The 56,215-nt window shown below is 40.1% G+C and carries 62 protein-coding genes, 1 tRNA gene and 1 other RNA gene (2 of these 64 cut by a window edge); 38 read left to right on the forward strand and 26 right to left on the reverse strand.

The genetic code is table 11. The features are described 5' to 3' along the window. The 15 genes from V3Z67_RS00670 to V3Z67_RS00740 all read left to right on the forward strand — a co-directional run. On the forward strand, positions 1 to 642 hold the 3' portion of the coding sequence (locus tag V3Z67_RS00670; RefSeq protein ID WP_330441506.1) for a helix-turn-helix domain-containing protein. The gene continues 213 nt to the left of window position 1, outside the view; the window shows 642 of its 855 coding nt (coding positions 214–855); its start codon lies off the left edge, out of view; the stop codon is at positions 640 to 642. A gap of 2 nt (positions 643 to 644) precedes the next feature. Continuing rightward, the gene (locus V3Z67_RS00675) at positions 645 to 1,334 is read left to right on the forward strand and encodes a hypothetical protein (RefSeq protein ID WP_330441507.1); all 690 of its coding nucleotides are present in this window, start codon (positions 645 to 647) and stop codon (positions 1,332 to 1,334) included. Between the two features lie 134 nt (positions 1,335 to 1,468). Beyond that, on the forward strand, positions 1,469 to 1,948 hold the full coding sequence (locus V3Z67_RS00680; protein WP_330441508.1) for a hypothetical protein: 480 nt from the start codon (positions 1,469 to 1,471) through the stop codon (positions 1,946 to 1,948). Between the two features lie 117 nt (positions 1,949 to 2,065). Then, positions 2,066 to 2,380, forward strand: a complete 315-nt coding sequence (locus V3Z67_RS00685) for a DUF4134 domain-containing protein (RefSeq protein ID WP_330441509.1) — start codon at positions 2,066 to 2,068, stop codon at positions 2,378 to 2,380. Between the two features lie 2 nt (positions 2,381 to 2,382). Further along, positions 2,383 to 2,697 carry a DUF4133 domain-containing protein gene (locus V3Z67_RS00690; RefSeq protein WP_330441510.1) on the forward strand — a complete coding sequence of 105 codons (315 nt, stop codon included), beginning with the start codon at positions 2,383 to 2,385 and terminating at the stop codon, positions 2,695 to 2,697. A gap of 6 nt (positions 2,698 to 2,703) precedes the next feature. After that, on the forward strand, positions 2,704 to 5,172 hold the full coding sequence (locus V3Z67_RS00695; protein WP_330441511.1) for a TraG family conjugative transposon ATPase: 2,469 nt from the start codon (positions 2,704 to 2,706) through the stop codon (positions 5,170 to 5,172). A 6-nt stretch (positions 5,173 to 5,178) separates the two neighbouring features. Continuing rightward, a complete protein-coding gene (locus V3Z67_RS00700; protein ID WP_330441512.1) occupies positions 5,179 to 5,859 on the forward strand; it encodes a conjugal transfer protein TraI in 681 nt (226 codons plus the stop codon). A gap of 12 nt (positions 5,860 to 5,871) precedes the next feature. After that, entirely contained in the window at positions 5,872 to 6,483 is a 612-nt protein-coding gene (locus V3Z67_RS00705) for a hypothetical protein (RefSeq protein WP_330441513.1), read from the forward strand. A 2-nt stretch (positions 6,484 to 6,485) separates the two neighbouring features. Next, positions 6,486 to 7,121 carry a TerB family tellurite resistance protein gene (locus V3Z67_RS00710; RefSeq protein WP_330441514.1) on the forward strand — a complete coding sequence of 212 codons (636 nt, stop codon included), beginning with the start codon at positions 6,486 to 6,488 and terminating at the stop codon, positions 7,119 to 7,121. Between the two features lie 10 nt (positions 7,122 to 7,131). Then, complete coding sequence (gene traJ / locus V3Z67_RS00715; protein ID WP_330441515.1) at positions 7,132 to 8,334, forward strand: conjugative transposon protein TraJ; 1,203 nt, start codon at positions 7,132 to 7,134, stop codon at positions 8,332 to 8,334. Further along, on the forward strand, positions 8,331 to 8,954 hold the full coding sequence (gene traK, locus V3Z67_RS00720; RefSeq protein ID WP_330441516.1) for a conjugative transposon protein TraK: 624 nt from the start codon (positions 8,331 to 8,333) through the stop codon (positions 8,952 to 8,954). Before traJ ends, traK begins: the two co-directional genes overlap by 4 nt. A gap of 2 nt (positions 8,955 to 8,956) precedes the next feature. Beyond that, positions 8,957 to 9,430: a hypothetical protein gene (locus V3Z67_RS00725; RefSeq protein ID WP_330441517.1), complete on the forward strand. Its 474-nt coding sequence runs from the start codon at positions 8,957 to 8,959 to the stop codon at positions 9,428 to 9,430. Further along, a complete protein-coding gene (gene traM, locus V3Z67_RS00730) occupies positions 9,417 to 10,670 on the forward strand; it encodes a conjugative transposon protein TraM (RefSeq protein WP_330441518.1) in 1,254 nt (417 codons plus the stop codon). Before V3Z67_RS00725 ends, traM begins: the two co-directional genes overlap by 14 nt. A gap of 16 nt (positions 10,671 to 10,686) precedes the next feature. Beyond that, entirely contained in the window at positions 10,687 to 11,514 is an 828-nt protein-coding gene (gene traN, locus V3Z67_RS00735; protein WP_330441519.1) for a conjugative transposon protein TraN, read from the forward strand. Between the two features lie 15 nt (positions 11,515 to 11,529). Continuing rightward, positions 11,530 to 12,327, forward strand: a complete 798-nt coding sequence (locus V3Z67_RS00740) for a hypothetical protein (protein ID WP_330441520.1) — start codon at positions 11,530 to 11,532, stop codon at positions 12,325 to 12,327. 18 nt (positions 12,328 to 12,345) lie between these two features. Here the strand turns inward: V3Z67_RS00740 and V3Z67_RS00745 are convergent, their stop codons facing one another. Beyond that, positions 12,346 to 12,537, reverse strand: coding sequence for a hypothetical protein (locus V3Z67_RS00745; protein WP_330441521.1), 192 nt, complete (start codon positions 12,535 to 12,537; stop codon positions 12,346 to 12,348). Positions 12,538 to 12,619: 82 nt separating this feature from the next. Between V3Z67_RS00745 and V3Z67_RS00750 the strand changes: the two genes are divergently transcribed. Further along, the gene (locus V3Z67_RS00750) at positions 12,620 to 12,934 is read left to right on the forward strand and encodes a helix-turn-helix domain-containing protein (protein WP_330441522.1); all 315 of its coding nucleotides are present in this window, start codon (positions 12,620 to 12,622) and stop codon (positions 12,932 to 12,934) included. A gap of 4 nt (positions 12,935 to 12,938) precedes the next feature. Here V3Z67_RS00750 and V3Z67_RS00755 read toward each other — a convergent pair whose 3' ends face one another. The 3 genes from V3Z67_RS00755 to mnmE form a co-directional block, all read right to left on the reverse strand. Continuing rightward, the gene (locus V3Z67_RS00755; RefSeq protein WP_330441523.1) at positions 12,939 to 14,096 is read right to left on the reverse strand and encodes a tyrosine-type recombinase/integrase; all 1,158 of its coding nucleotides are present in this window, start codon (positions 14,094 to 14,096) and stop codon (positions 12,939 to 12,941) included. Then, on the reverse strand, positions 14,093 to 14,656 hold the full coding sequence (locus V3Z67_RS00760) for a helix-turn-helix domain-containing protein (protein WP_330441524.1): 564 nt from the start codon (positions 14,654 to 14,656) through the stop codon (positions 14,093 to 14,095). Before V3Z67_RS00760 ends, V3Z67_RS00755 begins: the two co-directional genes overlap by 4 nt. A gap of 232 nt (positions 14,657 to 14,888) precedes the next feature. After that, a complete protein-coding gene (mnmE, locus tag V3Z67_RS00765) occupies positions 14,889 to 16,286 on the reverse strand; it encodes a tRNA uridine-5-carboxymethylaminomethyl(34) synthesis GTPase MnmE (RefSeq protein ID WP_330441525.1) in 1,398 nt (465 codons plus the stop codon). Positions 16,287 to 16,489: 203 nt separating this feature from the next. Here mnmE and V3Z67_RS00770 point away from each other — a divergent pair, with 203 nt between their 5' ends. From V3Z67_RS00770 to V3Z67_RS00785, 4 genes are all read left to right on the forward strand, one after another. Beyond that, positions 16,490 to 18,133 (forward strand): hypothetical protein, encoded by a 1,644-nt coding sequence (locus tag V3Z67_RS00770; RefSeq protein WP_330441526.1) that lies wholly within the window; start codon positions 16,490 to 16,492, stop codon positions 18,131 to 18,133. 148 nt (positions 18,134 to 18,281) lie between these two features. Then, a complete protein-coding gene (locus V3Z67_RS00775; RefSeq protein ID WP_330441527.1) occupies positions 18,282 to 19,121 on the forward strand; it encodes a universal stress protein in 840 nt (279 codons plus the stop codon). Between the two features lie 75 nt (positions 19,122 to 19,196). Beyond that, the gene (locus V3Z67_RS00780; RefSeq protein ID WP_330441528.1) at positions 19,197 to 20,969 is read left to right on the forward strand and encodes a MutS-related protein; all 1,773 of its coding nucleotides are present in this window, start codon (positions 19,197 to 19,199) and stop codon (positions 20,967 to 20,969) included. Between the two features lie 109 nt (positions 20,970 to 21,078). After that, positions 21,079 to 21,927 (forward strand): alpha/beta fold hydrolase, encoded by an 849-nt coding sequence (locus V3Z67_RS00785; protein ID WP_330441530.1) that lies wholly within the window; start codon positions 21,079 to 21,081, stop codon positions 21,925 to 21,927. Between the two features lie 160 nt (positions 21,928 to 22,087). Here the strand turns inward: V3Z67_RS00785 and dnaN are convergent, their stop codons facing one another. From dnaN to V3Z67_RS00810, 5 genes are all read right to left on the reverse strand, one after another. Next, complete coding sequence (dnaN, locus tag V3Z67_RS00790; protein ID WP_035130739.1) at positions 22,088 to 23,206, reverse strand: DNA polymerase III subunit beta; 1,119 nt, start codon at positions 23,204 to 23,206, stop codon at positions 22,088 to 22,090. An 83-nt stretch (positions 23,207 to 23,289) separates the two neighbouring features. Beyond that, positions 23,290 to 24,975 (reverse strand): gliding motility-associated ABC transporter substrate-binding protein GldG, encoded by a 1,686-nt coding sequence (gene gldG / locus V3Z67_RS00795; protein ID WP_442902252.1) that lies wholly within the window; start codon positions 24,973 to 24,975, stop codon positions 23,290 to 23,292. Beyond that, positions 24,975 to 25,700 carry a gliding motility-associated ABC transporter permease subunit GldF gene (gldF, locus tag V3Z67_RS00800; RefSeq protein ID WP_330441532.1) on the reverse strand — a complete coding sequence of 242 codons (726 nt, stop codon included), beginning with the start codon at positions 25,698 to 25,700 and terminating at the stop codon, positions 24,975 to 24,977. The genes gldG and gldF overlap by 1 nt, the downstream gene beginning before the upstream one ends. A gap of 46 nt (positions 25,701 to 25,746) precedes the next feature. Further along, a complete protein-coding gene (locus tag V3Z67_RS00805; RefSeq protein WP_330441533.1) occupies positions 25,747 to 26,043 on the reverse strand; it encodes a putative quinol monooxygenase in 297 nt (98 codons plus the stop codon). A 58-nt stretch (positions 26,044 to 26,101) separates the two neighbouring features. Next, the gene (locus tag V3Z67_RS00810) at positions 26,102 to 26,929 is read right to left on the reverse strand and encodes an SAM hydrolase/SAM-dependent halogenase family protein (RefSeq protein WP_157483566.1); all 828 of its coding nucleotides are present in this window, start codon (positions 26,927 to 26,929) and stop codon (positions 26,102 to 26,104) included. A gap of 104 nt (positions 26,930 to 27,033) precedes the next feature. Between V3Z67_RS00810 and V3Z67_RS00815 the strand changes: the two genes are divergently transcribed. The 4 genes from V3Z67_RS00815 (at position 27,034) to V3Z67_RS00830 (ending at position 30,044) form a co-directional block, all read left to right on the forward strand. After that, on the forward strand, positions 27,034 to 27,981 hold the full coding sequence (locus V3Z67_RS00815) for a PhoH family protein (protein ID WP_330441534.1): 948 nt from the start codon (positions 27,034 to 27,036) through the stop codon (positions 27,979 to 27,981). 65 nt (positions 27,982 to 28,046) lie between these two features. Then, positions 28,047 to 28,481 (forward strand): hypothetical protein, encoded by a 435-nt coding sequence (locus V3Z67_RS00820; RefSeq protein WP_330441535.1) that lies wholly within the window; start codon positions 28,047 to 28,049, stop codon positions 28,479 to 28,481. Between the two features lie 51 nt (positions 28,482 to 28,532). After that, positions 28,533 to 29,480 carry a phosphoribosylaminoimidazolesuccinocarboxamide synthase gene (locus V3Z67_RS00825; protein WP_330441536.1) on the forward strand — a complete coding sequence of 316 codons (948 nt, stop codon included), beginning with the start codon at positions 28,533 to 28,535 and terminating at the stop codon, positions 29,478 to 29,480. A gap of 180 nt (positions 29,481 to 29,660) precedes the next feature. Next, entirely contained in the window at positions 29,661 to 30,044 is a 384-nt protein-coding gene (locus tag V3Z67_RS00830) for an ankyrin repeat domain-containing protein (RefSeq protein ID WP_330441537.1), read from the forward strand. Between the two features lie 52 nt (positions 30,045 to 30,096). On the opposite strand, the gene V3Z67_RS00835 is transcribed toward V3Z67_RS00830, so the two are convergent. After that, on the reverse strand, positions 30,097 to 31,185 hold the full coding sequence (locus tag V3Z67_RS00835; RefSeq protein WP_330441538.1) for a M42 family metallopeptidase: 1,089 nt from the start codon (positions 31,183 to 31,185) through the stop codon (positions 30,097 to 30,099). Between the two features lie 79 nt (positions 31,186 to 31,264). On the opposite strand from V3Z67_RS00835, the gene V3Z67_RS00840 reads away from it, so the two are divergent. Next, complete coding sequence (locus V3Z67_RS00840; RefSeq protein WP_330441539.1) at positions 31,265 to 31,942, forward strand: DUF4294 domain-containing protein; 678 nt, start codon at positions 31,265 to 31,267, stop codon at positions 31,940 to 31,942. A 76-nt stretch (positions 31,943 to 32,018) separates the two neighbouring features. Continuing rightward, positions 32,019 to 32,342 (forward strand): hypothetical protein, encoded by a 324-nt coding sequence (locus tag V3Z67_RS00845; protein ID WP_330441540.1) that lies wholly within the window; start codon positions 32,019 to 32,021, stop codon positions 32,340 to 32,342. Between the two features lie 6 nt (positions 32,343 to 32,348). On the opposite strand, the gene V3Z67_RS00850 is transcribed toward V3Z67_RS00845, so the two are convergent. The 4 genes from V3Z67_RS00850 to V3Z67_RS00865 form a co-directional block, all read right to left on the reverse strand. Next, complete coding sequence (locus tag V3Z67_RS00850; protein ID WP_330441541.1) at positions 32,349 to 32,852, reverse strand: DNA polymerase III subunit gamma/tau; 504 nt, start codon at positions 32,850 to 32,852, stop codon at positions 32,349 to 32,351. A 179-nt stretch (positions 32,853 to 33,031) separates the two neighbouring features. Further along, on the reverse strand, positions 33,032 to 34,117 hold the full coding sequence (gene dnaX, locus V3Z67_RS00855; RefSeq protein WP_157483558.1) for a DNA polymerase III subunit gamma/tau: 1,086 nt from the start codon (positions 34,115 to 34,117) through the stop codon (positions 33,032 to 33,034). Between the two features lie 84 nt (positions 34,118 to 34,201). Further along, on the reverse strand, positions 34,202 to 35,296 hold the full coding sequence (locus V3Z67_RS00860) for a DNA topoisomerase IB (protein WP_330441542.1): 1,095 nt from the start codon (positions 35,294 to 35,296) through the stop codon (positions 34,202 to 34,204). Further along, on the reverse strand, positions 35,262 to 35,591 hold the full coding sequence (locus tag V3Z67_RS00865; RefSeq protein ID WP_330441543.1) for a hypothetical protein: 330 nt from the start codon (positions 35,589 to 35,591) through the stop codon (positions 35,262 to 35,264). The genes V3Z67_RS00860 and V3Z67_RS00865 overlap by 35 nt, the downstream gene beginning before the upstream one ends. Positions 35,592 to 35,767: 176 nt before the next feature. On the opposite strand from V3Z67_RS00865, the gene rnpB reads away from it, so the two are divergent. Next, positions 35,768 to 36,077, forward strand: an RNA gene (gene rnpB / locus V3Z67_RS00870) — RNase P RNA component class A. Between the two features lie 4 nt (positions 36,078 to 36,081). On the opposite strand, the gene V3Z67_RS00875 is transcribed toward rnpB, so the two are convergent. Genes V3Z67_RS00875 through V3Z67_RS00885 form a run of 3 tightly spaced genes read right to left on the reverse strand, consistent with a single transcriptional unit; the run spans position 36,082 to position 38,073 of the window. Next, on the reverse strand, positions 36,082 to 36,630 hold the full coding sequence (locus tag V3Z67_RS00875; protein WP_330441544.1) for a DUF3575 domain-containing protein: 549 nt from the start codon (positions 36,628 to 36,630) through the stop codon (positions 36,082 to 36,084). A gap of 55 nt (positions 36,631 to 36,685) precedes the next feature. Further along, positions 36,686 to 37,273, reverse strand: a complete 588-nt coding sequence (rsmD, locus tag V3Z67_RS00880) for a 16S rRNA (guanine(966)-N(2))-methyltransferase RsmD (RefSeq protein WP_330441545.1) — start codon at positions 37,271 to 37,273, stop codon at positions 36,686 to 36,688. Further along, positions 37,270 to 38,073 (reverse strand): DUF3822 family protein, encoded by an 804-nt coding sequence (locus tag V3Z67_RS00885; RefSeq protein ID WP_330441546.1) that lies wholly within the window; start codon positions 38,071 to 38,073, stop codon positions 37,270 to 37,272. Before V3Z67_RS00885 ends, rsmD begins: the two co-directional genes overlap by 4 nt. 114 nt (positions 38,074 to 38,187) lie before the next feature. On the opposite strand from V3Z67_RS00885, the gene V3Z67_RS00890 reads away from it, so the two are divergent. Together V3Z67_RS00890 and kdsB are read left to right on the forward strand one after the other, a co-directional pair. Beyond that, positions 38,188 to 39,609, forward strand: a complete 1,422-nt coding sequence (locus V3Z67_RS00890; protein ID WP_330441547.1) for an ATP-dependent DNA helicase — start codon at positions 38,188 to 38,190, stop codon at positions 39,607 to 39,609. 20 nt (positions 39,610 to 39,629) lie between these two features. Then, positions 39,630 to 40,358 (forward strand): 3-deoxy-manno-octulosonate cytidylyltransferase, encoded by a 729-nt coding sequence (gene kdsB / locus V3Z67_RS00895; protein WP_330441548.1) that lies wholly within the window; start codon positions 39,630 to 39,632, stop codon positions 40,356 to 40,358. On the opposite strand, the gene V3Z67_RS00900 is transcribed toward kdsB, so the two are convergent. Together V3Z67_RS00900 and V3Z67_RS00905 are read right to left on the reverse strand one after the other, a co-directional pair. After that, entirely contained in the window at positions 40,355 to 41,074 is a 720-nt protein-coding gene (locus V3Z67_RS00900) for a phytanoyl-CoA dioxygenase family protein (RefSeq protein ID WP_330441549.1), read from the reverse strand. The two genes, kdsB and V3Z67_RS00900, sit on opposite strands and share 4 nt — an antisense overlap. 4 nt (positions 41,075 to 41,078) lie before the next feature. Next, positions 41,079 to 41,741: a spermidine synthase gene (locus V3Z67_RS00905; protein ID WP_330441550.1), complete on the reverse strand. Its 663-nt coding sequence runs from the start codon at positions 41,739 to 41,741 to the stop codon at positions 41,079 to 41,081. A 60-nt stretch (positions 41,742 to 41,801) separates the two neighbouring features. Here V3Z67_RS00905 and V3Z67_RS00910 point away from each other — a divergent pair, with 60 nt between their 5' ends. Beyond that, entirely contained in the window at positions 41,802 to 42,353 is a 552-nt protein-coding gene (locus V3Z67_RS00910; protein WP_330441551.1) for a 1-acyl-sn-glycerol-3-phosphate acyltransferase, read from the forward strand. Positions 42,354 to 42,537: 184 nt separating this feature from the next. On the opposite strand, the gene V3Z67_RS00915 is transcribed toward V3Z67_RS00910, so the two are convergent. Continuing rightward, a complete protein-coding gene (locus V3Z67_RS00915; protein WP_330441552.1) occupies positions 42,538 to 43,083 on the reverse strand; it encodes a helix-turn-helix domain-containing protein in 546 nt (181 codons plus the stop codon). Positions 43,084 to 43,361: 278 nt separating this feature from the next. Here V3Z67_RS00915 and V3Z67_RS00920 point away from each other — a divergent pair, with 278 nt between their 5' ends. The 4 genes from V3Z67_RS00920 (at position 43,362) to V3Z67_RS00935 (ending at position 48,292) form a co-directional block, all read left to right on the forward strand. Further along, positions 43,362 to 44,528 (forward strand): M14 family metallopeptidase, encoded by a 1,167-nt coding sequence (locus V3Z67_RS00920; RefSeq protein WP_330441553.1) that lies wholly within the window; start codon positions 43,362 to 43,364, stop codon positions 44,526 to 44,528. A gap of 90 nt (positions 44,529 to 44,618) precedes the next feature. Next, positions 44,619 to 45,098: an Lrp/AsnC family transcriptional regulator gene (locus V3Z67_RS00925; protein WP_035130789.1), complete on the forward strand. Its 480-nt coding sequence runs from the start codon at positions 44,619 to 44,621 to the stop codon at positions 45,096 to 45,098. 80 nt (positions 45,099 to 45,178) lie between these two features. Further along, complete coding sequence (locus V3Z67_RS00930) at positions 45,179 to 47,761, forward strand: phosphoenolpyruvate carboxylase (RefSeq protein WP_330441554.1); 2,583 nt, start codon at positions 45,179 to 45,181, stop codon at positions 47,759 to 47,761. Positions 47,762 to 47,770: 9 nt separating this feature from the next. Next, positions 47,771 to 48,292, forward strand: a complete 522-nt coding sequence (locus V3Z67_RS00935; RefSeq protein WP_330441555.1) for a DinB family protein — start codon at positions 47,771 to 47,773, stop codon at positions 48,290 to 48,292. A 22-nt stretch (positions 48,293 to 48,314) separates the two neighbouring features. On the opposite strand, the gene V3Z67_RS00940 is transcribed toward V3Z67_RS00935, so the two are convergent. From V3Z67_RS00940 to aroB, 5 genes are all read right to left on the reverse strand, one after another. After that, entirely contained in the window at positions 48,315 to 48,815 is a 501-nt protein-coding gene (locus V3Z67_RS00940; protein WP_330441556.1) for a hypothetical protein, read from the reverse strand. Between the two features lie 90 nt (positions 48,816 to 48,905). After that, positions 48,906 to 49,265: a DNA primase gene (locus V3Z67_RS00945; RefSeq protein WP_330441557.1), complete on the reverse strand. Its 360-nt coding sequence runs from the start codon at positions 49,263 to 49,265 to the stop codon at positions 48,906 to 48,908. A gap of 9 nt (positions 49,266 to 49,274) precedes the next feature. Beyond that, positions 49,275 to 50,246 (reverse strand): deoxyhypusine synthase family protein, encoded by a 972-nt coding sequence (locus V3Z67_RS00950; protein WP_330441558.1) that lies wholly within the window; start codon positions 50,244 to 50,246, stop codon positions 49,275 to 49,277. Positions 50,247 to 50,290: 44 nt separating this feature from the next. Then, entirely contained in the window at positions 50,291 to 51,691 is a 1,401-nt protein-coding gene (locus V3Z67_RS00955) for an arginine decarboxylase (protein ID WP_330441559.1), read from the reverse strand. 289 nt (positions 51,692 to 51,980) lie between these two features. Beyond that, complete coding sequence (gene aroB / locus V3Z67_RS00960) at positions 51,981 to 53,048, reverse strand: 3-dehydroquinate synthase (RefSeq protein WP_330441560.1); 1,068 nt, start codon at positions 53,046 to 53,048, stop codon at positions 51,981 to 51,983. Positions 53,049 to 53,142: 94 nt separating this feature from the next. On the opposite strand from aroB, the gene V3Z67_RS00965 reads away from it, so the two are divergent. The 4 genes from V3Z67_RS00965 (at position 53,143) to V3Z67_RS00980 (ending at position 55,703) form a co-directional block, all read left to right on the forward strand. Beyond that, the gene (locus V3Z67_RS00965; protein ID WP_330441561.1) at positions 53,143 to 54,318 is read left to right on the forward strand and encodes a proline dehydrogenase family protein; all 1,176 of its coding nucleotides are present in this window, start codon (positions 53,143 to 53,145) and stop codon (positions 54,316 to 54,318) included. 37 nt (positions 54,319 to 54,355) lie between these two features. Then, entirely contained in the window at positions 54,356 to 54,730 is a 375-nt protein-coding gene (locus V3Z67_RS00970) for a DUF4258 domain-containing protein (protein WP_157483540.1), read from the forward strand. A gap of 93 nt (positions 54,731 to 54,823) precedes the next feature. Beyond that, a tRNA-Val gene (locus tag V3Z67_RS00975) sits at positions 54,824 to 54,898 on the forward strand. 100 nt (positions 54,899 to 54,998) lie between these two features. Further along, a complete protein-coding gene (locus tag V3Z67_RS00980) occupies positions 54,999 to 55,703 on the forward strand; it encodes a CPBP family intramembrane glutamic endopeptidase (protein WP_330441562.1) in 705 nt (234 codons plus the stop codon). 107 nt (positions 55,704 to 55,810) lie between these two features. Here V3Z67_RS00980 and V3Z67_RS00985 read toward each other — a convergent pair whose 3' ends face one another. Then, a protein-coding gene (locus tag V3Z67_RS00985) for an RluA family pseudouridine synthase (protein ID WP_330441563.1) crosses the window boundary here: on the reverse strand, positions 55,811 to 56,215 show its 3' end. It continues 1,284 nt past the right edge of the window; 405 of the gene's 1,689 nt are visible here — the last part of the coding sequence; its start codon lies beyond the right edge, outside the window — the gene reads right to left on this strand; the stop codon is at positions 55,811 to 55,813.

A 56,215-nucleotide genomic window follows, 5' to 3' on the forward strand; every position in this document is an offset into this window, starting at 1 on the left:
ATGAAAGCTGCAGGCGGACAGACGGTAATGGTCTGGCTTGTCCGTTTTACCGAAACCTACCTGAGACAGACACTCTATACTGCCCGCAACACTACACTTACCGTGTTGCTGGAGCGAGAGGAACTGTATAGCCTCAAAGGCGATGAATTCCACTTTCAGGTCATCTGCCAGCTGCTGCTATTGCTGGAGAAGCACCAGAAGCAGGGCACATCCCATCACGCCGAAACCATTACAACCCTAACCTTTAACCTGCTGCTGAACTGTTTGTCGGAGTTGCGGGAGCATACCGAATCCCGGTTCACGAATGCTGTCAGACGTAAGGAGCAATTGACCATCGCCTTTCTCCGCCTTGTGGAACAACAGGCCGGCATTCACCATAATGTAGGTTATTATGCCGATATACTCTGCATGACGCGGGGCAACCTGACCAAAACCGTCAGGCAGCTCACCGGAAAGAGCCCAAAGATATTGATTTCGGAAGCCCTTGTCCGCCTGGCAATGGAAATGCTGGACGGTAGCAATGCACCGGTCTATGGTATTGCCGAGGCGCTTCATTTCGTTTCGTCCTCTGCCTTTGTCAATTTTTTCCGCCACCACACCGGGCTAACCCCTGAAGCCTACCGTAACCGAAAAAACAGATAGCCATGAGTACCGCGCGCACCTATTCGCTGGAATGGCTGGATGCCCTGATCTCGGTCACCCTTAATCCCACACGCCCGTACCGCAGGGAACTGCGCGCGGAGGATATAGCCCTTTTGCTGGAGAAGGTTTCCGTGGAAAGCCAGCAGGTGGAGCACGAGCTTAACGATAAGGTATTTGCCCTTTTTAAAGACAACAAGGTACGCCACCTCGTCCAAAAATACCATACCGCCCTGACCCACCTTAAAGAACAGGCTTTAGGCTATCTAAAGGAGGAGTCTGCTGCCGGCGCTGACCCGTTCAGGGAACTGGAGGATCGTATCGTGAGCTCCCTTAGCACTTTACTTACGTTTATTGAGAAGCGCTATTCCCATTACCTGTCGCCAGCTACGGAAGATTTGCCTGAAATGCCTGCAGTTCAATTAAAACCGTCCAATGACCGGATGAAAATATACTGCAACCTTTCCGGCGACCAGCTCGCCCTTATGCTGAGGGCTGCCGACGAAGCCCAGGTGCTTAAAGCCCGCTCGATGAATGCCGTCTTCAAGGCTATAATCCCGCACCTGGCTACCGCCCAGCGCAACGAGCTCTCTGCGGATGCCATCCGAAGTAAAGCCTACAACCCCGAGGAACCCGACCGGGAAGCGTGCATCAATGCTCTGCAAAATATGATACGGAAAATTAAGGACTACTGAGGAACAACTTGGGGCACAAGTGAAAGTTGTTCTTTTACAGGCCAATCCCAACATGTAATTTCGGTATTGTAAAATGAGTTTAGCGGTGTTACCGCAATGAAGATGATGAATGTCGAACGAAAAAAACAACGCTTATGTTTACCGAAATTACATGGGCTGCCTACCTTAGGGTTACAGCCGCCGTACTGTTTATCTACTACACCATCCTGCTGCTGAAATTTTACTTTCCGCAGATCAGGGCCGCCGCCGGCGCAGGTGCACCTTTCCATTCCATGGGCAATCCGGGCACGGCAGAACCCAACGCCACATCCGCCATTATGGAGGGCGGGGGCAACCTGACCCCGACAGGGGAATTCCAACAGCCGGTTACCGATTATGAGATTATCGAGGAACTGGTAGACCGTGTCAAAAAGAACCTTATAGAGTCTTTTGAGAGCCAGGCAGACCAGCAGACCGTAACAAACGGCCTAAAAGCCATCGTAAACGATTATCCCGTCCTGGGCCAATCGACCTTCCGACCCTCAATCAACGAGTTTATTGCCACGGAAAGCCAGCAGCACGGTTTCACCTTTATTAATGAAACGCTGGCCGAAACCCTTTGGCAGAAAGCATAATCATAGCGAAGGCTATACCCCTGTTCGTCCCGCAGCAGTAAGAGGAGGTGACAGAGAGAAGGGGATGGCAACGGCGGATGGCCTTCGCTTTTTTTTTTCCACTAAAAATCTTCTGTTATGAAAACATATATCAACAGGGCACTATCGCTGTGCGTATTGCTTTTGGTGCTGGGATTCCCATATACTGGCCATGCGCAGGACGGGGTTGCCGGTATCAACGAGGCCAACCAGCAGGTGAGGAGCTATTTTGATGCGGGCACCGACCTTATGTATGCCGTAGGCGCCATATTGGGGCTGATCGGCGCTGTAAAGGTCTATCAGAAATGGAACGCGGGTGACCCCGATACCGGGAAAGTAGCCGCCGCCTGGTTCGGCAGCTGTGTCTTCCTGGTGGTAGTGGCCACGGTTATCCAATCCTTTTTCGGAATCTGATCATGGGCAGCCTGTATAAAGTCAATAAGGGCATCAACCAGAGCATCGAATTCAAAGGGCTTAAGGCACAGTACATCTGGTACCTTGGCGGGGGCGTCATCATTCTGATGATCGTGTTTGCCGCGCTCTTTATCCTGGGTGTTCCCTCACTGGTCTGTGTGGGGCTGATCGGGATACTGGGCACCGTACTGGTTGTCAAGATCTATGCGATGAGCCGCAGGTACGGTGAGCATGGCATGATGAAAGCACTGGCCCGGAAACAGCTTCCTAAAACACTCAAGTGCTACAGCCGTAAGGCCTTTATGCAATCCAAATAATATGTCATGGAGAAAACAATCGAACAGCTGTTGCCGCTTCTGGATGTGCGGCAGGGCATCATCATATCCAAACAGGGCGATGCTACCCTGGGGTTCCGGGTGGAACTGCCAGAGCTCTTTAGCTTATCGGATCCGGAGTACGAGGCCTTCCACCAGGCATGGCTGAAAGCCTTCCGCGTGCTGCCTAAGCATACCGTACTGTGCAAGCAGGACTGGTTCATACACAGCGGGCATACCCCGGATTTTACAAAGGAGAGCTTTCTGGACCGCAGCAGCGAGCGCTTCTTTAACGAGCGCCCGTTCCTGGACCACAGCTGTTACCTCTACCTGACCAAAAAACCGACCGGCAGGAAAAATGCGACCTCGCTTTTTTCCAGCCTCACGCGCCCTTCGCTGCTTCCCAAAGAGACACTGGGGGAACAGGCCCTGCAGGATTTCAGGGATGCCTGCGGGCAGTTTCAGAGGATATTGCAGGACAGCGGTTTTGTCAACATGTTTCCCTTAGGGGATACCGATATCTACAGCGAAGCCGACAGGGCGGGGCTTCTGGAACAGTATTGTACCCTTAGCCAGAGCAAGGGGGAATACCTGTATGGTGATGTTGCTTTTGATGAGGGCCTTTTGATCAACGGGAAATACGCCCAGTTGTATACGTTGGGGGAGGCTGCCAACCTGCCCTCACTATGTGGCCCAAGGATTACCTATGACCGCTATTCTACCGACCGTACCCCGTTCAGCGTGGGGTTTGCCTCGCCCTTGGGGCAGTTGCTTTCGTGCAACCATCTGTACAGCCAGTACCTGTTTTTTGAGGATGGTGCCAAAACGCTACAGCGCATGGAAAGCAAAAGGCTGCGCCTGCAATCCCTTTCAGCTTATAGCCGTGAGAACCTGATTGCCCGGGATGCCACCAATGATTTCCTGAACGAAGCCATCAGCAAACAACGGCTTCCGGTAAAGGCCCATTTCAATATACTGGTGTGGACCGACAGGAAAGAGGAGCTGAATGATTTGAAGAATAAGGTTTCCTCAGCCCTTGCCCAAATGGATGCCGCTGCCAAGCAGGAGACCGTTGGGGCGCCGCAGATCTGGTGGGCGGGCCTGCCGGGTAATGCCGCGGACTTTCCCATGAACGACACCTTTGACAGCTTTGCCGAACAGGCCTCCTGTTTCCTGAACCTGGAAACCGGCTACCGCAGCTCTGCCAGCCCGATGGGCATCCGTCTGGGCGACCGCCTGACCGGACGACCTGTGCATGTGGATATCAGTGACGAGCCCATGAAAATGGGCATCTGTACCAACCGCAACAAGTTCATACTCGGCCCTTCCGGCAGCGGCAAATCCTTTTTTACCAACCATATGGTACGCAGCTACTACGAGCAGGGTACCCATGTGGTCCTGGTGGATGTGGGGCACAGTTACAAGGGGCTTTGCGATATGGTAGGCGGATACTATTTTACTTATGAGGAGCACAACCCCATCCGGTTCAATCCTTTTTATATCGGTGAAGGCGACCGGCTGGATACCGAGAAGAAGGAAAGCATCAAGACCCTGCTGCTGGCCTTGTGGAAAAAGGATACGGAAACCTTCCGCCGCAGCGAATACGTGGCACTTTCCAATGCGCTGCAGCTCTACTACGAGAAACTGGATGCTGATCTGGCGCTTTTTCCCGGCTTTGATTCCTTCTACGAGTTCCTGCGGGATGATTTTACCAAGGTACTTGAAGAGGATAAGGTCAAGGAACGCGACTTTGATATCGGGAATTTTCTGTATGTGCTGCGCCCTTACTACCGGGGCGGTGAATTCGATTACCTGCTGAACGCTACGGCCAACCTGGAACTTTTGCAGGAACGCTTTATCGTTTTTGAGCTGGACAACATCAAGGACCACCCCATATTGTTCCCTGTGGTGACCATCATCATCATGGAGGTGTTTATCAGTAAGATGCGAAAGCTGAAAGGCATACGAAAAATGATCCTGATTGAGGAGGCCTGGAAAGCGATTGCCCGTGAAGGCATGGCCGAGTACATCAAGTACCTTTTTAAGACCGTACGGAAATTTTTCGGGGAAGCCATTGTGGTGACCCAGGAAGTGGAGGACATTATTTCCTCTCCCGTTGTAAAGCAGGCGATTATCAATAACAGTGATTGCAAGATATTGCTGGACCAGCGCAAGTACCAGAACAAGTTCGACCAGATACAGGAACTCCTGGGGCTGACCGAAAAGGAAAAGGCACTGGTGCTCTCCGTCAATAAGGCCAACGACCCCGACAAACACTACAAAGAGGTGTTTATTTCCCTTGGCGGGGTACTTTCCAAGGTCTACCGCACCGAGGTCTCCCCGGAGGAATATTATGCTTATACAACCGAAGAAAGCGAAAAGGTTAAGGTGCAGCAATACGCCGCCCGCTTCGGCGGGGATGTGCGCAGGGGTATAGCAGCCTTAGTACAGGAACTACACGAGAATAAACCTAAATGAAACGCTATGAAAATAATTGCAAAAATAATGGTGTGCCTGCTGCTGTTCAGCAGTATCGAGGCGCGTCCGGCGACCTCCGCACCGCCCATACTGGCTTTGATCCGTGAGGCCGTGGTCAGGGCCATCAAGGCGATGGACCTTAAGATACAGAAACTGCAGAACAAAACCATCTGGCTGCAGAACGCCCAAAAGGAAATAGAGAATACCCTTTCGAAGGTAAAACTGGATGAGATCTCCGACTGGACCAAAAAACAGAAGGAACTGTACCAGGAGTATTACGATGAGCTCAAAGCGGTCAAGTCCATTATCACCCAGTACCAGCGCATCCGCGATATTACCGACAAGCAGGCGCGCCTGCTCTCGGAATACCAGCGCGGGTGGCAGCTCTTCCAACAGGACGAGCATTTTACAGCAGACGAGCTAGACTATATGGAGGAGGTATACGGCGGCATCCTTGCCGAGAGCCTTTCCAATATGGAGCTGATCTTTTCGATTATTGAATCCTACACCAGCAGCATGAGTGATGCCCAGCGCCTGGAACTCATCAATGAGGCGGCGGACCAGATTGACCGCAACTACGATGACCTGAAACGCTTTAACGGGCAGAATGTGCTTCTGAGCCTGCAACGCGCCAAGACCTCGAAAGAAGTGGAACAGTTGCGCAGGTTGTACGGCAGTGTACACTAAAACAATACCGTGATGAAAACACTATTGACCATAACAGCCCTGCTGTTGTCTTTTGTACTAGTTGCGCAGTCAAGCCATGACCGGGTTATGCTGCAGCAGATCGCAGCCCTTAAGACCTACGGCAGCTACCTGAAAAAAGGCTACCGTATCGCCTGTGACGGGTTAAATTTTATCGGAGACCTGAAGGACGGCGAGCTGAACCTGCATAGCCTGTTTTTTGAGGGGCTGGATAACGTAAGCCCTTTTGTGCAGGACTATCCCAAAGCAGGTGCCATTGTCACGCTGAACACCCGTATTACCGAGCTACAGGAAAAACTCTCCGGTCAGCTTGACGATGCCCTTTTCTATGGGAATGAGAAAGACTATATCCGAAGGGTGATCGCGCGCGTATTGGAAGGTTGTGCCGATGATCTTGAGGCGCTTGAAGCCGTACTGTCCCAAACCGGCTATACCGCTGATGATGCTGAGCGCATTGACCGTATTGACACGCTTTATGCCAATACGGAAGACCGCTACCGCTTTGCCCGTGACTTTTACGATCAGTGCATGCTATTGGTAAACGCCAGGGCACGCGAAGCCCGAAACGTACAACAGGGTGAACGCCTGTACAACCTAAATCCATAATTATGAAAGCACTTCGAAAACTACTGTTTGCCGGCTTAATGTTTTTAATTACCGTTCAGGGCAATGCCCAGGTACAGGAACTCAAGCAGCTCGCATTGAATATTGAAAAACTAGCACAGTTCAGGGCGATACTCAAAGACATGAAGGAAGGTTATGAGATACTGACCAAGGGCTACAACACCGTTAAGGACCTGACCGAGGGCAATTTCGACCTGCATAAAACTTTTTTAGATGCACTGCTGCAGGTCAGCCCTGCGGTACGCAATTACAAAAGGGTGGGGGAGATCATCGATTACCAGGTAGAACTGGTTGGCAATTCGGGCCGCCATCGCAACAAACTGCAGTCCAGCGGACTTTTTGCCCCTGAGGAACTCGACTATTTCACGCAGGTATACGACCGAATCTTTCGGGAAAGCCTGCGCGATCTGGAAGAATTGACGGCGGTACTGACCGCCGGGGAGCTGCGCATGTCGGATGAGGAACGCCTCGCGGCCATCGACAGGATCTATCTCTCGGTGCAGGACAAATGCCTTTTCGTAAGGGATTTCAATTCGCAGACCGGGATACTCGCCCTGCAACGCGGCAGGGAAGCCCATGATGTGAAAGCCCTACGACTACTAACCCAAACCAACCCTTAAACTCATTGTTATGGCTATTAAATGTCAAAAAAAACTATGGGGCATAGCAGCACTACTGCTGCTGCTTCCCGCTGTAGGCTACAGCCAGTCCATGGCAGAGGAGATGAACGGCCTTCATGCCGTGCTGGACCAGCTGTACGATGAGATGATGCCCCTGTGTAGCGACCTTATCGGGATATCCCAGGGTATTGCCGGTTTTGCAGCCCTGTTCTATATCGCCTCAAGGGTGTGGCGGCACCTGGCCAATGCGGAGCCCATTGATTTCTATCCGCTGTTCCGTCCTTTTGTGATCGGCTTCTGCATTATTTCCTTTCCGCTGGTCATTGCCATTATCAACGGTATTATGAAACCCGCGGTCAGCGCTACCGATACCATGGTGGAGAATTCCAATGCCGCTATCGAGGAGCTGCTACGCCAGAAGGAGGAAGCTATTAAGACCACCGATGCCTGGCAGATGTATGTTGGGGAAGACGGCAGTGGCGACCGGGAACGCTGGTATAAATATACCCACGAGGAGGATTCAGGATCGGGGGAAGGGCTGATCGAGAGTATCGGCAACGACATCAAGTTTGCCATGGCCAAGGCTTCGTACAATTTCAGGAATTCGGTCAAGGAATGGATGAGCGAGGTGTTACGCGTTCTCTTTGAGGCTGCAGCACTTTGCATTGATACCCTGCGCACCTTTCAACTGATTGTCCTGGCCATATTGGGACCACTGGTATTCGGGCTGTCTGTCTTTGACGGCTTCCAGCATACCCTGACCGTTTGGCTGGCCCGCTATATCAACGTATTCCTGTGGCTGCCCGTAGCCAACATCTTCGGGGGAATCATCGGCAAGATACAGGAAAAGATGCTGCAGGTCGACATTGCACAGGTCAACGAGTACGGTGACACCTTTTTTAGCAGGACCGATATTGCCTACCTGGTCTTTATGATAATCGGTATCATCGGGTACTTTACCGTACCCTCGGTCGCCAATTACATCGTACACGCCGGCGGGGGCGGGGCTTTTGGACAGAAAGTGACCAGTATTTTCGGGGGTACCGCCACGGCTGCAGCACGTACCGCATCCATGGGTGCCGGTATGGCAGCCGACGGGCTTGGGGATGCTGTAGGCAGGATGTCGGGAAGTTATTCCGGCCACGGGAGCAGCGGGCCCTATTTCGATAACGACAATTATATGAAAGATAAAGTAAAAGGCAATGAATCATGATGTTCACAAAAATTGACAACCTTGAAACCGCTTTCCGCCATGTAAAAACCTTTACGATGGTCGTGGTGGCGGCCAGTGCCCTGGTGAGTGTCTTCGCCCTCTACCAGAGCTATACAACGGTACACCGCCTGCAGGATAAGATTTATGTGCTGGCCAACGGCAAGGCCATTGAAGCCTATGCTTCGGACCGCAGGGACAATATCGAGGTGGAAGCGCGCGACCACGTGCGCAATTTCCATCACTATTTCTTTACCCTTGACCCGGACGACAAGGTCATCCGTGAGAACGTGGCAAAGGCACTGTATCTGGCCGACAACTCGGCAAAACGGGTGTACGACGACCTTAAGGAAGGCGGGTACTACTCCGGTATCATCTCGGGCAACATCAGCCAGGGCATGACCATAGACAGTATCGTGGTGAGCGTCGGGAACTATCCCTACTACTTCCGCTGCTATGCCAAGCAGCAGATTGTAAGGCCGACCAGTATACTCAAGCGCAACCTGATTACCGAGGGTAACCTGAGAAATGTATCGCGCAGCGACAACAACCCGCACGGCTTCCTGATTGAGCGTTGGCGTACCCTGGACAACAAAGATATCGGAACCGAAAACCGCCACTAGCCATGAACGATAAAAATCAACATAAAACAGACAGGCCCAGCCTGCCGCAGCAGATAAATGCGTTGCGGCTCCGGACACAACTGGCCTGGGTGGAATGGATGGAAGCCAGGGCAGCCCGCCTTTCCCGAAAAGGACAGTACCTCTTATTAGGCCTTTTTATGGCCGTATCCGCAGGCTTTTGCACACTGATGCTCTTTGGAGGCCTTGGTAATATAATAGGCTTTACTGCAAAACCAGAGGCTATCCGCCGTGTTGCCGCTCCGCAGATCAGCAGTCCCAAAGTGGCGCCTGATGATTCCGTGCTGCAGGAACGACTAGCTATTTTCCATCACTACTGGGACAGCCTTTCACAATCCGCATCCGGACGAAAGACCCGCGACAGTTTGCTGCAGGCCCGGCCGGGACTGCTGGACAGCATCAGTATAGCCGAACAATTAATCGCAACTCAAAAACACGATTCAGATGAAAAACAATGAACCCGCACCGATGCGCAGGAAAAGAAAAATCCTTTGGCTCCTGCCGCTTTTACTGCTTCCCTTTGCCACGCTCTTCTTCTGGGCTATGGGAGGGGGAACACCTACCACTGTTGAGGGACAGCCCAAACGCGGCTTTAACCTGAAGCTGCCTGCTGCCAACCTGGAAGATGAAGCATCCTTTGACAAGATGCAGTATTATGACAGGGCCGCACAGGATTCCAGCAAGATCAATGACCTGAGGAAAAAGGATCCGAACTACTCGTATGACACCCTTAACGAACCGACCGATTCGGTTAACGGGACCGGCAGGCAGCGCAGTGGGCTCTCCATAAGCAATTTCCAGAGCCCCCAGGAGAAAAAAGTCTACGAGCGCCTGGAAGCACTACAACGTGCTGTCAGCAGGCCACCTGAAGCCAAAATAGTACCGCCTGCTGAACCCGCTGTTGAACAGCCTGTAGCCAATAATAGCCAGAGCAGGGCATTGGAAGAGATGCTGCAATCCATGGAAACGGCATCGGAGCCGGACCCCGAACTGGCACAAATAGGCGGTATGCTGGAAAGTATACTGGATATCCAATACCCCGAGCGCGTGCAGCAGAAACTGCGAGAGCAGTCCAAAAGCAACAGGGGTAGGGTCTATGGCATTGCCTCACAACAGGACGAGGAGGTGGTATCCAGCATAGCACTACAACAATCACATAAGGTCGCCTTTGCACCCACCACTGTCCATACCGGTTTCTACGGCCTTGATGAAGTGACCACGGAAACCTTTCAGAATAACGCGGTATCGGCGGTCATTGCCGAGACACAGACCGTAGTCAACGGCGCGACGGTAAAAATGGAACTGATACAGGAAATCTACATCAACGGGCAGGTAATCCCGAAAGGCACTTTTGTGGTGGGTACCGCTTCCCTGAAAGGGGAGCGCCTGACCATAGAAATACAGAGCATCCGACACGGCAATTCCTTATTCCCGGTGGAACTGGCCGTATATGACCTTGATGGAGAGAGCGGCATTTATATCCCCGGAGCCATCAACAGGGATGTCGCCAAGGCTTCGGCAGACCGCTCCATGCAGACCCTTGGGGTTACCACCCTGAGTGATTCCTGGAGTGCACAGGCGGCAGGTGCCGGTATTGAAGCGGCCAAGGGGCTCTTCAGTAAGAAAGTGAAGTTGGTAAAAGTAACCCTTAAAAAAGGCTACCGTATCCTGCTTAAAGATGAAAAACAAGACGAGTAATCCAAATAATCAGACTATGAAGACAACATTTATTTTAAGATGTGTGCTGCTGTTGCTTCCTGTTGGCCTTTGGGCACAGTACAGCGGATCGGCATTGCCGGCTAACAGGGAAATCGGCATTTCCGAACAACAGACTACCAGCCTTTTGTTCCCGTACCGTATCCTGAGTGTGGACAGGGGAAGCAGGGACATACTGGCCCAAAAGCCTAAGGGGCTTGAGAACATATTACAAATAAAGGCGGTGCAGGAAGAATTCCTGGAGTCGAACCTGACGGTGGTCACCGCGGACGGGAAACTGTATAATTTCCTTGTGTACTACGAAGCCTGTCCCTACTACAGTGCTTATGACTTTACGGGCAAGGGCTCGGGAGCCGTTGTCGCGGAGCAGACGGACAATGCCGCACTGCTTGATACCCTGGCTTCCAAAGCCTATCATGACCGGCACCGTATCCGACAAAATGAAAGCGATAACGGCATCACACTGTCGGTTACCGGTATGTTTGTGGAAGGGGAGTATTTCTTCTACAGGATCACCATAGAGAACACTACGAATATCAGCTACACTATAGACAGGCTTCGCTTTCTGATCCGTGACCAGAAAAGGAGCAGGCGCACCGCCTCGCAGGACATTGAGGTCACCCCGATAACGGTATGGGAACCGACTGAAAAGGTACCGCCCAATGCCCTGAAGACCTTTGTGGTGGTACTGCCCAAGTTCACCATACCGGATAAAAAGAACCTGTTTGTAGAATTGACTGAGGCATCCGGTGGCAGGCACCTGCAGCTGAAGCTGCGCAACCGAAAGGCAACGGAAGTAGTGCCGCTGCCAACTTTTAACGAATAACTAAAATGATGTACTATGAACGAGCGTAATTATGACTACCTGAAAGACCAGGTAAAATACACCGGCTTCGGCGAGGCCCTGGAGGGCGAACTGAAGCAGCAGATGGAGAAGCAGCAACCCACTTTCAGCCTGAAGCATGATGCCTTTTATGGCGAGGACAAGGTCAGTGCGGAACTGAGTTTCAGGAAATCGGAACAGACCGACCTGTATTTTTTCAACTCCTACAAAGTAAGCCTTCAGAAGGAGGGCAGGCCTGAATCATTGGAGCAAACCTTTTACATCAATAAGGGCAACAACATCACCCTGAAGGAAGCCTACAACCTTATGGAAGGAAGGGCCGTGAACAAGGACCTGACCAGCAGGGAAGGGGAAGTGTATAACGCGTGGGTTTCTTTGGACTTCAAAGATACCGATAACAACGGCAACTTCAGGTTGAACCACTACCATGAGAATTACGGCTATGACCTTGAGGCGGCAGTGGGCAAACATCCTATCAAGGAATTGGATAATCCCTCGCATAAGGAAGATCTTATGAATTCCCTGAAAAAGGGTAACCTGCAGTCGGCGACCTTTATCAAGGACGGGCAGGAGGTAAAGCAGTACCTGGAGGCCAACCCGCAGTTTAAGACGGTCAATGTCTATGATGCGGACAAAAACAGGCTGGACATGCGCCAGGGTAAAGAGCAGCAGCAAAGTGAGAAACAAGGGCAGTCGTCCAAGCAGGGTCGCGGGCAATCCGCCAAGGGCGCTGATGAGGACGCAGCCGGGGAGGCGCAGCAAAAGAAACAACGCCGTAAGGCACAATCCATGTAACTCAGTATGAATCCCCTGTCAGTATTCCTGCGAGGCAGCCTGAACGATTACCGCATCAGCAGCACCCATATCGGGGTCTTTGCCGCACTCGTACAGTACAGCACTGACAGGGGTAATATCAATCCCTACCGGGCCTACAGTTACGAGATCATGAAAATAGCCCGCATATCCAGCCTGAAAACTTATAGTCGCTGCATGCAGGACCTCCATGCCTATGGCTATTTGAGTTACGAGCCCTCAAAAAAGAAAAACCTGGCCAGCAGGATCCGGTTCAACGAATAAACCCCTACCTATGAAACCTTTTACCTTTGACCAGATCCCTAAACTTATCGGCAAACTCTTCGACAAGATGGATCGTATTGAAGCGCTTCTGAAAGGCCTCAACATTGAGCCGCATACCGAGGAAGAGCTGCTCAGTATTACCGAAGCGGCGAAGTTTCTCAACCTTTCTGTGGCCACGTTATATTCCAAAGTCAGCCGTAACGAGATACCCGTATGTAAAAAGGGCAAAAGGCTCTACTTTTTGAAATCGGAACTGACCGCTTGGATACAGTCCGGCAAAATTCCAACCAACGAAGAAATAATGGAAAGGTCAAGGCCTGATTAAAGCTTTACGTCTCATCAATTCTTTTTATTTTTATTTTTTCTGCTGCCTCCCTTTTTCGCTGATCCACCACCTTGGTATAAATCTGTGTTGTCTTTACACTTTTATGCCCCAGCATCTTAGATACGGTCAGCAGGTCTGTACCATGGGCAATCTGTAGTGTGGCATACGTATGTCGGAAACAATGAAAGGTGATATGCTTGCTGATACCTGCATCGGTTACCCAAATGGGCACCAGCCGGTCAAAATCCCACTTTTTAAGGTTTGGAAATACCATTTCCTCCGTACCAGTCGGTTTCCCCAGTATTTCAAAGGCCATTTCTGAGATGGGAAGGTTCTCCTGTCTTTGGGTCTTTTGCTGGGCGAACCTGATATAATAGCCATCATTTAGTGTATACTGTACTTCTTTCCATTTTAGTTTTTGGATGTCCGAATATCGCATGCCCGTCAGAATTGAGAACAGGCTGACCCTTTTGACCACTTCTTTTTTACAAGGAGTGTGGAACAGTGCCGTGGCCTCTTCCAGTGTCAGGAAATTCCGTTGTGATTCCTGTTCCTTAATCCCTTCAATACCTGCATTCACATCAGTGCGCAATAATCCTTCCTTATAGGCTTTCTTCAGGGTGGTCCTTAGTTTGTTGAAATACGACAGCGCCGTATTCCTGGCCAGTACCTTTCCGGTATCCCTTCTGCTTTTGGCCTTTAACAGATAGTCACGGTAATCATCCACTAACACTATCGTGATATCCCCGAAACTTAATTTCTGACCATCGGCAAAGTTTTCAAAATGGCAGATGGCGCTCTCCCAAATCTCATTGCTTTGCCCCGAACGTTTTGCTGCCTGCTTTTTGAAGTAGGGCAGGAAGGGACGTTTGGCAATTTCTTTCTGGCGCAGCTGCTCCAACTCAAAAGGCGTATAGATAAATTCCTTGTTTACCTCGTTGCGGCGACGGGTACAGATCATTTCAGCCATTCTCAGGTTCTCGGAATTATTGAGTTTTTCAGCAAAACCTTTCGGTTTTTCATAGATGTACAGTTTCAGGAATTCCCTGCGTGTCTGGATTCCGGTCTCCGGATCGGTTACAGGCGGATAAAAGTCAAGATATAGGGACTTCCTGCCACCGCTAAGTGTTTTGCTTCGTAATGTTACACGCGTCTTTTTCATAGCTCCACTGCATTAAATATAACATCGAGTTCAGCTTTGGGAACATAGGTAAACTTACCTATGCAGTACTTTATAATCCCATGGCGGTGCAACAGATGGTACAGTGCCGCAGGGGACACGTTAAATTCGGCTTGTACCTGACTTATAGTATAGCAGTGCTCAATACCCGGAAAAGCCTGAACCGGTTCCATTTTTTGCGGAATGATGGGTACGGCAAAAAAAGCTTCCATATCGCATTTTCTAAGCACGGTACGGGTTCCGAACTTGGCGATGTTCAGATGTCCTCGGTCAATTAACCGGTAAATTGTCCTTCTGCTGATTCCGAAGATCCTTCCCGCCTGGGTAATGCTAAGGAATTCCCGCTGGGTAATTTTCTCCAAATCGCCACTTAATATACGGCTGGTCTGCGCATTGGTTTTGTCTATTTTTTCCTGTCGCTGCGCGGCTTTGTAGGCCTTACTGTTGCACTTATGGGAACAGTATTTTGTGGTTGTTTTTTTAGCCGTGAATTCCTGCAGACAGAACTCACAGATTTTCTTAATTCTGATGTTGGTACTCATTCTCCCAATATTTTGTGCCTCCCTGTGCCTAAGTGTGTCTCTGTGTGCCATTATTTCGCCAAAAAAAGGTCCCGGAGGACAACTTTGGTGGCGAGGTACAAATGGGGTACAAATTTGAGCCAAACATCACCAAATAAAGATAAAGTGGCTAAAAATGAAAAACCAGTTAAATTGCTGTTTTATAACAATTTAACTGGTTTTGTTTGTGTTGTCTTGCGATGTTTTGCGCCTGCTATTTACCAATACAGAAATTAGCAAAAATATTACCCAACAATTCATCATTAGTAACCTGACCAGTAATTTCTCCAAAGTAGTATAGCGCCTGCCTAATATCAATAGCCATAAGATCGGCAGGGAGATTAGAGTTTAGCCCAAACTGTACCTTTTGAATCTCATCTAAGGCTTTCAATAACGAATCATAATGCCTGGTATTGGTTACTATTGTTTCGTTGTTTCGTAACGCTCCTGTGTTTACAAAAGAAAGCAGCTTATCTTTCAGATCCTCAACACCTGTATTTTCTTTAGCCGAAATAAGCATTAGTTCTTCAATAGCTGAAGTAATTTCGTTTTTTTCAACATCAGTAAGTTTGTCGGCTTTGTTTCCTAAAACAATAAGAGGTTTTAAAGGGAACTGGTTTTTTATTTTTTCAATCTCAATTTTAAGTCGGTTAAGGTATTCGCTATCATTTGCCAATGCCGAACCGTCTATAAGGTAAATAACAACCTGAGCTTGCTCTATTTTTTCAAAAGTCTTTTTAATACCAATATTTTCAACTACATCTTTGGTTTCCCTGATTCCGGCAGTATCAATAAACCTGAACCCTATACCATTTATAACCAGTTCGTCTTCAATAGTATCTCGTGTTGTACCGGCAATGTCAGATACAATGGCTCTTTCTTCATTCAATAAAGCATTAAGCAGGGTAGACTTACCAACATTAGGCTCTCCTACAATAGCTACGGGAATACCATTTTTAATAACATTACCTACAGCAAATGAATCGATTAATCTTTTAAGTACAAACTCAATTCGGTTCAGCAAATCATGGAATTGGGTACGGTCGGCAAACTCAACATCCTCTTCAGAGAAATCTAGCTCAAGCTCTATTAGAGAGGCAAAATTTAGCAGCTCATCGCGTAGTTTGGCAATTTCGTTAGAAAAACCACCTCTCATTTGTTGCATAGCAATTTGGTGTGAAGCCTCATTATCACTGGCAATTAGGTCGGCTACTGCTTCAGCCTGCGATAAGTCCAGTTTACCGTTAAGAAATGCTCTTAGTGTAAACTCACCGGCATTAGCCATACGGCAACCACTACGCAACAGTAACTGAATAATTTGCTGTTGTATGAAGGTAGAACCGTGGCAGGAAATTTCTATAGTGTTTTCTCCGGTGTAGGAGTTAGGTCCTTTAAAAAGGGATAGTAATACCTGGTCATAAATTTTATTGTCATCGGCAATATGACCAAGGTGTATGGTATGTGTTTTTTGTTTAGTTATATTCCTACCGGAAACCGAACGAAAAACCTTAGATGCTATAGTGATGGCATCTTTACCTGATAAGCGTATAATGGCTATGGCTCCGGCTCCCGAAGGTGTTGCAAGTGCTACAATGGTGTCCTGTAAAATCATAAACAAAAGTTTTTTGCAAAGATAGTTATTAAACACACAACGCAAACATTTGTTCATTCGTCGTGTAAATGTTACCATTCGTCTATCTATGAGTTATATATTGAAAATCTTTTAGTTACATTTGCATTATAATTTGAATAATGAAATTCAAAAAATAAATATTACAATCAGTTAAATAATTTTTCACCCCCACAAAACTGACTATGAATAAGAGTTTTATCCGCTTAGGCGCTCTTGTAGGAGCAATGGTATTAATGATTTCCTGTAACAATGACGACAATTCGGTAAACACACCGGACGTACAGGAAAAAATTATTTTAAACACCGATTCCCAATCCCTAAATCAAAGAATTAAATTTGACAATTCAGGAGTACTAAATGTAGACCTTCCTATAGCTGGCAGAGACGGCGAAGATGTTGCCGGAAATTTCCCTCTTGAGCTTGTTGCTGAAGTACAGCCACCTGTATATGGAGATTTAACCCTGAAAGCTACTCATGTTGCAATTAACGGTAACTATGCTTATGTATCTTACAATACAGAAGGAGAGGCTTACTCTGGAGCTATTGATGTAATTGATATTTCAAACCCTGCTGTTCCTCAACTGGTAATGCAGGCTGTTTTACCAGATACCGATATTAGTTCGCTTACATACGATAACGGAGTTTTATATGTTGCAGGTGCAGCAAGTACTGATACTTTCCCAGAGCTTGATTCACCAGCTTTTACAGCAGCTATGACACTTTCTAACGGACTTTTGAGTACTAACTATACTCAAACTACTATTGTGGGTAATGTAGGTACATCTGTAACATCATCCGGTAACAAGTATTTTGCAGTATCTGGAGATAACGGTGAACTTGTAAAAGTAAATAAGTCTAACAATCAGATTGAAGCTACTATCCCGGTAAATGATTTAAGAGCGGTAGCATTCAACAGTAACAAAGTTGTAGTTTTAAGCGGAACTCAGGGAGTAAAAGTGTATAACGCAAACAACATGAATCAGCAAACTACTTTTGCTACTCCACAGGATGTTGCTTCTGCAAAAAGAACAATAGACTTTTTAGGTAACAATACCCTTCTGGTTGCCGAAGGTTACAACGGACTTGGGGTGTACAACTACAATTCAGGTAATAAAACACAAACTATAAACGTACCAACATTTGTTGACGGCGTAGATTCATCAGATATTACAACAAACGCGGTATCTGTAAACGATGACAAGGTATATATCGCTAATGGTGGTGCCGGACTTTATATTTATGAGAACGGAAATGGAAATCAGGGACTTAATATTATGGGATCTATTAACCTTGAGGGCTCTTGTAACTATGTGGTAAGTAAAGACAAATACATTTTTGCTGCCATGGGTAACGGAGGCCTTAAAATAGCCCGTATTATGACTAATGTACAAACTATTGACTGTACAGATTTCCCAACTTACAACGGATCATCATGGTTAAACGTAAACTCTAACCAAACTAAAGAATACCAAGGATCGGCTTCATTACAGGGAGTGAATGTAAATTCAAACTCTAACCTTACTTTCTGTGGTTCACTGTCGGTTTCTCAGGGACTAAACGTAAACAGTCACGGTACTTTTTACATGAAAGGTTCACTGGCTCAGGGACAGGCAAACAACCCTTGGTTATCGCTTAATGTTAACAGTAATGCTGTATTACGAATTGAAGGTAGTGTAGTTATATATGGTAACCTTGTATTAAACAGCAACTCTACACTGGAGTTTGTAGGTGCGGGTTCATCAATTACAGTATATGGTAACGTAACAAAAGGAAGCAATGTAACCATTACAGGAGAGTATATAGATACTTTTAACAACGTTAATTAAAAAACACAAGCAAACACACTTATAGGAGAGGCCGGCTTTTAGCCGGTCTTTTTTTTTAACAAAAACCTTACAAACAACAGTGATAAATGTCATAATTTTAAGACGATAATTTTTGTAACTTTACACTACATCAACTTCGTACTTATTTATGAAACGTATTCTTTTTCCTACGGATTTCTCTCAGGCCGCAAAAGCCGCCTTTGTATATGCCCTGCGCTTTGCCGATAGCTTTGACGCTGAGCTCATTCTTTTACATGTATATGACTTGCCAATAGTTGATACTCCGCCAATGCCGGAAATGACTAAGGAAATTTTTGACATTGTAGAAATGAACCAGTTTGAGAGTTTTAGGGAAGAATTACCGGAACTTCATAAAATTGCCGAGAAAAAAGGGTTGGGGCACGTAAGAATTAAAAATATGCTGCTGTATGGAGATTTGGTATACAATATAAACAAAGTGACCAAAGATGAGGATGTCGATTTTATAGTTATGGGAACTAAAGGTGCTTCGGGGTTAAGGGAAACATTTATAGGCTCTACAACCGCTTCTGTAATTTCTAATTCAGATGTTCCGGTGCTTGCGATACCTGAGGAAGCCGAGTTTCATCACAGGATAAAAAACATAGCCTTTACAACCCAATATAGGGAAAAAGACAATGATGCTTTAAAAAGTGCTCTTGAAATAGCCGATAAGTTTAAAGCAACAATACAGTGCCTTTATATTAAAAATCCTGACGATCCTACAGATATTGATGAAAGGATTGCCGAATGGAGAATGTATTACAGGGATAAAAATATCGATTTCTTTAATATAGCCGGAGATCATATAGAACAGACTATTCTTGACTTTATAGAGAGCCAGCATGTGGATATGCTTGTTATGCGTAAACACAAACGAGGATTTTTTGAAGGTCTTTTCCATAGGAGTCTTACCAAAAAAATGGCTTATCATACCAAAGTGCCATTGTTGATATTCCATGAAAATTAAATATACTATCCCGCTGAAAGGCGGGATTTTTTATAAGTCAATACTTATATTTGCGCTTTAACAAACCTCTTACCTATGGATTTTTATTCTTCAAGACTTACCCATTTTACCCAGCAGTTGGAACAACTAAAAAAACAGTACAATATTATTAGTTTTTTAAGGCTTGTAGCGGTATTGGGAATTTTATTTTTTGGCTGGCAGTTACTTAAAACAGAAGGGGATTTTGTTTATTTAATTGGTATAGTAATCGGTATAATTGTTTTTGCTTTTCTTATGAAGAAGCACGGAGCCATCTCTAAAGCAAGAACAAGGGCAAGAGCATTAAAGAAAATCAATATAGATGAAATGACCTTTTTGAAAAAAGAATGTATTCCGTTTGAAAATGGGGAGGAGTTTATTGATTTTCACCATACCTATTCGTACGATTTGGATATTTTTGGTAACAGGTCACTATTCCATAATATGAACCGTACCCAAACCTTTAAAGGGAAAGAAAAATTAGCTTTATTACTGCTTAATGTATTACCTCAGGATGATATACTTAAAAATCAGGAGGCTATTAAAGAGTTAAGTGCTAAGCCCGAATGGAGGCAGGAAATTATGGCTATGGGGAAAATGAATAAGGATAACGGAACGATATATAAAAAGCTTATAGGATGGAGTAAAAGTAATCTGAAGGGAATATCAATATCATCCCTTATTGCCGCTTATGTGTTACCTATATTATTAGCATTTGCGCTTATTGCCTATTGGATAACAGGGAATAGGTATTACCTGGATGTTTCAGGTTTTTTGTTTGTTTTTAATCTTGGTTTTCTTTCTACGCAGTTTAAACTGATAAAGTCTGAAATTGCCGATACAACCGAAATCCATGAAATTATACACAATTACGGACTCATAATAGAGCAAATTGAAAAGGAATCGTTTACAAGTGATAAACTAAAAGGACTACAGCAAAAACTTGTATTGAAAAACCATAAGGCTAGTGAGCAGATAAGAAGACTCTCAGATCTGCTCTCAAGGATGGATACGGTAAACAACCTTTTTGCCATGATACTGTTTAACGGCGCTTTTTTATTCCATGTACATACACTAAACACGCTTTTAAAATGGAAAAAAGAACACGCTGAGGCCATTTCACACTGGCTTGATATAATAGCCGAGGTAGAAGCTTTAAACAGTTTGGCTAACTTATATTACAATAATCCTGAATTCACCTTCCCAAGCCTTAATAACGACTATAAGGTAAGCTTTACAGATGTTGCCCACCCGTTACTAAATGTTAAGACAAGGATAGGGAATGATATTGATTTCACTCCGCGATTTATGATACTTACAGGTTCTAACATGTCGGGTAAGAGTACCTTTTTACGCAGCTTAGGTGTAAATATGGTACTGGTAGGAGTAGGAGCTCCGATTTGTGCTGCACAGGCTAATATACATCCATTACCTGTTTTGGTATCTATGAGGCTTTCTGATTCTCTTTCCGACAGTGAATCGTATTTCTATGCCGAAATAAAGCGTTTAAAGCAAATTATGGACAGTTTAGAAGAAGAAAGGGCATTTGTATTACTAGACGAGATTTTGCGTGGTACAAACTCTGATGATAAGCAAACAGGAACTATTGAGGTTGTAAAGAAAATGGTAGCACGTAAAGCCATAGGCGCTATAGCAACCCACGATATTGAAGTATGTAACACTACCGCACAATATCCTGAAGATTTGCGTAACAGTTGTTTTGAAGCTCAAATTGTAGACAACGATCTTTACTTTGATTATAAGTTAAGGGATGGAATTTGTAAAAATAAAAGTGCTACTTTCCTTATGGAAAAAATGGGTGTTATATAACAGTTTCAGGTTTAACGTTTATTAACAGCTAAATATTTCTTAATCAGTTTAATGTTGTTTTTTGAGGTTAGTAACTTTAGGTATTATTAATTCAAAACAAAAAACAGCTATGCCATTTATTACAACAAATTCTGTTAGCTTATCAGGCAGTTCAGAACAAGTCAATATTTTTTATCAGGATACAGGCAGGGGCAAACCGGTAATACTAATTCACGGTTGGCCTTTAAGCCATGCCATGTGGGAATACCAGCTAAATGAATTGCCAAAACACAATATAAGAGTTATAGCCTACGACAGACGTGGTTTCGGGATGTCTTCCCGCCCTTGGGAAGGATATGATTATGATACTTTTGCATCCGACCTAAAAGCTCTTATAGAGGAACTTGAACTTACCGATGTTACCCTTGTAGGGTTCTCGATGGGAGGAGGGGAAGTAGCCCGTTATCTTTCTAAATATAATGAAGATGGCAGGGTGAGTAAAGCCATATTGGTAAGTGCCGTAACTCCTTTTTTACTGGAAACAAATGATAATCCTACCGGTATGCCACAGGATGTGTTTGAGAATATTAAGGTGCAACTGGAGCAGGATAGGGCCCATTTCTTATCTAACTTCGGGAAAACATTTTTTGGGGTAAACATATTTAGTCACCCTGTGAGTGATGAGCATTTACAGCACACGCTTAATATGGCTATGAATTCGGCAGGATATGCAGCTATAAAATCAATGCAGGCGTGGTCTACAACCGATTTTAGGAAGGATTTACCAACTATAAAAGTACCTACACTGGTAATACACGGTAAGGACGATGAAACTGTCCCTATTGATGTTTCTGCCGAAGAAACGGTTAAATATATTCCGCACAGTGAGTATTTGATTTATGATGATGCCCCACACGGACTTTTTTATACCCATATGCAAAAGTTTAATGAAGATATTATTCGTTTTATTAATTCATAATTGCTAATACTATTAGCAACATAAAAAAACCGCAATACAATTAAGTGTTGCGGTTTTTAAATATAAAAAAGGGTTGGATAATAGCGTAGCTATGACACAGTTATATCAGTCCCTGTAATAATAACTATTGGGAATTACTGTGTTTGTAAAAGGCTAGGACTTAGTTGTTAAGCATAACCGGCATTACCAGCATGGTAACAGTCTCACCTTCATCAAGTCCGTCAATAGGAGTAAGGATACCTGCACGGTTAGGTAACGACATTTCAAGCATAATTTCGTCGCTTTGCAGGTTGGTAAGCATTTCTGTAAGGAAACGCGAATTAAAACCTATTTGCATGTCGTCTCCCTGGTAATCACACGTAAGTCTTTCTTCTGCTTTGTTTGAGTAGTCAATATCCTCGGCAGAGATGTTAAGTTCAGTACCAGCAATCTTAAGGCGTATTTGGTGTGTTGTCTTGTTAGAGAAGATAGCCACACGACGTACAGAGCTTAAGAAAGAAGTTCTGTTTATTAATAGCTTATTAGGGTTCTCTTTAGGTATAACCGCTTCGTAGTTAGGGTATTTACCGTCAATTAATCTACAGGTTAGTATGTAGTTGTCAAAAGAGAACGTAGCGTTAGAGTCATTGTATTCAATTTTTACCTCTGCGTCAGATGTTGCTAATATACCTTTAAGAATATTAAGCGGTTTTCTTGGCATGATAAAATCAGCAACCTGAGATGCTTTTACATCGGTTCTTGCATATTTAACCAGTTTGTGAGCATCGGTAGCTACAAACGTAAGTCCTTCCGGAGAGAACTGGAAAAATACACCTGACATTACAGGGCGAAGGTCGTCATTACCGGCAGCAAAGATAGTTTTGCTAACAGCAGTGGCAAGTACCTCTGCAGGAACAAGGGTAGAAGAAGGATCCTCAAGCGATACTGCTTTAGGGAACTCCTCACCAGATGCATAAGCAAGTGCATATTTACCTGAGTTAGAGCTTATCTCTATAGTGTTGTTATCCTCTACTGTGAAAGTAAGTGGCTGCTCAGGGAAAGTTTTAAGGGTTTCCAGTAACAGTTTTGCCGGAACGGCAACGCTACCCTGGCTTTCTGAATCAATTTCAAGAGAGGCAGACATGGTAGTTTCAAGATCTGAAGCAGAAACCGTAAGCTGGTTATTATCTAATTCAAAAAGGAAGTTATCTAATATTGGCAGTGTGTTACTGCTGTTGATAACGCTCCCTAGTACCTGAAGCTGTTTTAGCAAATATGAACTGGATACAATAAATTTCATTTCTTTGGTCTTTGATTTTCGTAAAAATTACGTTTCACAAATATATCGTAATCAAACCGAATGTGAAATATTTTTTATTAACACTATCGGGAATATTTCCTTTTTCGTAAAAATGTAAACAGTAAGCCGAACACAAGTAAAATTATGATTGGTAATCCGACAGTTATAAACTGTACGGTCGTGTACTGTTCATAAACTTTTTCCTTATCAAGCATTGGCAGTTGCACTTCCTTGCTTCTTATGTTAATAAGTCCTGTATCATCTAACAGATAATTTACGCAGTTCATAAGGAAAAGCTTGTTATCATAAATCTGATTGGTCCATTTGTCATATCCCAGTTCAAGAGGCTGATAACTTTGGTCCAGTTGATTTTTTATAATATCACCATCGGAAATAATAATCATCTTATTATCAACTCCAACAGACTTATATGATGGATCTTTAAAAGGGAGTACCCTGTTTTCATACATAGAGTGAAACTGACCTTCCAGTAATACAGAAAGCGTTGAATAACCCTGACCTTCGTAATCCTCCGGTTTAGTTTTTTCGTTTACCATATCAAGGCTAACAGGTGTTGGCGTACCTATAGCTTTTGAGTAGGGAGACGACTGTAGTAATATGGTTTTACTTATATTGTTTTTAAGTGTATCAATACTGTTGGCAAAGTCAAACTTAATCCCATCCATATTTTTCACAATAGGATTGTCTGACTCGGCATATACAAACGGAGCAAAGCGCCACAGGTATTGCTGGTACTGTGTTTCACTACCCATTTGCCCCACAGCCAGTGATATAGGTGTAGCCCTTTCATCTTTAACCAATGTAGGGTTAATTCTGACCCCATATTTAAAGAACATGTCGTCCAGATTAAGCTTACGCGGGAAAGCCAGCGTTCTGCCACTTTCATTATATAAGCTATCCATTTCGGCCTGTACAGCGTCTACCATCCACAGGGTTTTACCACCGTTAACAATATACTGGTCCAGTACTTCTTTTTCCTCTTCGGTAAACTCCAGTGTTGGTTTTGCTATAATGGCAAGATCATAGTCTTTAAGTGATTTTAGCGTATTCATTGGGTTGTTTGCAACCGAATCAAGCGTAAACGGGGCTATGAAATAGTTTTCGCGTACCTGTTTAAGGAAGTCGGCCATCAGTAACTCATGTAACTCTCCGTTTCCTTTTATAACTGCAATTTTCTTTTCTTTCTCTTTGGTAACCTTATTGATAGCATCGGCAAAAGCATACTCAAGGTGCTGAACCGAACTCACTACCTTTTCGGCAGTAGAGGCGCCCATCATGTTTTTAAGAAGCTGTACTTTGGTTGTTTTATCACCATAGCTTACAATAGCCCACGGGAATACCACTTCCTGACTCTGTTTACCCTTATCGTCTACAGTAACGCTAATAGGGGTTAAGCCCCTGCTGTAAAGCATACGCATATCCTGCTGTCTTGTTTCCTCTTCGGCAAGCGGATTTTCAAAGTGGAATTTAATATTTGGGTTATAAGCCTTAAACTCTTCCAGTAACTGACGTGTTTCTGTTTGAAGACGTTTAAACTCACCGGGGAAATTCCCTTCAAGCAGTACATCTATATAAACAGGTTCGTCTACGTTTTTTACAAGGCTTAATGTTGCTTCAGATAAGGTATAGCGTTTGTCCTGTGTAAGGTCAAAGCGTTTAAAAATAAAGTTGCCTAAAAAGTTAGCGGCAAGTAAAAGTAAAACCGTTATAAGCAGTTGTTTCGTTATATGTTGTTTTCCCTTTTTCATTACCATTTAAGTGTTTTAAGTTTATAAACAGTAATCGATAAGAAAAGTACAGTGATGCTTACAAAGTAAATAATGTCTCTTGTGTCTATAACACCACGGCTAATACTTTTAAAGTGGTAATCCATACCTAAAGCCGAAACAAAATCACTAAAGCCTCCAGCTATGGCAGAAATACCTTCAAAACCATAGTAGAATACAAAACAAAGGAAAACAGCCATTATAAAGGCTACTATCTGGTTATCTGAAAGGGCAGAGGTAAATATACCTATTGCCGAATATCCGGAGATAAGGAATAGTAACCCGAAGTATGATCCTATTATACTACCTGTATCTATACTGCCCGATGGGTCTCCCAGTGATGACAGTACAAAAACATAAACTATGGTAGGTAGTATTGCTAATATAATTAGCAAAAGCGCTCCTAAAAATTTTCCGTTAACCATTTCCCAAACGGTAAGCGGTTTGGTAAATAAAAGTTCTATGGTTCCCTGTTTCTTTTCGTCAGAAAAGCTACGCATGGTCACTGCCGGGATAAGGAAAATAAGTATCCACGGTGCAAGCGTAAAGAAGGGGCTTAAATCGGCAAATCCGCTGTTAAGTATATTAAAGTCGCCTTCAAATACCCAAAGGAACAACCCGTTAAGCAAAAGGAAAATAGCAATAACCAAATACCCTATGGGCGACCCGAAAAAGGATTTGATTTCTCGTAGCAGCAATGCTTTCATTAGTAATGCCTGGTTTTTAGTTTATGGTTAACAGTTATTAATGTTTTTATGGTAAACTAACTACTTTGTCTACACTCCAGGCCTCAGGCCTGTCTTTAAACAGTTTTTTGGTAAACGACCATACCTCTTCAAACAAATCAGAGTGTCGGTAGTTTTCTAAATCTTCTTCGGTTTCCCAATAACTGTAGGTAAAGAATACCGAAGGATCTTTTTTATCCCTGTATAGTTCTAAAAAACGGTTTCCGGGATAATTTCGTATGTGTTGCTTGAATTCATGGAAGTTATTTAGAAAAATATCCACCTTATCTTCCTGAAAGCTCATTTTTACAATCCGTACAAACATACTGTTTTTTAAATTTTATTGTTATTGTATCGTGTAATTATTATTGATTTGCCCAAAACTATTTGAAAACCACATTTACCACGTCCCTAAACTTGAGGCCAAGCAGTGTGCGGGCGGTACCTACAGTTAACGGGTTACTCCTGTATATGGCCACTTCAAGGTAACCGGCCTCATTAAAAATAGCCAGCTTTTCGCCCTCATAATCCTTGAGAGAAAACTTCTCATTTACAGCAAAATCAGAGTATCCTGATTTAACAGCTTTAATAGTTTTGGTACTAAAGGTTATTTCAAAGTTTCTACCTTTGGCAACTTCCTTAACCAGTTTTTGGGAAATGTTAGTAACACAGTTACCAAAATGGTCTATGTATACTACATATCCTTTAATAGAATTTTTATCGCTTGCCACAACAGCCTTAAGCTCGTTGGTTTCCTTAAGCGACTGTATTTCCCTGCCAATAACGCTTAGCGATCCCCCTTTTGCCAGGTGGCAGGCTACTGTTACAAATACATCCATAGCTGTACTTCCACTAGGGAGACGGTCGTGAATGTTTATTTCAACTATGCGTTGTGGTACTACTTTTCGGGTAAGGATGCTTAAAATCCCATTATCGGCACAAATAAAGTAATGGTCGTTCCATTGCATGGCTATGTGCTTATTCTCTTTGGTAAGTTCGGCATCTACACCAATAAGGTGAACCGTACCTTTTGGAAAACTGTTGTAAGCAGCACCAATTACATAACTGGCTTCCGAAACATTAAAAAGGTCTATATGATGGGAAATGTCTACAATGCGAGCCTCTGCATAATCAGATATAATTTTCCCTTTCAAAGCGCCCACAAAATGGTCTTTGATGCCAAAGTCGGTAGTAAGGGTAATTATTGACATAAAATTGTGCAAAAGTTTTAAATAAGCGATTTCAAAAATTCACTAAATTTGATTGCAAAGCTAATAATTATATAGCTACCAATCTTAATTAAAAATAACTGCTTTTGAACGAAAGAATAATTGAACTTGTAGACATCGCTCCAAAAGATTTTTGGGGCGCACAGGACTCCCACCTGGAAACTATTAAAAAATACTACCCCAAATTAAAAATCGTAGCAAGGGGTACTACACTTAAAGCCTTTGGAGAAAAGGAAATACTAGATGAGTTTGAAAAGCGGTTTAAAAGGTTAATGCTTCACTTTACGCGTTATAATAACATAGATGATAATGTTATTGAAAGGGTAATACAAAGCGATTCACAAACCGAAATGATGGATCCCAGTGATAAAATACTGGTACATGGTATAGGAGGGAAGCTAATTAAGGCCATTACCCCAAACCAGCAAAAGCTGGTAGATTCCATGTATAAAAATGATATGGTATTTGCCGTAGGGCCAGCCGGTACAGGTAAAACCTATACAGGTGTTGCCCTTGCCGTAAAAGCACTTAAAGAAAAACAGGTTAAGCGTATCATATTAACACGCCCGGCAGTAGAGGCAGGTGAAAACCTTGGATTCCTACCAGGGGATATGAAGGAAAAACTGGATCCTTACATGCAACCATTATATGATGCTTTGCGTGATATGATTCCGCATGAGAAGCTGGAGGATTATATCCTTAAAGGTATTATCCAAATAGCGCCACTGGCATTTATGAGGGGACGTACGCTTGATAATGCTTTTGTGATACTGGATGAGGCGCAAAACACAACCCATTCACAAATGAAGATGTTCCTTACCCGTATGGGGCGTAACGCCAAGTTTATGATTACGGGCGACCCGGGACAGGTAGATTTACCACGCAGAACTACATCCGGACTTAAAGAGGCGCTTTTAATTCTTAAAAATGTAGATGGTGTAGGTATTTTATACTTGGATGATAAGGATATTGTTCGCCACAAACTCGTTAAGAAAATTATTGATGCTTATAAAAGCATAGAAAACCACGATTAAAATTAAAAACTAATATCTAATCATGCCCTTTGGTAACCAACCAAAGGGCATTATATTTATTTACAATGGATTTTACCAAGCCAAAAACATTTGTGTTAAGTATAGTAGCGGTTTTAATTATATTACCTATAGTATCATTACTGTTTTTTTTAGTATATAGCAAGGGTTTAGGTTCAGTAGGGACTTATGGAGTTAACAAAACTGTAGGGTGGGCTTGGGATATTACAAATTATGCTCCATATATAGGAGCATTTGTTATGGTTTTATGTCTGTTGGGTTACGGCGTTATGTGGAGATTAAAATTTAAGGTGAGTAAAGCAATAAGCCTTATTAATTTTGTTAGCCTGATAACTGCTCTATTACTGGGTTCTACCAGTATGATTATAATGTCGCGTTATCCTGAACTTATTTTATCTTTCATTGCTTTTGTAATGCTCATTATTAACCTATCCTTTGGAACAAGGTTAAAAATGTATGATAAAAAGCAAAATTTGCAATAATAAGTTTCTTATTTTTGCAGCTTGTTAAACATGAAATAACACTATAAGGTAATGAACACCATCACGACCACTGATTTCAATTTTCCGGGACAAAAATCGGTTTACCGCGGTAAGGTAAGGGAAGTATATAATATTAACGACGAACTGCTTGTTATGGTTGCGACCGACAGGCTTTCGGCTTTTGATGTGGTTATGCCAAAAGGTATACCATACAAAGGACAGATACTTAACCAGATTGCAACTAAATTTATGCGTCTCACAGAAGATATAGTTCCTAACTGGTTAATTGATACACCAGATCCAAACGTAGCTGTAGGTCATTTATGTAATCCGTTTAAGGTTGAAATGGTTATTCGTGGTTATCTTTCAGGTCATGCTGCCCGCGAATATGCTGCAGGTAAGAGAGTACTTTGCGGTGTTGAACTTCCGGAAGGACTTAAAGAGAACGATAAATTCCCTACACCAATTATCACTCCTACAACAAAGGCAGATAATGGTGAGCACGATATGGATATTTCCCGCGAAGCTATTTTAGCAAACGGTATCGTAAGCGAGGAAGATTACCTTGTACTTGAAAAATATACAAGAGACCTTTTCCAGAGAGGTACTGAGATTGCTGCTTCAAGAGGACTTATTTTAGTAGATACCAAGTATGAGTTTGGTAAAACTAAAGACGGTAAAATTGTATTGATTGATGAGATACATACGCCGGATTCTTCCCGTTATTTTTATGCCGATGGTTACCAGGAGCGTCAAAATAAAGACGAAGCTCAAAAACAGCTTTCTAAAGAGTTTGTAAGACAGTGGCTTATCGCTAACGGTTTTCAGGGTAAAGACGGTCAGCAAATACCTGAAATGACTGAAGAGTATATTGAAAGTGTTTCTGAAAGATACATTGAGCTTTATGAAAATATCTTAGGAGAGAAGTTTGCTAAAGCTGATATTTCGGATATTAACAGTCGAATTGAAAAAAATGTTGTAGCATTTTTAAATAAATAATTTTACGATAAATAATCTTTGAAAGCGTCCTGCCTGTGCGGGACGCTTTTATTTTTATATGCCTGCATAGTAAGATGAGTATTGTTAAAAAAATGTTAAAATAAAATAACACTGTAACGTTTAATTGTTTATGGTCGTCTATTAAAGCAAATCAAATCATCAATTTAAAAATCAATCATCATGAAAAAAACGATCATTTATTTAGGCTTAGCCATATTTGCATTTAGTAGTGCTGCAATGGCATCAACAACTGTTCAACCTGCATCAGCCGGATTTGAGTTAGTAAAGGAGTATTACTCTGTAACACCACTTTGCAATGCTATTTGTAAAGGGGATGTGGAGACTGTAAAAAAATTCATTGAATACGGTGCAGATGTTAATGAGACATCTAACGGTAAAACACCTTTAATGCTGGCTGCGCGTTATAACAACGTTGAAATTATGAAGTTATTAATCGATAATGGAGCTTACGTAGGCGCTAAAGACGAAAGAGGTCATACAGCTGAAAAATATGCTGAGGCATCTAAAGCCAAAGAAGCACTGGAGTTTCTTAAAAACGTATAATTAATACTTTATGTCCTAAATTAAAAAGCACCTCATTGAGGTGCTTTTTTTATTATTTAAAGTAAGAGAAAGTCTCTTCGTTTTCAATTTTAAGCAGTGATTCGTAAATCAGTTTAATTACGTTTTCTACATCATCACGGTGAACCATTTCTACCGTGGTATGCATATAACGTAAAGGAAGTGAAATTAAAGCAGAAGCCACACCACCGTTACTGTAAGCAAAAGCATCGGTATCTGTACCGGTAACTCTTGATGAAGCTAGTCTTTGGAAAGGTATACTGTTATTTTCAGCAGTATCAATTATAAGTTCCCTAAGGTTATTTTGTACAGCAGGAGCATAAGTAATAACCGGACCTTTACCTATTTGAGTTTCACCTTCAATACGCTTATCAATCATCGGGGTTGTACTGTCGTGGCAAACATCGGTTACAATAGCTACATTAGGACGGATGGTTTTGGTAATCATTTCGGCACCTCTTAAACCAACTTCTTCCTGCACAGAGTTTGTTATGTATAATCCAAACGGAAGTTTTTTCTTGTTTTCATGTAGTAACCTGGCAACTTCGGCAATCATAAAGCCACCTATGCGGTTATCAATAGCCCTGCAAACAAATTTATTTTCATTAAGAACCATAAAATCGTCAGGATAAGTAACCACACAGCCTACGTGTACTCCAAGTTTTTCAACTTCTTCTTTAGTAGAGCATCCAAGATCAATAAATATGTTTTCTATTTTAGGCTGTTCTTCCTTGTCGCGAAGACGGGTGTGTATTGCCGGCCAACCGAAAACACCTTTTACAATACCTTTTTTTGTATGGATGTTTACACGTTTTGAAGGAGCAATCATGTGGTCAGATCCTCCATTTCTTATAACATAAATCAGGCCGTTATCCGTTATATAGTTTACATACCATGATATTTCGTCACTGTGGCCTTCAATTACAACTTTGTATTTGGCATCAGGATTGATAATACCTACTGCAGAACCATATGTGTCTGTAATAAAAGTATCTACATAAGGCTTTAGGTATTCCATCCATATTTTCTGGCCACCGGCTTCATATCCGGTAGGGGACGGGTTGTTTAAATATTGTTCTAAGAAGTCTAACGATTTAGCGTTTAGTATAGATTTTTCTGACATACAAATAAATTTTGGCTAAATTACTAATTACATTACAGAGTAACATATAAATGTCTAAATTTGGGATAAATTTTTAAGAATGAGAGCACAATTTTCAGTCATATTAGTACTTTTTTCACTTCTTTCAGGGTTTTGTCAGGAGGTTGGTCAGGACACCATTAAAAAGGGTGTTGTGAATCAGGTGGAGAATGATAGCATAACCTTTGAATACGATTTGGAGGAGATGGTTATATCTAATGTGGACGATACCATTAGTGCCGAACAGAAAAAAAGTTTACTGATACTAAAAAGGAGGGTTTTAAAGGTGTATCCCTATGCTAAAATAGCTGCCGACAGGCTTACTATGCTTAATGCTAACATGGAGAAGCTAAAAACAGATAAAGAGCGAAAAAAATATGCTAAAATTGTTGAGAATTACCTTGAAAATGAGTTTGAAGACCAGTTAAAAAAGCTTTCAAGGAAAGACGGACAAATACTTGTAAAATTAATACACAGGCAAACAGGTGAGTCTACCTTTAACCTTATTAAAGAACATAAAAGTGGCTGGAAGGCCTTTTGGTCCAGCAAAATCGCCAAAATGTTTGATATTGACCTGAAGCGTGAATACAGCCCCGCTACAGTTGCTGAAGATTATTATATTGAAGGCTATTTATTACAGGCTTTTAACTCTCACAGGCTGGCAAGGCAGGAGCCTGCTTTTGAAATTGATTATGATGCCATAACACAGCTTTGGAAGAATAAAAATAAAGCCAAATAATTAAAAATTACTTAATATCTGCTTTTCTTTTTTTTAAACCTGTAGTGTGACCTTTGCGCAAGAAAAAGAAAAGAAGGTGAAGACAGAACAAATTAACAGCTCACAGGAGCTTACCACTCTTTTAAAGGTAAGAGGTATTGATACTTCCCGTTTTGAACCTATAGGTGCGGGCTTTTACCATCAGTACGAAGATTGCTTTAATGCGTCGGTAATTTGTATAGACAGGGAAAAGCTTAGTAAAGGGAGTCCGTATTTAGTAAAAATAATCCTTGAAGATTTTACAAATGATGAATACCTGGTATTCCGTAAAAAATTTGAAGTGATTATTAATCCCGAATATCGAAACTACTACAACCTTAATATTGCTGAAGAGTTTTTACAAAGCCAGTTAAGTTGCTAGCTTAGTTTAAATATCAAGATCAAATGTTTTGCGTAATAAATCCAGTGCCGGATTTATATTTTTAAGTCTTTCATATCGGTCTTCCGGTGTAAACGCATATTTCTTCTCTACTGCCTCATTTACATGTGTTTCGACAACTATGTCATGGTTGTGGAGTTTCCCTCTTAAATAGCCTAAAAGTTCTATTTTATTGTTATCGAAGTCAACCTTAGAACCTTCATTTGGCAATTCAAGTTTAATAGTAAACCCATCCTCCTGTAATATAGGATCATTAATTTGCATGTAGGTAGACATGATTTTTTGTCCGGTATCGCTAAGGCGCTGGGCAAACTTATTCCACAACAATCGCATATCGGTTTCGCTAAAAGCTTCGGTAGGAAGCTCATCATGATGCCTTTGCATTGCTTTCTGGCTTTCCGCCAATGCGCGTTTTTGCCTGATGCTGTTTAGGGATAAGGCTGATACTTTTTCGCTGTTATCAGGTTCCGGTTTAGGCGGAGCTTTAACCACTACAGGGGCTTCTACTTCCAGTTCTTTTGCCGGAAGGGGAGATATACCACCTGTTGTTTTAGCTTGTTCCTGTGCGGGTTGTGATGTTGTATCCTGAGTATTTATCTGTTGGTTTTCAGGTGCAGTGTTCTGTACAGGGGAATTACCCTTGTCTAAATCTTTAAAATAATGAGGAGGGATTATAAATTTGTCAGCTTTTTTTTTTCTCCATCAAAAGTGATAGAGGCAAGCTGCATCAGGCATAATTCGACCAATAACCTTTGGTTTTGGCTTGTTTTGTATTTAAGGTCACAATCGTTAGCTACATCAATAGCCTGTAAAAGAAAATGCTGTGAAGCCTTTTTAGCCTGCTCACCATACATTTGCTGTGCAACCTCTCCGGCTTCCAGCAAAACAAGCGTAGCAGGGTTTTGACATACTAATAAATCACGGAAGTGAGATGCTAATCCGGCAACAAAGTGATGTCCGTCAAAACCTTTTGCAAGTATGTCGTTATAAGCTAATAAAAGCTCCGGTATTTTATTTTCAAGAATAAGGTCGGTCACCTTTATATAATACTCATAGTCAAGTACATTAAGGTTTTCGGTAACGGCTTGGCGTGTAAGGTTAGTACCGCAGTAACTTACCACACGGTCAAAAATAGACAGCGCATCACGCATGGCACCATCAGCCTTTTGAGCGATAATATGTAAAGCATCATCCTCAAATGTAATTCCCTGACTTTTGGCAACTTCTGCAAGATGTTCTTTAGCGTCTTTTACAGTAATTCGTTTAAAATCGAATATCTGACAACGAGAAAGTATCGTTGGGATAATTTTATGCTTCTCGGTAGTTGCAAGTATAAAAATGGCATGCCTTGGTGGTTCTTCGAGTGTTTTAAGGAAGGCATTAAATGCCGCCTGAGATAACATGTGAACCTCGTCAATAATATATACTTTATACTTACCTGTTTGTGGTGGTATCCTAACCTGATCGATAAGATTACGTATATCGTCTACAGAGTTGTTTGATGCCGCATCGAGCTCAAAAACATTGAAAGCGAAATCTTCGTTAGGGTCGTCATACCCTTCCTGATTAATTTTACGGGCTAGTATACGGGCACAGGTAGTTTTTCCAACACCTCTCGGTCCTGTAAACAGTAAGGCCTGAGCTAAGTGGTTGTTATCTATGGCATTTAGCAGCGTATTGGTAATAGCCTGCTGACCCACAACATCCTTAAAGGTTTGCGGGCGGTATTTTCGGGCTGATACTATAAACTGTTCCATAGAAAAATCTGTGCAACAAATATACTAATTGCAGGGTCAATGGCAAGTTTGTTTAAGCTGTAATTAATTAAAAGTTACTAACATTTAAGCTACCACTTCGGCAATGTTTTCATTTGAAAGGAGTTCCAGTAAGGCTTTTTCTTCTGTATTAAATGGCGTTTTGTTATCGCTAACTAGTTTATAGTTCCAAATACTTCCGTTTTCATATGAGGCTATAACAGTTGGGTGAACGTAATACTTTTTACAAACCGAACGTGTGTTTCCCAGTTTTGAAGCCACACTGTCTAAAACCGATACTATTTTCTTTTTACAGTCGGTTATACTGGTATGTTCGCCTATTTCATGAAAAGAACACAGTGCATTGAGGCTTCCTGCCCATGCCCTGAAATCTTTTGCGGTAAAATCTTCACCTGTAATTTCTTTTAGGTAGGTATTTACATCTGCCGATTCTATACTGTGGTGTTTTCCGTCATCATCATAGTACTGAAACAGTTCATACCCCGGAATATCCCTACATTTTTTTACAAGATTAGCCAGCCTGCGGCTTTGCAGCTTTATTTTGTGTTTTACTCCTTTTTTACCTGTAAAGTCAAACCATACTGTAGTACTTTTAAACGTAACATGTTTGTCTCTCAAAGTTGTAAGCCCAAAAGATCCGTACAGCTTTTTATAGGCTTCATTTCCTATCCTGATGTTTGTAAGTTCCAATAGTTTTACCACTAAGGCAACAACCTTTTCATATGGCATTCCTTTTTTATTCAGGTCGGTTTCTATCTGTTGGCGTATATCGGGTAAAGCAAGGGCAAACCTGCGTAGACGGTAAAACTTAGACTGATTTCTTATTTTAGTCCACTCAGGGTGGTAGCGGTACTGTTTTCTCCCTTTTTTATCATAACCGGTAACCTGTAAATGTCCGTTTTCATAAGGAGAAATCCATACATTTTCCCAGGCAGGGGGAATAACGAGTTTTTTAATCCTTTTCAGTACATCTTTGTCGGATAGTATATTTCCGCTGTCATCGGTATAAAAAAAGCCATTGGTTTTACGCTTTCTGTAATAGCCTTTTTCACTATTAAGCGAATAGCGTAAACCAACGGCTTTTGCGGTAACTTTTGGATCGTTACCTATTTTTTCCAGTTTGTTTTTAAGCCTTGGCCCCATTTTCTGCACAGCCTTCATCTCTGCCTTTAATACTTAGGTTATGTAGCATTTTAGCAGCACTTTTTTCGGTATAAGCTCCGTGTGATGCAACAAAGACACCTTTTTCTCCGTCTTTAGACATAATCCCGTATACGGTAGCCTCATCGGCAGGGTCGGTTTCTCCTTCGTAACGGTATATGTGCTCGATTGAAAAATCTTCACAGTGTTGTTTTATACGGTCTTCGTCAAGATTAAAATCGGTTGTGAATCCTTTTTGATATAATTCTTCTAACGCTTTAGATACAGTAGCGTAGTGATACATTTGCCTGTCCATAATTTCTCTTTTTATAGTTAATGTTTGTTTTACTATAATAAAATTACAGATTTACTAATTGCTTCGTTGCCAACGAAGTGTTAAACAAAAACGTTGTATTTATAAAAAATCTTAAATATTTATGTGAGGCAACTCAGTTTTATTGAAGGGTTTAAAAAGTTTAAATGTATCTTTGCGCCGCAGGCCGCCTTATCGCTGCGCTTAGGCGTGGAGGAAAGTCCGGACACCGTAGGGCAGCATAGCGGGTAACGCCCGTCATTCTGCTTAGGCAGGAGAGGACAAGTGCAACAGAAAGGATGTACAGGTAATGCTGTAGTGAAATCAGGTAAACTCTATGCGGTGAAATGCCATGTATACCGGCAATTAAGGGCTGCCCGCCCAATGCCGGGGGGTAGGCAGATAGACCCCTGTAGTAATACAGGGGCCAGATAAATGATAAGGGTCCCGAAAGGGATACAGAATCCGGCTTACAGGCCTGCTTTTCTTTTTTTTAAAGTTGGTAACTAAACATAATACCTCCACGGTAAGGTAGCCATTCGCCACTTTTGTTGTAGTTTTTAACATGTTCATAGCGGGTATCGGTACCAAGGTAATAGCCTTTGTAACCTGCCTGCTGGTTACCGCCTCCCATAAACATATCTACCATCCATTTATTATTTATTTTAATTTGATATCCAATAGTGAAACCAAAAAATAGGGCATACCCTTTTTGGTATTTATTTGAATTGATGTAATTCCATTTCTGGAGTTCAAACTTACTGGCGCCAATATGTCCTCCTACATAAATACCTTTATAGTTTTCATCAAAATGGTAACGAAATTCAGATATTCCCATTATTGTTTTAAAAGGAGCGCCGTTTAAGGAATTCCAATGAGAACCTAAAACATCAAACTGGTAGGTTACTTTTTTAGCCAAACTGGTTTCTATACCAATTTGTGGTATTCCCAAAAGGGTTGTTGGAGCATTAAACTTAAAATAAGTTTGTGAAAATGAATGAGTAACAGTAAGTAAAAGAGCGGATAATAAAATTTTTTTCATTAGCAAAAACGGCCTCTATGGGAGACCAAAAATTATAGTGAATATTAAAATTGGATTATTCAATTTCATCGTCTTCTGATATTCCTGTATCTTCAAATTCTTCATTATCAAATTCAAAAAATGTAAATTGTGATGCACCATATTTCTTTTGGAAAGAAAAGTTCATCAAATGGTCCATTTTAGTGTGTTTTGAATGCTCAATTATCATCATTCCGTCTTCCTCAAGTAAATCATTTTCAAAAACCAAGGATACAATTTCCTCAAATAGTTTCTGATCCATATCATATGGAGGATCGGCAAAAATCATGTCATACGAAGACTTATTAGTCTTTAAAAACTTAATTACATCGCTTTTTATTGCGGTAATAGGAAAATCAAATTCGGCAGCAGTTTGTTTTATAAACTTAACACAACCAAAATCACCGTCAACAGAAATTGCACTGTCGGCGCCACGCGAACAAAATTCATAACTTATATTTCCGGTGCCCGAAAAAAGGTCAAGTATTCTAAGTCCTTCAAAATCAAAACGATTATTAAGGATGTTGAATAGTGATTCTTTAGACATATCGGTAGTTGGTCTTACCGGAAGGTTTTTAGGAGCCGTTATTCTGCGTCCTTTGTATTTACCTGAAATTATTCTCATGAGTTAAACAGTATAAAATGCTTTAGACTTTCTTCTATGCTTTTGTTCCATCGGTCAGCCAGCATATAAGGGTCAAAAAGTGACAGGTTCCTTATATACTTGTAAGCAATGCTGTAACAGGGATTATCTTCACTTACCCTACCAAGTAAACAAACTTTTATAAATTCAGGGTTAAGTTGCAGTTGCTCTAATGTAAACAATAAATAGTATAAAAAGTCTTCGGGTGTATTGTATTCAAACGAGTTGAAAAGAAGTAGTTTTTGGTTTTTAACAACAACAATTTCAAAGTGTGTTGACTGTAAATGCACAAAAACCTGCTTGTCATCTATATTTTTTGAGGCGTCCAGCAGTTTAGATACCAATATGCTATTTGTGTTTTTGTATTCAAAAGAACCGTAACGGTCTATAAGAAAATTGTTTACATCCATAAACGGAACATAAATATTATTCATGTCGTAGTTCTCTATGGTATCAAACGCAAAAAAATCAGTATCAAAAACTTTTGTATTGTATTGTAAATAGCTGCCTAAAAATTCTTCGTCAAAAAGTGCATTGGGAACAAAGGTGTTAAGGCTGTTGTCATGAAGCACCACAATCTCATCATAGTCATTCATTAACTCAGGATGATTAACAAATGTTTTCCAGAGCTGATCTTCAAGTGGTTTTAATACAGAGAAGGCAATGCTGTGGTAATCAGTTATTTCCTGGTTTAAGGTGTCAAAACAACAAAAAGACATTTCGCTTTGCGCAATTTGCATGGAAAGTTTTTTATAGTTTTTTGTTGTGATGGTCTCGTTCATTGAGTAATTTTTGATGAGTTACAAATTTACATTCTTTTTTGGTTTAGCACCGGTTACTCGTAAAAATCACCTTATCTTTGAGGTTCATTTTTCAAAAAAGAATTTATTCCATTAATGACTTCAGCCAATTTTTATAAAATACTCCGTCGCCAGTTTCCGTTTAACCCAACTGTAAAGCAGGATGTTTTTTTACAAAAAATAGCAGAATTTATAACTAACAACGATAGCGATGAGCTTTTTGTACTAAAAGGGTATGCCGGTACGGGTAAAACAACCATTATAAGTACACTGGTAAATCATTTACAGGAAGCTAATAAAAAATATGTGCTGCTGGCACCTACCGGGAGGGCGGCTAAGGTAATAGCCAATTACTCTCAAAAACCGGCCTATACTATACACAAGCGTATTTATTTCCCTAAGAAGGCGAGTGGTGGTGCTATGGGGTTTACCATGCAGCAAAATAAATTTAAGAATGCCATTTTTATTGTAGATGAGGCTTCGATGATATCTGACGTGGCAGCCGAATCAAAAATGTATGAAAACGGCTCTCTGCTGGACGATCTTATCTCGTATGTATACTCGGGTCAAAATTGTAAAATGATCTTAATAGGGGACACTGCACAGCTTCCTCCGGTAAATTTAGATATTAGTCCGGCATTAAATATTGATACACTCTCTTTAAATTACCAAAAAGAGGTAGAGCAGATAGAGTTGGACGAAGTTATGCGTCAGGAAACCGACTCCGGTATTCTGTATAACGCTACAGAATTAAGAGAAATACTTAAATCGGCTTTTTTTGATACTTTTCAGTTTAAAGTACGCGGATTTAAGGATATTGTACGTCTTGTAGACGGATATGATATTCAGGATGCGATAGAGAGCGCTTACAGTAACTATAGTATTGAAGACACCGCGTTTATTGTACGCTCCAACAAAAGAGCTAACCTTTATAACCAGCAGATAAGGGCTAAAATACTTTCGAGAGAAAGCGAACTTTCCACAGGGGATTTTCTGATGGTGGTGAAGAATAATTATTTTTGGCTCAATGAAAAATCAGAAGCCGGGTTTATAGCCAATGGTGATATTATTGAAATTCTGGAAATTTTCAGGATTGAAGAGCTGTATGGTTTTAAGTTTGCCAGAGTAAAAGTACGAATGGTTGATTATGCCAACCAGCCGCCATTTGAAACGGTGTTGTTACTTGATACTATTACCAGCGAATCACCATCGCTTACTTATGAGGAGTCTAACAGGCTGTATCAGGAAGTGCAAAAAGATTATGAAGGAGAGAGTAATTATCGTAAATTCATGAAAATAAAAACTAACCCTCATTTTAATGCGCTACAGGTAAAATTCTCGTATGCCATTACCTGTCACAAATCGCAGGGAGGGCAATGGAATACGGTATTTATAGAACAGCCTTACCTGCCTGAAGGCATAGACAGGGATTATATAAGATGGTTGTATACAGCTGTAACCAGAGCAAAAGATAAACTCTATCTTATAGGGTTTAAGGATGATTATTTTGAAGATTAATAGTATATAATATTTTGAATATGAAAATTATAGCGGTAATACCGGCACGATATGCCTCAACTAGATTTCCGGCAAAATTAATGCAGGATCTTGGAGGTAAAACAGTTATTTCTCGCACTTATGAGGCAGCTGTAAAAACAGAACTGTTTGATGATGTTTTTGTAGTGACGGATTCTGATATAATTTTTAAGGAAATTACCGATAACGGCGGTAAAGCCATTATGAGCATCAAAGAGCATGAGAGTGGGAGCGATCGTATTGCCGAAGCTGTTGAGAATCTTGATGTTGATATTGTTGTTAATGTACAGGGAGATGAACCTTTTATCAACAAAGAACCACTTGCCGATGTGCTTGAAGTGTTTAAAAGTGATGCTGCCCGCGAAATTGATCTTGCCTCATTAATGATTGAAATAAAGAATTGGGAAGATATAGAAAACCCTAACAATGTGAAGGTTATAGTAGATCAAAAGCAGTTTGCATTATATTTTTCACGTTCGGTTATACCATACCCAAGAGATAAGGAGGCCGGAGCCAAATACTACAAACACATTGGTATTTATGCTTTTAGGAAACACGCCCTTATGGATTTTTACAAACTGCCTATGCAAAGCCTTGAGGCTACCGAAAAACTGGAGCAATTACGTTACCTTGAATATGGTAAAAAAATACGCATGGTAGAAACTACCCATGTAGGTATAGGTATTGATACTCCCGAAGATTTAGAGAAAGCCAGAAAAATGCTGAATTAGTTAACAGTCAGTTTTTCAGCCCATTGAAGTTGAGTTGGCAATTGTAAACTACTGAATTCTATATGTATAACCCTTCTGTTGCTGTTGTTTACAGTTCTTGCCGAACTATGCAACAGTAGCGGTTTCATTATCATTATACCTCCTTTTGGTACATTACAGCTAACCTCAGTTTCTTTGTTCCAGTCAATAGTTTCAGGGCGATAAATCTTTTTGAGATGCGATTTTGGGACTACTTTTAAGGCTCCGTTATTTTCATTGGTATCGTCAAGATGGATACGGATGGTGAAAATATTTTCCAGAACATCCACAGGAGGCTGTACGGCAAACTGATTTTGCTTTACAGTCCAAGGGCCGTAATTTTCAATTTCTGCTTTTTGATTTACCGATATGGTTAAATCCTGATGATAGGCTACAAACCAGTTTGAGTTACCGGGTTTATCAAAGTAAATTGATTTGATAGGGAAGTAGTCTTCTCCAAAAATACTTTTGATTACCTCCTTTAGTTTTTGGTTAAATAGTACTTCGGTTACATTTGGTACTTCCTTTAAAAATTGCCTTATAGCAAAAAGATCTTTTGATCTTCGGAAGGTAGCACTGTCGCTATCGGCACTGTTAATAATTTCTGCAATTTGGTCTATATCATCCTGTGAGTAAACAGCATCAATTACAGTAAATCCGTCGTTATTTATTTCTATTTTATATTGTGGAAAATGCATATTACTATCCCAGTTTTTTTATGGTAAAGAGTTCGTTGTGGTCTTCAACTTTAGGGTACATCCTTACCGAATAATTTTCATTAAAACAGGAGCGGTACGCTTCATTTCTCTCTTTATCTTTTTTTGATAATGTCATGGTATTAAACAGTATAAAGCCACTTACATTAAGTAAAAAATTGATTCGGTTTATAAAGAATTCTTCAAACAAAAAGTTAGGCATAACCGTATCCTGAAAGATATCTATTATTATCAAATCGTACTTTTCTTTTGTTTTCAGTACAAATTCAAAAGCATCATCATTTACAATAGTTACACCCGGAGTATCGGCAAGACCAAAGTAGGTATTTGCTATTTCAATCACTTCCGGATCCAGTTCAACTCCCGTTATTTTTCCTTTAAACTGTATCTCATTTACCAGTGTTTTTATTACACTGCCGCCTGCTACACCAAGCACTAAAATATTCTCAAATGCTCTTATTCTTTCAAAACCTATATAGTGCAGTCCTTTCCTTAAAATACGTTGCAGGCTGCCATAGGAGTAATTAGTTCTTTTAGAGTCGAGTACAAGCTGTCCGTTATTCCAGGTCACTTCGAGAGTGGTGCTTATACCGGAATTTCGTTTGTAAATATTTATGGGAATAAAGTAACTGAGAAATCTCTTAAACATGGCAATGTGTTTCGTAATTGTAAATATATAGTATTTTTACCCCAGCATTTTTAAATAATTATGAAAAAAATATACCAATTTATATTTTTCAGGCTAATGGGATGGCGCTTAAACGGTTCTATTTCACCTAGTCTTAAAAAGTGTGTAATGATAGTGGTACCACATACGAGTTGGATGGACTTTGCTATTGGAGTATTTGCCAGGGGGAGTATAGGGCTTGAAATGCACTATGTTGCTAAAAAAGAGTTATTTGTATTTCCTTTTGGAGCTTGGTTTAAATGGATGGGTGGTGCACCGCTTGACAGGAAGAAAAATGAAAATAAGGTAGAGGCTATCGCAAACATATTTAAAAACCGTGAAGTATTCAGGCTGGCAATAGCTCCCGAAGGTACCAGAAAAAAAGTAGAGACTTGGAAAACAGGCTTTTATTATATAGCACTAGAGGCAGGAGTACCCATACTGGCAATTGCTTTTGATTACGGAAAGAAAGAAGTAAAAATAGCTGAACCGTTTTACCCGACAGGGGATAAGGAAGAAGACTTTAAAATACTGGAGTTGCATTACAAAGGAGTAACAGGGTATGTGCCCGAAAACAGCTATAAAAATGATTAAGAATAGTTTAACTTAAAATTATACCTGTTTAACATTTAATAGATGTAATTTTATAATGCACCAATAAAAATAATATTAAATAAATTTAAGTAGCCGGGAAGAGGCTACTTTATGGGAGAAAATAAATTTGTGTTTGTTTTATTGGTTAATGAACCCCGTGATTTTTAAAAATCATGGGGTTTCTTTATTTACGGGGTTTGTAATTTTTAAAAGTACCGTCTTTGTAAAAAATAACTACCTGTTCCACATCACTGTTATAATTTACAATTGTATCTATAGGAGGAGCAGGGTTAGTATGAGTTTCAGCTTTTTCAGGTGCGTGATTCACAACTTCTGTATTTTCCTTAAAATTATTTTTTTCTTCAAATTCTTCATTTTCTATCGGAGGTATAGCTGTCTCCGTTTTTTCAGAAAACAAATCACCAACATTATTGTTTTCAGTTTTTGGCTCAATGTAAACAGGAGGAGGGGACGGTATGTTTACTTCCGGTGTTGGAGTTTCGCTTTTAGGAAATGTCCCTTTTCCGTTTAGTAACCAATACAAATCTACATCAGGAAAATTATCGGTAACCCTTAATACAAAATCAAGACTGGGTTTATTTCTGCCCGAAAGCAGGTGAGATAAACTGGAACGTTGTACCCCAATTTTATCGGCAAATACAGAAGCCGATATATTGTAATAATCAAGTATGTTTTCCAGCCTTTTTATGAAATCATCTGTGTTTATCATTGTAAACAAGTGTTGGTTTTGTAATGTTTTACAAATGTAAACAATACTTTTGAGATACACAAATAGTATATAAATACGGCACAACAACATAAATCGTTAGTTTATATAGATACATTAAATCTACTGATTTATAATGTTTTATAATACTAAATAAAGGTAGTGTTAAACATAATTAACACTATAAACTAAAGATGTTTACAAATGTAATTCATAAGATTACTTTCTTTGTTTACAATTGTAAAAATTAAGATGTTTACTTTTGTAATCTTAAATAGTTAATGATGGATTTTGAAGGAATTTATAATAGTTACTTAAACAACAAACTACACGGCAGGTATATAACAAACGAGGATATAGAGCCAATACTTAATGACTTAAAAACCGATTTCGAGATTGGTACTGTAGGAACATCTGTAATGGGGAAACCTATATATAGTATAAAAGCAGGTAGTGGTAAAACCAGGGTGTTTATATGGTCGCAAATGCACGGAAACGAATCAACGACTACAAAGGCGGTGTTCGACTTCTTAAACTTCCTTAAAAGCGATAATGAGATTGCACTTGCTTTTAGGGAGCGCTTTACCTATTATATATTACCTATAGTTAATCCTGACGGCGCTGCGTTATATACACGTGCAAATGCTAACGAGGTTGACCTTAACAGAGACTCGGTTGACCTTACGCAACCCGAAAGCAAGGTGCTTAGGCAGGCTTTTGAGGATTTTAAGCCTGATTTTGCTTATAACATGCACGATCAGCGTACTATTTTCGGTTTAAGGGAGAACGGAGATGTAAAACCAGCTACTGTTTCGTTCCTGGCACCTTCTTATAATGAACAAAGAGAGATAAACGAGCCAAGGCAAACAGCTATTAATGTAATAGCAGCCATGAATAACACCTTGCAACAGTTTATACCGGGGCAGGTAGGACGTTTTGATGACGGATTTAATATTAATTGTATAGGTGACATGTTTATGTCGCTGGGAGTACCTACAATTCTCTTTGAAGCAGGTCATTATCCAAATGACTATTTAAGAGAAAAAACACGAAAATTTATATTTTTCGCAATATTATCAGGATTTTATGCTATTTACGAAAACGTTATAGCTATTAACAAAAGCGAAGAATATTTTAGAATTCCTCAAAATAGAGTAATATTTTTTGATATGATGTATAAAAATGTCAAAATAAATTATGAAAATAAAGAAATAATCACGAATTTTGCATCTCATTACAAAGAAGTACTTATTGATAAATCTGTAATTTTCGAAGCTTTTGTTAAGGAAATAGGGAAACTTGATGATTTTTACGGTCATATAGAGTATGATTGCGAAGGTGAACTTTTCTATAACAGCGATGGTGGTAATTTGCTAAAAAGTGAACAAAAAGCAGACTTTATGATAGGTAAAAACAGAGAATTTGTTAATGGAATAGAAAAAAAATAACAATATTCTTTTTTTATTGAAAATAAATTAATTTTTTTGTAATGCATTTTTAATAAATATATATACCTAAATAATAAAAAAGTTACGCTTATGAGCAAGTTTCGTTTAGATGAAGTTGATCACCAGATATTAGATATGCTGATTGACAATACAAGGGTTCCTTTTACAGATATTGCTAAAAAATTGCTTATATCTGCCGGTACCGTTCACGTAAGGGTTAAAAAAATGGAAGATGCAGGAATCATCCAGGGCTCTTCTCTTACTTTAGATTACGAAAAACTTGGATATTCATTCATTGCTTATGTTGGTGTATTCCTTCATAACACCTCTCAAACTAAATTTGTTCTTGAGAGAATTAATGAAATACCTTTTGTAACTGTTGCACATGTTACTACAGGTAAGTTTAACATCTTTTGTAAAATAAGAGCAAGAGATACTAAGCACGCTAAAGAAGTAATCTTCATGATTGATGATATTGAAGGAGTTTACAGAACTGAAACGATGATATCACTTGAAGAAAGTATTAACGACAAGAAAAGGTTAATGCACACAATCTTCAAAGATCTGTAAGATTTTTTATAAAAAGTTTATAACCCTTATGTGAATAGCATAAGGGTTTTTTTATTAAATTCAGTGTAAAAATAATAAGCATGTACCCAGCCACAAAAATTGAGCGTTTTAAGGAAAATGTGGAGCTTAAATACCAGTTATTCAACAGTATTTTTATGACACTTCCTTTTGACGACATAGACAATACCGGGGTGTTACTGCCGCTTTTTACAGATGTATGTGAAGAGGGGTTTGCCCAAAACAAGAGTCCGCAACAAATATTCGACAGTTTTATTGAAAAATACCAGCAGGATAGTACTGAAAAGGAAAAAATAGACCTGATGTTCCGCTTTATACAATATGTAGAGCGACAGGTAGTACTGTTTGATGCTATTGAAGATGCCGCTTTCGTATCGTTACATAATATGGAAGGTACAGGGTCTTTAAGGGATATTAGGCATAAGGCCGATAATCAGGGTATAATTGATGAACTGAGGAAGTTTTTAGATGAATTCCAAATCAGAACCGTGCTTACGGCACACCCTACGCAGTTTTATCCGGGAAATGTACTTGGTATAATAACTGATTTAACCGAAGCTATTAAAAGGAATGACTTACCTGAAATTAAAACGCTGCTGGCGCAGTTAGGAAAAACACCTTTTATTAAAAAAGAAAAGCCAACTCCGTTTGATGAGGCTGTTAGCCTTATATGGTACCTTGAAAACGTGTTTTATAAAACGGCAGGCGAAATGGCTTTCTATATTCAGGATACTATATATAATGGTGAGCATCCGGCACATCCGGTTATGTCTTTCGGTTTCTGGCCGGGAGGAGACAGGGATGGTAACCCGTTTGTAACGACCGATATTACTCTTGATGTTGCAGGAAGACTTCGTACCTCAATCCTTAAATGTTACTATAATGATATAAGGAGAATGAGACGCAAGCTAACATTCCCTGGGGTTGAACCTTTGGTTATGGAAATTGAACAGAAGCTGTATCGTTCGGTTTTCTACTCACAGGGAGAATTATATATAGAGTTAGAAGAACTAAAAACGGTTTTAAATGAAATTAAGAACAGGATAGTTGAACATCATCAGTCCCTGTATCTTGATGAGATTGAAAAGCTAATTAATAAGGTTAATCTTTTCGGGTTCCACTTTGCTACGTTAGATATCAGGCAAAACAGCCGTATTCATGATAAAGTAGTACAGGCGGTACTGTCAAATCTGGACAATCAGAATAACACAGACCTTGCTAATGAGTATGGAGGTTTGGACGAAAAAGCCAAACTTAATGCTTTACTCGGTTTAAAAGGAAGTATTAATACCGAAGATTTTAAAGACGATAATACAAGGTTAACGCTGGAGTCTATACTGGCAATGCGTACCATACAGGAAAGAAACGGAGAGCAGGGTGCAAACCGATACATTATCAGTAATAATGAAAATGCTCATAATGTACTGGAACTGCTAACTTTATTCGAACTCCTGGGGTGGGATAAACCATCGGTAGATATTGTTCCGCTTTTTGAAACGGTAGATGATTTGAAAGAAGCGGGAGAGGCAATGCGAAAATTGTATGAAAACGAAAGTTATGCTGCTCATCTTAAAGCCAGAGGTAACAGACAAACTATTATGCTTGGTTTTTCTGACGGAACTAAAGACGGTGGTTACCTTATGGCTAACTGGAGTATATATACTGCAAAAGAAAATCTTACAGCTGTTGCCCGTGAATACGGAATCAAAGTTATATTTTTTGATGGTCGAGGCGGACCTCCGGCAAGAGGCGGTGGAAAGACCCATAAATTTTATGCCTCACTAGGTGAATCTATAGAAAATAACGAAATACAGATAACCATACAGGGACAAACTATAAGTTCAAACTTTGGTACGCTTGATTCGTGCAGGTTTAATTTGGAAAATCTGTTGAGTGCAGGGGTTACTAATGGTGTGTTTAATAAAGATAAAAAACAACTTACAGCACAGCAACGTGAAATGTTTGATGAACTGGCTAAGCTGAGTTTTGAGAAATATTCCGAATTTAAAGCGCACCCTAAGTTTTTACCGTATCTGGAAAAAATGAGTACGCTTAACTATTACGCTAAAACCAATATAGGCAGCAGGCCTTCAAAAAGGAATAAAACTGCCGAACTGGACTTTAATGATTTGAGGGCAATTCCGTTTGTAGGATCGTGGAGCCAGTTAAAGCAAAACGTACCCGGATTTTATGGTGTGGGTTATGCGCTTAGTAAAATGGAAAAACACGGTAAATGGAATGAGGTAGAAGATCTGTATGAAAACTCATTGTTTTTCAGGACACTTATTGAAAACAGTATGATGTCGTTATCCAAATCGTTTTTCCCGTTAACAGCTTATATGAGAGAGGATAAGGAGTTTGGCTCGTTTTGGGATATTATTCACGATGAGTTTTTGGAAACCAACAGGCTATTGCTTAAAATTTCAGGATTTAATGAGTTAATGGAAAATTACCCTGACGGTAAGGCTTCTATTAAAATGAGAGAACATATTGTGTTACCTTTGTTAACTATTCAGCAATATGCATTGCATAAAATAAGGTTAATGAAAAACGGAGATGAGAAAGATGATTTGCTGGATGTTTATGAAAAAATTGTAACCCGTTCCCTTTTCGGAAATATTAATGCCAGCAGAAACTCTGCCTAAAATTTAAATATGAAAATAACAGAATTATCGAATACTGAGTATGCCCCGTATTGTGAAACCTATTTGCCTAATGTTGGTGATACCTATACTTTAACCGAATGGCTTGAAGTAAGTGTTCATGAATTTGTTCATTTTATACAGGATATACCTATGGACAAACACGGATACAGGTATGCAGAAGGTAAGTGGACTATTAAGGAAATTATTCAGCATGTTATTGATACCGAGCGTATTTTTGCTTACAGGGCATTACGAATTTCCAGAAATGATAAGACTCCGTTACCGGGGTTTGATGAAAATGACTATGTGAGTAATACTGATGCAGAAAACAGAAGCCTGCAGGATATACTTACTGAGTTGGCTTTAGTAAGGCAATCTTCGCTAGTGATGTTTAAGTCTTTTTCTCAGGAACAGTTGTTGAGAAGGGGAGAAGCTTCCGGTCATGAAGTATCGGTTAGGGCATTAGGCTTTTTAATAACCGCCCACCAGTATCATCATATGAATGTATTTAAGGAAAGATATTTAGAATAAAAAAAGCCCGAAAGGGCTTTTTTTATTTACAGTCAACTTTAGATAATTTTTGGGTAGAGGAGGCCTCCTTACTTTTGTACTTCCAAATACCGTCGTCTCCCTGAATCATCTCGCCATATATTACAGAAACCTGATCTTCACCAAGGGTAAATACCAGTTCTTCTTTGTAATTCATACCTTCAGCCGAATAATTAGCAATGGCGTTGCCGGTTTTTCCGGTTAGAACCCCCTTAAAGGTGCTTAACTTCTTATCTTTTTCGGCAGGTAGCCAGTTAAAAATTCCGCTAACGCTATCGCCTTTTCTTTCAATTTCAAATACGATACTGTCCCTAATCACTTTATTAGGAGCATATTCAGGTTTACTTTCTGTTACCTGTAAAAAGCACATTTTTTCATAGGTAGGGGTTTCGGCTACATTTTTTTCTGCTTTTTCTTCAGGTACAATAATTTCTTCTTTTGTCTCTTCTTTGCAGGAAACAAGTAAACACATAACGGATATAAATGCTAATACTGTTTTTTTCATGGTCGTTGAATTTTCACTAAAATAGGGTATTAGACAAAAAAAAAGAACTCTGTTAAGAGTTCTTTAATATTTTATATGATTACCGAATAACTATTCTTCCTCTTCTTCTTCATCCTCATCTTCATTGCTTTCGCTGTCATCAGCATCAGCATCATCTTCATCGTCATTATTATTAGCGATTTCAAGATCTTTTAATGCATCAAGATCATCACCACTGTCAGAATCCATATCGTCATCTTCGTAGTTTTCAATCCTATCAGCAAGTTTAGTACTAACTTTTACAAGATAAATAGTATCTTCAGTACGTACTTCTACCGCCTCGATAGTTTCATTTTTTGCATTTTTAAAACGGATGATATCAGAATCGTCATATCCGTCAGGAAATTTGTCCACCAAAAGGGTTAAAATTTCATTAGTTAATTTGGCGTAATCAACAATAACTCTTTTCATAAAATGATATTATAAATCTAACAGGTAAGCAAAAATTAGAGGGGCAACAATTGTTGCGTCTGATTCTATAATAAATTTAGGTGTGTTTATGTCAAGTTTACCCCAGGTAATCTTTTCATTTGGAACAGCTCCAGAGTACGAACCGTAACTTGTTGTAGAGTCTGATATCTGACAGAAGTAGCTCCAGAAAGGAACATCGTGCATTTCCATATCCTGGTAAAGCATCGGCACAACGCAAATAGGGAAGTCACCCGCAATACCTCCACCAATTTGGAAGAAACCTATACCGTTATCACTGTTTTTAGAGTACCAGTCAGCAAGGAAAGTCATATACTCAATACCTGATTTCATAGTAGTAGCTTTAAGCTCACCTTTAATCACGTAAGAAGCAAAGATGTTACCCATTGTACTGTCTTCCCATCCCGGTACTACTATTGGTAAATTCTTTTCTGCAGCAGCATACATCCAACTGTCTTTAAGGTCTATTTCATAGTACTCTTCAAGAACACCGGAAAGAAGCATTTTATACATAAACTCATGAGGGAAATATCTTTCACCTTTATCATCAGCATCTTTCCAAATTTGGTATATATGTTTTTGTAACCTTCTAAAAGCTTCATGCTCAGGGATACAAGTATCTGTAACACGGTTAAGTCCACGCTCTAGTAAATCCCATTCCTGTTGTGGGGTAAGATCTCTATAGTTAGGTACTCTCTCATAGTGAGAGTGAGCTACAAGATTCATAATATCTTCTTCAAGGTTAGCCCCCGTACAAGAAATGATTTGTACTTTATCTTTACGAATCATTTCGGCGAAAATTTTTCCAAGTTCCGCTGTACTCATAGCACCTGCAAGTGTCACCATCATTTTAGCACCACCGTTAAGTTGCTCTTCATAAGCTTTAGCAGCGTCTACTAATGCAGCCGAATTGAAGTGCAGGTAGTACTTTTCAATAAACTGGCTAATTGGTCCTTTGTTCATTTTAAATCTGTTTATGTATGTTTTTTAAAAAACTCAAAAATAAATTATTTTTTATCGTAACCTAATATTTTTAGAACATCTTCTGCATCCTGTTGCTCAGAAAATACTTCGGTTGCTATAATTCCGTTTTCATCCCTGTCTATCAGTATGTGTTTTGGCTGTGGGATAAGGCAGTGGTGTAACCCGCCGTAGCCACCAATTGTTTCCTGATAAGCACCTGTATTGAAGAAACCAATATACAAAGGTTTTTCTTTATTATACTTAGGAAGGTAAATTGCATTCATGTTTTGTTCAGAATTGTAATAATCATCACTGTCACATGTCATACCTCCTAAAAGTACTCTTTCATACTGGTCGTTCCAACGGTTAACAGCAAGCATAATAAAACGCTTGTTTATTGCCCATGTGTCCGGAAGGGTAGTGATGAAAGATGAATCAATCATATTCCATTTTTCCCTGTCGTTTTGTTGTTTTTGGTAAAGTACTTGGTAAATTGCTCCGGCGCTTTCACCTACAGTAAACGAACCGAACTCTGTAAAGATGTTTGGTACATCTACATCGGCCTCTTCACAGGCAATTTTAATCTGGTTAAGTATTTCGTCTATCATGTACTGGTAATCGTATTCAAACGCCAGTGAATTTTTGATAGGGAAACCGCCGCCAATATTAAGGCTGTCAAGGCTTGGGCACTCTTTTTTAAGGCTAATGTATACTTTTAAACATTTTAAAAGCTCATTCCAGTAGTAAGAAGTATCCCTTATACCTGTGTTGATAAAGAAGTGAAGCATTTTAAGCTCCAGGTTCTTGTTCTCCTGAATTTGTTTTCTGTAAAAAGGTACAATATTCTTGTAACCTATACCTAAACGGGAGGTATAGAATTCAAATTTAGGCTCTTCTTCGGCAGCAATACGTATACCTATCTTAAACTTACCGTTAATTTTTTCCTGTAACAGGTCAAGTTCCTCATAGTTATCTATAATAGGAATAGTTTTGTTGTGGCCATTGTTAATAAGCCTTGCTATATTGTCTATGTACTGGTCTCTTTTAAAACCGTTACATATAACAAAGGTATTTTTGTTTATTTTTCCGCTTTCCAATAGTTTCTCAACTATATTGATATCAAAAGCAGATGAAGTCTCTACATGTATATTGTTTTTAAAAGCCTCATTCATTACATATTCAAAGTGAGAGCTTTTTGTACAATAACAATAGTAGTATTTACCTTCATACTTATGTTTTTCCATCGCGTTTCTAAACCATCCTTTTGCTTTCTGGATGTTATTAGAAATTTGAGGTAAGTAGGTAAACTTTAAAGGCGAACCATACTGCTCCACAAGCTTCATCAAATCGATGTTATGGAATAAAAGGTTGTCTTTATTTAGGGTAAATTCTTCCTGAGGAAAATAAAAAGTCTGATTTATTAAATCGAAATATTTTGTGTTCATGCTATTAGTGAGTTTGACTGATTATAAAATTAAGAAAAACTTAAAGTGATAATCTGTTTTCAAACTCTTAAATTAGCGTACATTATTTCTAAACTTTTGTGAATACTTTTGTTAAAGTATATTGGCATACCTGCACTTTTTTTCGTTAAAAGCCATAAAATACGCATAGTAGATAACACCTTGTTATCCCTTATGGTCACTGCTTTAAAAACTATGTGTAGGTATTTTTTCATCGGCGCAAATGTAAAAAATAATCATTCGTATTTAAAAACAATTTCTTAAAAAAATGTTATGCTAAATAGTCATGAAAAGCTTCGGTTATCAGCTCATTGTTTACAGGCTCATTAAACGATGCTTTCCCAATACCGTTTAGCACAACAAACAGCACTTCTCCAAATTCGTTTTTTTTGTCATGAGATAACAGTTTCATAACGTTTTCAATGTCGGTTTGGCTAAATTCTGTTTTCCCGAATATAGAAGTTATAACTTCTTTTATTTGGGTATAGTCATTTAAAGTTAATAAATCTTTTTTAAATGATATATAACTTTCCAGCACCATACCTATAGCAATGGCTTCACCGTGTAATAATGTTGTTTTTTCTTCGGTGTCCAGATGGTATGATTCTATGGAATGCCCCAGCGTGTGTCCAAAGTTTAATATTTTACGTAATCCTTTCTCGGTAGGGTCCTGGGTTACTACGTTGTTCTTTATGATTACCGACTCATATATAAGCTGCTGAAGGTCGTCTGTAGTTAGTTCATTAAGGTCAAGAAATTTATTCCAGTAGGCTTTGTCACAAATAAGTCCGTGTTTTAGCATCTCTGCCAGTCCGGCACGCATTTCGTTTTGCGGAAGTGTACCAAGGTAGTTAATATCCATAAGTACCGCTATAGGGTTATTGATAACACCAACCTGATTTTTAATAGAACCAAGGTCTACACCGGTTTTACCACCCACAGAAGCATCAACCATAGCCAGTAGGGAAGTGGGTACATTAATAAAATCGATACCTCGTTTAAAGGTAGACGATACAAATCCGCCTATATCGGTAATCATACCGCCACCTACGTTTATCATTATACTTTTCCTGTCACCACCCATTTCGGTAAGGGCATACCATAATTGTGTACAGGTTTCAATAGTTTTATTTATTTCGCCGGCATCAATTTCCAGTATCTCTATTTCCACTTCGGTAGCCAGTTGTGCCAAAAAGTTAGGCAGGCAAAGCTGAGAGGTGTTACTGTCGGCCACCACAAATACCTTCGAATATTTATCGGGGGTTATGGTTTCCTGTAAAAAAGAGTAACAATCGTTATTAAAAAGTATAGGATAATGTGGGGTTTGAATAGCCTGCATAACGAACAAATTTAAATATATCGCAAAATAAACTATTTTATATTATTAAATATTGATTGTAGTGTATTTATATTTGCACAAATTTTTTAACACAATGGAAAAAATCTTCAACAACACAGCAGTTGCATTTTCCCTTAAAAGTGATACAGAACTTGACAGGGCTTATTTCCTTTTTAAAATGATAGCTTCTGAGCCTCTTGTAAAAATAGGAACAGCAGTAACAAATTTTGCATTAAAAGTGCATTTACCTGTAGAAGGCCTTATCAGGGCTACGGTATTTGATCATTTTTGCGGAGGTACAAATGAGGAAGATTGCCTTCCTGTGGTAGATAAGATGTTTACTAAAGGAGTAACATCGGTGCTTGACTACTCGGTAGAAGCAAAAGAAGACGAGTCGGAATTTGATAACGCACTCAATAAAACCTTAAAAACCATTGTTTTTGCAAAAGAAAGAGCAGCGATACCATTTGCGGTATTTAAGCCAACAGGTTTCGGGCGTTTTGAACTTTACCAAAAATTGGGAGAGGGCAAATCACTTAATGAAACTGAAACTGCAGAATGGAACAGGGTTATAGAGCGCTTTGAGAAAGTTTGTAAAACGGCTCATGAAATGGATGTTGCACTGCTTATTGATGCTGAAGAAAGCTGGATGCAGGATGCAGCAGATGATCTTGTTGCCGAGATGATGCGTAAATACAACAGAGAGAAAGCTATAGTTTATAACACGTTACAAATGTATCGTTGGGACAGGCTAGAGTATCTTCAAAAATTACATGCACAGGCTAAGGAAGAAGGATTCCATATCGGGATGAAAGTAGTAAGGGGAGCCTACATGGAAAAAGAAAACAGAAGGGCAGAGGAGAAAGGTTATCAATCGCCTATTTGTCCGTCTAAAAAAGCTACAGATGAAAACTATGATGCTGCTATACAGTACATGATAGACCATATAGATACTATGGCAATTTTTGCCGGAACTCATAACGAAGATAGTTCTTACAAGCTTATGCAGCTTATGGAAGAGAAGGGGATTTCTAAAAATGATAGGAAAGTATTTTTCGGTCAGTTATATGGTATGAGTGATAATATCAGCTTTAACCTTGCGGCTAATGATTATAACGTTACTAAATATCTTCCGTTTGGACCTGTAAGAGATGTTATGCCTTACCTTATAAGAAGGGCTGAGGAAAATACATCGGTAGCCGGACAAACCACGCGTGAACTTAACCTGATAGGTGACGAAAGAAAAAGAAGAAAGCTGGAGGAGATTTAAGCCACCGTTTTTAATTACTTTTACAAAAAATTAAAAAATGAAATTTAAATACCGTTTAGCATACTTTTTATTCGGAGCTCTTTTAGGGTGTATATTTTTAGTATTCTTTTTAAAGAAAAAAGATGCCGACTTTTGTTACCTGCCTAATTGTAGGGTTCTAAAAGATATTAGGAGTAAAAGCTTTAATGTGTCTGATGAGGCTCAGGAAAAATTAGACCAAAACTGGGTCACTATGGACGATGTAAAGAAAACTACCGAGTTTGGTGATGTGGATTTTTCAAGAAGTAAAACTCCGTATAAAGGAGGTAAAATTTACATTATTGAGGGTAGAAATGCTAATAATGAGCCTATTGAAATTGAGGTAGTGAATTTTGAAAATAAAGTGCTTTTGAAAGACATAAAAAAACTTTAAAATATTTTTCAAAAACACTTGCAAATACAAATACTAAGCGTATATTTGCACTCGCAATAAGGAACTGATTACGGTTGCAATTGCAGATATAGCGGGCGATTAGCTCAGTTGGTTCAGAGCACCTCGTTTACACCGAGGGGGTCGGGGGTTCGAATCCCTCATCGCCCACAAAATTTAAAAAGCTTCAGTGAAAACTGAAGCTTTTTTTATATTAATTTACTTCATCAAAACTCTTTTTAATTCAGTATGAATTATTTAAGTTAGTAAAATGAATCAATTGAAACAATTAAAAGAGATAAACTGGTTAAAACTCCTCTTGTTTTACGGGATAATACTAGTTGGTACTTATTTTGCCCGAAAACTTCCTAACCTACTAAACCTGCTTTTGGAGCAGGTTACTGACGTTCCGTTTAGTTTTAATTATAATCACGGACTTGTAACTTTAATTGTAGCGCTATTGTTTTATAGGTTTAGCGGAATTAATCAAGAAATTACATTACTGGGTAATAATAAAATCAGGAGTTTTTTATTTCCGATAATTCTTTTTACATGCTATTCCGTTTACGGAATGAGTAACAATCATGGGGTAAACGAACATTTATGGGCTTTTATGTTCTGTTGTTTTGCTTTCGTATATAATATTATGGAAGAGTATGCATGGAGAGGATATTTGATAGAGAGTTTAGGTAACATAAATTACGTACTTAAAAGTATCATTTCAGCTATTTTTTGGAGTATTTGGCATTTGCTTATTTTTGAAAATTTTAATCAGTATGGTGGTTTTTTGATTTTCATGTTACTCTGTATCTTATTTTCATTTATATTGACATTTGCAGTGTTGAGAACAAAATCGATAATCGCAGTAGCTGCTATTCATGCTTTTATCATCAAATCAAATATAGTTGCGCTGATTTGCCTGATTCTTTTTATTATATTATTGATTACCTGGAATAAGAAATTTATTAAAAAGTAACCCAGATTAAATATAAGGATTTTTTGTTTTTAACCTCTCGCTATATTATCCCTCATAAATTATATTTTTGATATAGTCTAGTTCTAAGAATGTATGTTTATTCTTCCCTAAAATTCCTCGGGAGCTTCAAAACTCATTTTTTCCTGTGTTGCAGGGTGTACAAATTCTAAATAGGCGGCATGCAGATGTAGCCTCTCGGCAGAGGTGCCATATAAATCATCACCTACAATAGGAGTATTTAGTCCCTGTTCGTGTGCTGAATGCATACGTAACTGATGCGTACGACCAGTGAGTGGCCAAAAATGAACTTTGGTAGTCGTTTCATTTTTCGCTACAGTTTTCCATTTAGTCACGGCTTTTTTACCTTGCTCAAAGCAAACCAACTGTCGGGGTCTGTTATCAAGGTCACCACGCAACGGAAGGCTTATTTCGCCCTCACTTTCAGTAAATGTACCCGATAGTAATGCTGTATAGCGTTTGTTTACAGTGCGTCTTAAAAACTGTTTTTGTAT

Origin of the sequence: Flavobacterium sp. C4GT6 (genome assembly GCF_036347315.1) — a bacterium.
In the GTDB taxonomy this organism is placed as follows: domain Bacteria; phylum Bacteroidota; class Bacteroidia; order Flavobacteriales; family Flavobacteriaceae; genus Flavobacterium.

Bases quoted from the DNA above. Each gene is read 5' to 3' on its own strand.
- V3Z67_RS00675 (WP_330441507.1), top strand. From the start codon at position 645: ATGAGTACCGCGCGCACCTATTCGCTGGAATGGCTGGATGCCCTGATC.
- V3Z67_RS00680 (WP_330441508.1), top strand. From the start codon at position 1,469: ATGTTTACCGAAATTACATGGGCTGCCTACCTTAGGGTTACAGCCGCC.
- V3Z67_RS00685 (WP_330441509.1), top strand. From the start codon at position 2,066: ATGAAAACATATATCAACAGGGCACTATCGCTGTGCGTATTGCTTTTG.
- V3Z67_RS00690 (WP_330441510.1), top strand. From the start codon at position 2,383: ATGGGCAGCCTGTATAAAGTCAATAAGGGCATCAACCAGAGCATCGAA.
- V3Z67_RS00695 (WP_330441511.1), top strand. From the start codon at position 2,704: ATGGAGAAAACAATCGAACAGCTGTTGCCGCTTCTGGATGTGCGGCAG.
- V3Z67_RS00700 (WP_330441512.1), top strand. From the start codon at position 5,179: ATGAAAATAATTGCAAAAATAATGGTGTGCCTGCTGCTGTTCAGCAGT.
- V3Z67_RS00705 (WP_330441513.1), top strand. From the start codon at position 5,872: ATGAAAACACTATTGACCATAACAGCCCTGCTGTTGTCTTTTGTACTA.
- V3Z67_RS00710 (WP_330441514.1), top strand. From the start codon at position 6,486: ATGAAAGCACTTCGAAAACTACTGTTTGCCGGCTTAATGTTTTTAATT.
- traJ (WP_330441515.1), top strand. From the start codon at position 7,132: ATGGCTATTAAATGTCAAAAAAAACTATGGGGCATAGCAGCACTACTG.
- traK (WP_330441516.1), top strand. From the start codon at position 8,331: ATGATGTTCACAAAAATTGACAACCTTGAAACCGCTTTCCGCCATGTA.
- V3Z67_RS00725 (WP_330441517.1), top strand. From the start codon at position 8,957: ATGAACGATAAAAATCAACATAAAACAGACAGGCCCAGCCTGCCGCAG.
- traM (WP_330441518.1), top strand. From the start codon at position 9,417: ATGAAAAACAATGAACCCGCACCGATGCGCAGGAAAAGAAAAATCCTT.
- traN (WP_330441519.1), top strand. From the start codon at position 10,687: ATGAAGACAACATTTATTTTAAGATGTGTGCTGCTGTTGCTTCCTGTT.
- V3Z67_RS00740 (WP_330441520.1), top strand. From the start codon at position 11,530: ATGAACGAGCGTAATTATGACTACCTGAAAGACCAGGTAAAATACACC.
- V3Z67_RS00745 (WP_330441521.1), bottom strand. From the start codon at position 12,537: ATGGAGGTCCTGCATGCAGCGACTATAAGTTTTCAGGCTGGATATGCG.
- V3Z67_RS00750 (WP_330441522.1), top strand. From the start codon at position 12,620: ATGAAACCTTTTACCTTTGACCAGATCCCTAAACTTATCGGCAAACTC.
- V3Z67_RS00755 (WP_330441523.1), bottom strand. From the start codon at position 14,096: ATGAAAAAGACGCGTGTAACATTACGAAGCAAAACACTTAGCGGTGGC.
- V3Z67_RS00760 (WP_330441524.1), bottom strand. From the start codon at position 14,656: ATGAGTACCAACATCAGAATTAAGAAAATCTGTGAGTTCTGTCTGCAG.
- mnmE (WP_330441525.1), bottom strand. From the start codon at position 16,286: ATGATTTTACAGGACACCATTGTAGCACTTGCAACACCTTCGGGAGCC.
- V3Z67_RS00770 (WP_330441526.1), top strand. From the start codon at position 16,490: ATGAATAAGAGTTTTATCCGCTTAGGCGCTCTTGTAGGAGCAATGGTA.
- V3Z67_RS00775 (WP_330441527.1), top strand. From the start codon at position 18,282: ATGAAACGTATTCTTTTTCCTACGGATTTCTCTCAGGCCGCAAAAGCC.
- V3Z67_RS00780 (WP_330441528.1), top strand. From the start codon at position 19,197: ATGGATTTTTATTCTTCAAGACTTACCCATTTTACCCAGCAGTTGGAA.
- V3Z67_RS00785 (WP_330441530.1), top strand. From the start codon at position 21,079: ATGCCATTTATTACAACAAATTCTGTTAGCTTATCAGGCAGTTCAGAA.
- dnaN (WP_035130739.1), bottom strand. From the start codon at position 23,206: ATGAAATTTATTGTATCCAGTTCATATTTGCTAAAACAGCTTCAGGTA.
- gldG (WP_442902252.1), bottom strand. From the start codon at position 24,975: ATGAAAAAGGGAAAACAACATATAACGAAACAACTGCTTATAACGGTT.
- gldF (WP_330441532.1), bottom strand. From the start codon at position 25,700: ATGAAAGCATTGCTGCTACGAGAAATCAAATCCTTTTTCGGGTCGCCC.
- V3Z67_RS00805 (WP_330441533.1), bottom strand. From the start codon at position 26,043: ATGTTTGTACGGATTGTAAAAATGAGCTTTCAGGAAGATAAGGTGGAT.
- V3Z67_RS00810 (WP_157483566.1), bottom strand. From the start codon at position 26,929: ATGTCAATAATTACCCTTACTACCGACTTTGGCATCAAAGACCATTTT.
- V3Z67_RS00820 (WP_330441535.1), top strand. From the start codon at position 28,047: ATGGATTTTACCAAGCCAAAAACATTTGTGTTAAGTATAGTAGCGGTT.
- V3Z67_RS00825 (WP_330441536.1), top strand. From the start codon at position 28,533: ATGAACACCATCACGACCACTGATTTCAATTTTCCGGGACAAAAATCG.
- V3Z67_RS00830 (WP_330441537.1), top strand. From the start codon at position 29,661: ATGAAAAAAACGATCATTTATTTAGGCTTAGCCATATTTGCATTTAGT.
- V3Z67_RS00835 (WP_330441538.1), bottom strand. From the start codon at position 31,185: ATGTCAGAAAAATCTATACTAAACGCTAAATCGTTAGACTTCTTAGAA.
- V3Z67_RS00840 (WP_330441539.1), top strand. From the start codon at position 31,265: ATGAGAGCACAATTTTCAGTCATATTAGTACTTTTTTCACTTCTTTCA.
- dnaX (WP_157483558.1), bottom strand. From the start codon at position 34,117: ATGGAACAGTTTATAGTATCAGCCCGAAAATACCGCCCGCAAACCTTT.
- V3Z67_RS00860 (WP_330441542.1), bottom strand. From the start codon at position 35,296: ATGAAGGCTGTGCAGAAAATGGGGCCAAGGCTTAAAAACAAACTGGAA.
- V3Z67_RS00865 (WP_330441543.1), bottom strand. From the start codon at position 35,591: ATGGACAGGCAAATGTATCACTACGCTACTGTATCTAAAGCGTTAGAA.
- V3Z67_RS00875 (WP_330441544.1), bottom strand. From the start codon at position 36,630: ATGAAAAAAATTTTATTATCCGCTCTTTTACTTACTGTTACTCATTCA.
- rsmD (WP_330441545.1), bottom strand. From the start codon at position 37,273: ATGAGAATAATTTCAGGTAAATACAAAGGACGCAGAATAACGGCTCCT.
- V3Z67_RS00885 (WP_330441546.1), bottom strand. From the start codon at position 38,073: ATGAACGAGACCATCACAACAAAAAACTATAAAAAACTTTCCATGCAA.
- V3Z67_RS00890 (WP_330441547.1), top strand. From the start codon at position 38,188: ATGACTTCAGCCAATTTTTATAAAATACTCCGTCGCCAGTTTCCGTTT.
- kdsB (WP_330441548.1), top strand. From the start codon at position 39,630: ATGAAAATTATAGCGGTAATACCGGCACGATATGCCTCAACTAGATTT.
- V3Z67_RS00900 (WP_330441549.1), bottom strand. From the start codon at position 41,074: ATGCATTTTCCACAATATAAAATAGAAATAAATAACGACGGATTTACT.
- V3Z67_RS00905 (WP_330441550.1), bottom strand. From the start codon at position 41,741: ATGTTTAAGAGATTTCTCAGTTACTTTATTCCCATAAATATTTACAAA.
- V3Z67_RS00910 (WP_330441551.1), top strand. From the start codon at position 41,802: ATGAAAAAAATATACCAATTTATATTTTTCAGGCTAATGGGATGGCGC.
- V3Z67_RS00915 (WP_330441552.1), bottom strand. From the start codon at position 43,083: ATGATAAACACAGATGATTTCATAAAAAGGCTGGAAAACATACTTGAT.
- V3Z67_RS00920 (WP_330441553.1), top strand. From the start codon at position 43,362: ATGATGGATTTTGAAGGAATTTATAATAGTTACTTAAACAACAAACTA.
- V3Z67_RS00925 (WP_035130789.1), top strand. From the start codon at position 44,619: ATGAGCAAGTTTCGTTTAGATGAAGTTGATCACCAGATATTAGATATG.
- V3Z67_RS00930 (WP_330441554.1), top strand. From the start codon at position 45,179: ATGTACCCAGCCACAAAAATTGAGCGTTTTAAGGAAAATGTGGAGCTT.
- V3Z67_RS00935 (WP_330441555.1), top strand. From the start codon at position 47,771: ATGAAAATAACAGAATTATCGAATACTGAGTATGCCCCGTATTGTGAA.
- V3Z67_RS00940 (WP_330441556.1), bottom strand. From the start codon at position 48,815: ATGAAAAAAACAGTATTAGCATTTATATCCGTTATGTGTTTACTTGTT.
- V3Z67_RS00945 (WP_330441557.1), bottom strand. From the start codon at position 49,265: ATGAAAAGAGTTATTGTTGATTACGCCAAATTAACTAATGAAATTTTA.
- V3Z67_RS00950 (WP_330441558.1), bottom strand. From the start codon at position 50,246: ATGAACAAAGGACCAATTAGCCAGTTTATTGAAAAGTACTACCTGCAC.
- V3Z67_RS00955 (WP_330441559.1), bottom strand. From the start codon at position 51,691: ATGAACACAAAATATTTCGATTTAATAAATCAGACTTTTTATTTTCCT.
- aroB (WP_330441560.1), bottom strand. From the start codon at position 53,048: ATGCAGGCTATTCAAACCCCACATTATCCTATACTTTTTAATAACGAT.
- V3Z67_RS00965 (WP_330441561.1), top strand. From the start codon at position 53,143: ATGGAAAAAATCTTCAACAACACAGCAGTTGCATTTTCCCTTAAAAGT.
- V3Z67_RS00970 (WP_157483540.1), top strand. From the start codon at position 54,356: ATGAAATTTAAATACCGTTTAGCATACTTTTTATTCGGAGCTCTTTTA.
- V3Z67_RS00980 (WP_330441562.1), top strand. From the start codon at position 54,999: ATGAATCAATTGAAACAATTAAAAGAGATAAACTGGTTAAAACTCCTC.